This window comes from Comamonas sp. NLF-1-9, from assembly GCF_019195435.1.
GTDB lineage: Bacteria > Pseudomonadota > Gammaproteobacteria > Burkholderiales > Burkholderiaceae_C > Comamonas_C.
On sequence record NZ_CP078069.1, the window covers coordinates 831681 to 887869 of the forward strand.

The window sequence follows — 56189 nt, forward strand, 5'->3', positions numbered from 1 at the left end:
CCCGTGCAACCGCCCGATGCCGCTTGCGGCGCGCCCCTTTTCATGAGCCGTTTTGCCGCGCAGCCCCCGATTTCCTACAAAGACGCCGGCGTCGACATCGATGCCGGCGATGCTCTGGTAGAGCGCATCAAGCCGCTGGCAAAAAAGACGCTGCGCGAGGGCGTGATGGCCGGCATCGGCGGCTTTGGCGCGCTGTTTGAAGTGCCCAGGCGCTACCAGGAGCCGGTGCTGGTTTCGGGCACCGATGGCGTGGGCACCAAGCTCAAACTGGCGTTCGAGTGGAACATGCACGACGGCGTGGGCATAGACCTCGTGGCCATGAGCGTCAACGACGTGCTGGTGCAAGGCGCCGAGCCGCTCTTTTTTCTCGACTATTTCGCCTGCGGCAAGCTCGACGTCGATACCGCCGCGACCGTGGTCGGCGGCATTGCGCGCGGCTGCGAGCTTTCGGGCTGCGCGCTGATCGGCGGCGAAACGGCCGAGATGCCCGGCATGTACCCCGAGGGTGAATACGACCTGGCGGGCTTCGCCGTCGGCGTGGTCGAAAAATCCAGGATCCTCAGTGGCGATCGGGTAGAGGCGGGTGACGTGGTGCTGGGCCTGGCCTCCAGCGGCGTGCACTCCAACGGTTTTTCGCTCGTGCGCAAATGCATTGAGCGCGCGGGCAGCGCGCTGCCCGCCATGCTCGACGGCCAGCCGTTTCGCCAGGCCGTGATGCAGCCCACGCGGCTGTACGTCAAGAGCGTGCTGGCGGCGTTTGCCGCGCACGAGGGCGCGATCAAGGCCCTGGCCCACATCACCGGCGGCGGTCTGCTGGAGAACATCCCGCGCGTGCTGCCCGCGCACCTTGCCGCCCATCTCGTGGCCGGCAGTTGGCCGCGCAGCGAGCTTTTTGCCTGGCTGCAGGCCACGGCGGGCGTGGACGAGGTCGAGATGAACCGCACCTTCAACAACGGCATAGGCATGGTGGTGGTGGTCGCGCCGCAGGCGGCCGCGCAGGTGAGCGCCACGCTGCAGGCGCAGGGCGAGAGCGTCCACGTCATCGGGGTGGTCGGCCCGCGCGCCGGGGGCGCTGCCGTGACCATCGCCTGAGCCGGCGCGCGCCCCGCCACGACGGATACCCGCTTGAACCGCTTTCCCGACGCCGCCGCTTCGCGCATCGTGGTCGCAAGCCATGTGCTCATGGTCGGCGCGCTGCTGCTCATCATGCACTTTGGCCTGCTCGCCGGGCTGCTCAGCGCCTGCCTGGGCTTTTTGCTGACGCGCTGGCTGGTCAGGGTCTTTGGCGGGGTGCAGCCGCAATTGCCCTTCAAGGTGGAGAACCTGGCGGCGGCGCTGGTCATGTTTGCGCCGCTGCTGCTGCTGGCGATGGCGCTGTCGCGCTCGCGCAGCTACATCATCGGCGCGCCGCTGCAGTACCGCGAGCTGCTGGACTTTCTCGCCCACACGGTGCTGGAGCTGCGCGAGAAGCTGCCGCCAGAGATAGGCGACCAGTTGCCCGAAGGCGCGGCCGAGATCCAGCGCGCGCTGGCGAGCTACCTGGGCGCCAAGGCCGGCGCCCTGGCCAGTGCGGGCCGCGCCTGGCTGGGTGGGCTGCTATATGCATACGTGGGCGGCATCGTCGGCGCGCTCGCGGCGATCGGCCATCCCGGGCCGGGGCGCGGGCCGCTGGTGCAGCAACTCACGGTGCGCGCGTCGCGCCTGGGCGAGGCCTTTCGCCAGATCGTTGCCGCGCAGTTCTGGATTGCGGCCTTCAACACCACGCTCACCGCCATCTTCCTGCTGCTGGTGCTGCCGTTGTGGGGCCAGAAACTGCCTTACACCGCGATGCTGATCACGCTGACCTTCGTCGGCGGCCTGATTCCCATCGTCGGCAATCTGGTGTGCAACGCGGTCATCACCCTGGTCGGGCTTTCGGTCTCGCCGGTCACCGCGGCGGCCTGCCTGGCCTTCCTGATCCTGATCCACAAGGCCGAATACGTGATCAACGCGCGTGTCGTCGGCCAGCGCACGCACATTCGCGTGTGGGAGCTGCTCACCGTGCTGTTCGTCGCCGAGGCCATATACGGCCCGGCCGGGCTGGTGGCGGCGCCGCTGCTCTACGCCTACGCCAAGAAGGAGCTCGCGGCCGCCCGGCTGGTCTGAAGCCGCCGAGCTTGGCCGCTGGCCACGCGCGGGCCCTATCCTGCATAATCAAAGCTGTCATTTCACAACAACACCAGCAGGAAAGCACATGACTGTTCTCGTCGCGTACGTACCCCGCCCGGAAGGCCAGGCTGCACTGGACAAGGGCATAGAACTTGCAACCCAGAACAACGAACAGCTGGTGGTCATCAACGCCGGCCCCGGCGGGCGCAGCGAAGACCCCAACGTCGTCTCCGGCTACGAGGTCGAGCGCGTCGAGGAGCGCCTTGCCTCCCTGCCCATCAAGGCCGAGCTCAAGGTTTTCGTGCGCGGCAACAGCGCGATCGAGGAAATCGAGGAGCTGGTGCAAACCCTGCCGGTGAGCGTGCTGGTGATCGGTCTGCGCAAGCGCAACCCCGTGGGCAAGCTGCTGCTGGGCAGCATGGCGCAGGAAATCCTGCTCAACGTGCCCTGCCCCGTGCTGGCGGTCAAGGCGGACTGATCCGCCACGCGCCGCCCCCGATGCGCGGGCGGCGTTTTTTCACTCCCCGGCCAGGCGCCGTATCAGCGTCTGCACCTCGGGCGCATCGGTGGCCTGGGGCACGTGGTCCAGATAGGTCTGCAGGTCGGACGCGGCCCGCTCGTCGTCGCCCGCCTCGATGTGCGCCATGCCGCGGTCGCGCCATTCGCTCCAGGCTTCGGGGTCGAGCACCAGCATGCGGTCTTGCACCGCGATGAGGCGCGGCCAGTCCTGGTTGCCGCGATGGATTTCCTTGAGGTTGCGCAGCATGCGCGCCACGATGTCGCGCGCCGACGCCGCCTGCAGGTACAGCGCCAGCGGCAGCTCTTCGTCGGTGTCGTCGTTCAGGAACTTGCGCAGCGGCTCGAGCTGCTCGGCGATCTCTTCGGGTGAGAGCGATTTGCCGCTCAAGGGGTCAAGCACCACGTAGCCGTCGGGCAGGCGCACCTTGAGCAGGAAATGCCCGGGAAACGACACGCCATCGGCCTTGAGCTTGATGCCGCGGGCGAGCTCCAGCCAGAGCACCGCGAGCGACACCGGTATGCCCATGCGCGTGCGCAGCACCTCGTGCAGATAGCTGTTTTGTACCGCGTAGTAGTCGTTGCGGTTGCCGCAAAAGCCGAGCTCGGCGTAGAAAAAATGGTGCAGCATGCGCAGCCGGGTCAAGGGCCCTGCATCCGCGGGCAGGCGATTTTTCAGGCGCAGCAGCAGCGTGTCCACCTCGGTGGCCAGCGCCTGCAGATCCAGCTGCGGTTCATCGTCCTGGGCAATGCTGGCGACGGTTTCCAGCAGCGGCATGGCGTCGCCGCTGCGCACCAGCGTGGCGAAGTATTCAAGAGGAGTAGGGGCAGCCCATTTCATCAGCGACGCGCAAATTGCGCCCATTTCAATCCCGAGGCGGCAAGCACCCCGAAGTACGCCACGGCCGAACCCAGCAGTACGGCCGCCAGCAATGCCACGCGGTGCAAGGGGCGTGCCTGCAGCGCAATCCAGTCGAAATGCGCGGCGCTCCAGGCCAGCAGCAGCGCCAGCGCCGCCGCCGCCAAGGCCACGCGCAGCAGCAAGGCAGGCCAGCCGGGGCGCGGCTGGTAGCGCCCCGAGCGCCGCAGACCGAACAGCAGCCAGGCGGCGTTGACCAGCGCGCCCAGAGCAATGGACAGCGCAAGACCGGCATGCGCCAGCCAGGGCACGAGCGCGGCGTTGAGCAGCTGCGTGACGACCAGCACCACAATGGCAATGCGCACCGGAGTGCGCATGTCCTGGCTGGCGTAATAACCCGGGGCCAGCACCTTTACGGCCACCAGCCCCACCAAGCCGACACCATAACCCATCAGCGCGGCGGCAATGCGCAGCACGTCGGCGTCGCCCAGCGCGCCGTAGTGAAACAGCGTGGCCACCAGCGGGCGCGCCAGCACCAGCAGGCCGACGGCGCAAGGCACGGCCAGCAGCACCACCATGCGCAGGCCCCAGTCCAGCATGGCCGAATACTGCGCGCCGTCGCCCCGTGCCAGCGCGCCCGACAGCTGCGGCGCCAGCACCACGCCCAGCGCCACGCCAAGCAAGGCCGTGGGGAATTCCATCAGGCGGTCGGCGTAGAACAGCCAGGTGACGCTGCCGGGCGCGAGGTAGGAGGCGATCTGGGTGTTGATCATCAGCGACAGCTGCGCCACCCCCACCCCGAGCACCGCCGGCGCCATCAGACTGAGGATGCGCCGCACGCCCGGGTCTCTCCAGGCCGCCAGGATGCGCGCCGGCAGCAAGTGCACGCGCGGCAGCAGGCGCAGGCGCCGCAGCGCCGCCAGCTGCACCGCGAGCTGCAACAGCCCGCCGCCCATGACACCGCCGACCATGGCGAAAATGGGCTGCACGCCTTGCGCCGCGAGCCAGGGCGCGCCCCACCAGGCCGCGGCAATCATGCACAGGTTGAGCAGCACCGGCGTGACGGCCGGCACGGCAAAGCGCTTCCAGGTGTTGAGGATGCCCGCCGCAAACGCCACCAGCGACATGAAGCCGATGTAGGGAAACATCCAGCGCGTCATGAAAATGGCGGCATCGAAACCCGCCGGGTCTTGGCGCAGACCGCTGGCCAGCGCCCAGACCAGCAGCGGCGCGCCCAGCATGCCCGCCACGCTGGTCAGCACCAGGGCGCACAGCAGCGCCGTGCCCACCGCATCGATCAGCCTGCGGGTGTCGGCCACGCCGTGGCGCTCGCGGTGCGCGGCAAGCACCGGCACGAAGGCCTGGCTGAACGCGCCTTCGGCAAACAGGCGGCGAAACAGATTGGGGATGCGAAACGCGACGTTGAAGGCGTCGGTGAAGATGGTCGCGCCAAAGACGGCCGCCATCAGCAGGTCGCGCGCCAGGCCGGTGATGCGCGAGGCCAGGGTCAGCAACGAGACGGTAGAAGCGGCTTTGAGCAGAGACACCGGCGCGAGTGTATGCGCCGCGCGCGGGCGTTGTGAAACCGCGCGCAATAAATTACAATGCCCGGTTTTGCGACATCATCCACAGACACCACAAGGAATACTTTCATGGCATCAGGCAAGCCAGTCAAGAAGAACCCGCGCCTTGCGTCGGGCCGCAAGCGCGCGCGCCAGAACGTCAAGCTCAATGCGCACAACACCTCGCTGCGCTCCAGGTATCGCACCTTCGTGAAGAACGTCGAAAAGGCCGTTCTCACGGGCGACAAGGCCAAGGCAAGTGAAGCCTTCGCCAAGGCGCAGTCGGTCATCGACTCCATCGCCGACAAGGGCATCTTCCACAAGAACAAGGCCGCTCGCGACAAGAGCCGCCTGTCCGCCAAGGTCAAGGCCCTGGCCAACGCAGCCTGAGTCTTACAGGTTGCACGCACGGGCGCCCCGGCGCCTGCCGTTTGTAACGGGTGCGCTGTCGCAGAAACAGGAAAACCGCCCCAAGGCGGTTTTTTTGTGCCCCGGTGCCGGTGGGCTGCGAACTGCTGCTTGCGCTTTGGCCTCAGCGCTTGTCCAGCAGGCAGGCTTCGCTCACCTGCAGGTCGTTGTCGCGCGCGAAGTTCATCACGAAGTCCCAGGCCATGGGTTCGTGCTCGCGCAGCTCGGTGCTGACCACCACGCAGCTGACGCCGTTGACGCTGGTGGGCACGCACCAGGGGGAATAGCTCAGATGTGCCTGCGGCGACGAGGACGCTCCGCCGGGGCGAAACTGTCCCATCACGCCTGCCAGCCGCTCGGCCCAATCGCTGGGGCGAAAGCGCCTGCCGTCGCGCGTTACGCCCTGGATGAAAAATTCTTGGTGGGTGGTTGCAACCATCAATGCACGGCAGCGGTGAAGATGCCTGCTGCAGGCTGCAGCAGCAAACCGCCCATTGTAACTCTTATACAAGAGTTGAACCCCGAGGCCAGACTGCATGCACGCTGCGGACGCAGGCGCCTAGAATCACAAGCTTTTTCCCGCAGGTCTTTGCGCCTGCGCCTGTCCGGAGATATTGCATGAACGCACCCACTGCTGCCACGGCCTCGCATGTGATGAACACCTACAACCGGGTGCCCGTCGCGCTGGAGCGAGGCAAGGGTGTGCGCGTCTGGGACGTGAACGGCAAGGAATACCTGGATGCGCTCGCCGGCATTGCGGTGAGCACGCTAGGGCACGACCACCCCAGGCTGGTGCCGGCGCTGCAAGAGCAGCTGGCCAAGCTGATCCACTGCTCCAATTACTACCAGGTGCCGGGGCAGGAGCGCCTGGCGGCGCTGCTGTGCGAGCGTGCGCACATGGACAAGGTGTTCTTCTGCAGCACTGGCCTCGAGGCAAACGAGGCGGCGATCAAGATCGCCCTCAAGCACGGCGTAGACCAGGGTGTTGAGCGCCCGCGCATCGTGGTCTATGAGCACGCCTTCCATGGCCGCTCCATCGCGACCATGGCGGCAACGGCCAACCCCAAGGTGCGCGACGGATTTGGCGCCCTGCCCGACTGGTTCGTGCGCGTGCCGGTGGACGACGTCGCGGCGCTGGAGGCCGCGGCGGCGCAGCACCCCGACATCGTCGCGGTGATGATGGAGCCGATCCAGGGCGAAGGCGGCCTGCATCCGGTGGACCCGGTCTACATGCAGCAGGTGCGCAAGCTCTGCAACGCCCGGGGCTGGCTGATGATGCTCGACGAGATCCAGTGCGGCATGGGACGCACCGGCAAGTGGTTTGCCCATCAGTGGGCCGACATCGTGCCCGACGTGATGAGCATGGCCAAGGGCCTGGCTTCCGGCGTGCCGGTGGGCGCGGTGCTGGCGCGCGGCAGCGCCGCCGAGGTGCTGCAGCCGGGCAACCACGGCACCACCTTTGGCGGCAACCCGCTGGCGATGCGCGCCGGGGTGGAGACCATCACCATCATGGAAGAAGACGGCTTGCTCGCCAACGCCAGCGCCGTGGGCGAATACCTGCGCGCCCGCCTGGGCGAAGCCCTGGCAGACATCAAGGCCGTCACCCAGGTGCGCGGGCGCGGCCTGATGATAGGCGTGGAGCTGGACCGCCCGTGTGGCGCGCTCATAGGCATGGCGGCGCAGGCCGGGCTGCTGATTTCCGTCACCGCCGAGCGCGTGATCCGCATCGTGCCGCCGCTCATCCTCACGCGCGCCGATGCCGACGAGATCGTCGCCAGGCTCAACCCGGTGGTGCGCAGCTTCCTGTCGCAGTAAACAAGGCACACCATGAAGCATTACCTGCAATTCAGCGACTTCAGCGCCGACGACTACGCCTACCTGTTTGCCCGCACCGCGCTGATCAAGCGCAAGTTCAAGAGCTACGAAAAATACCACCCGCTGGTAGACCGCACCCTGGCCATGATCTTCGAGAAGGCGAGCACGCGCACCCGCGTGAGCTTCGAAGCCGGCATGGGCCAGCTTGGCGGCACCGTGGTCAACCTGACCAGCACCGACAGCCAGCTGGGCCGCTCAGAATCGATCGAGGACACCGCGCGCGTCATCAGCCGCATGACCGACATCGTGATGATCCGCACCTTTGGCCAGGATCGCCTGGAGCGCTTTGCCGCGCATTCGCGCGTGCCGGTGATCAATGGCCTGACCAATGAATTCCACCCCTGCCAGATCATGGCCGACCTGTTCACCTACATCGAGCATCGCGGCAGCATTGCCGGCAAGGTGGTCGCCTGGGTGGGCGACGGCAACAACATGGCCAACACCTGGTTGCAGGCGGCCGATCTGCTGGGTTTTACCGTGCACCTGAGTACACCCAGCGGCTATGAGGTCGATGAGAAACTGGCCTTTGGCGAGCGCCAGGCGCGCGCGGGCTGCTACAAGATTTTCAAAGACCCCAGACAGGCCTGCCAGGGTGCCGACCTGGTGACTACCGACGTCTGGACCAGCATGGGCTACGAGGCCGAGAACGAAGCCCGGCGCAAGGCCTTTGCCGACTGGTGCGTGGACGAGGCGATGATGGCCGCGGCCAAGCCAGACGCCCTCTTCATGCACTGCCTGCCCGCGCACCGTGGTGAGGAAGTGAGCGCCGAGGTCATCGACGGCCCGCAGTCCGTCGTCTGGGACGAGGCGGAAAACCGCATGCACGTGCAAAAGGCCATCATGGAATACCTGCTGCTCGGACGCATCAGCGAGCAGCCCTGAGCTTCTGTCCGCTGGCCAGCCTGGACGGCGCGGCCCGCAGCGGGCGCGCACCGGCATCCAGCGAAGGCGCGCAGCTTCAGCTCAAGCGCCGCCCGGCGCCGGCGAAACAGCCGGATAGGTGATGCTCGCGCCCTCCCCCACCAGCGCTCCGGCGGACAGGTGCGCGGCGTCGAGCTTGTCCGGCGGCATGATGTGCCAGACCGTCTCGTCACGCGCCAGCAGATGGTCGGTGACGATGCGGCGATGGCAGCGCCACCACAGCACCTCGGAGCACATCATCGCGCAGCGCTGCTTGCGCCCGAGCTCGATCAAATGCGCCAGGCCATCGGCAAATGCCGGCGTGCAGGCGTAGTCGGCATAGCGGTGAAAACTGGCGTTCTCCCACCAGGCATTGGTCTCGCGCGGCACGCCCGCGGTCTTGCTCCGTAGCCCGCCCAGCAGTGCCACGTGCTCGTAATCGAGGCCATGCTGCGCCAGGCCCTCGGCCAGCGCCTCGCGGTTGAACTGGGGGTAGCGGCGCGAACCGGGCAGGCTGCGGATGTCCACCACCCGCTGTACGCCCGGCCCGCGCAGCAGGGCGACGAATTCCTCCAGGCTGTGCGTGGAGTGGCCGACACTGAAGAACGGCAGCTTCACCATGGCAGTGCTCCGGCCAGCCAAGGCCTGGCGCGACGGCGATACAGGGCGTGACAATTCTCAGTCAAATCGGCCTCAAACGCTTGTCCACACACCGCTGACAGCTATTGAATCGAGAGCTTATCGCCCCACCATCTTGCCCGGCACCACCCATTCGTCGAACTGCTCTGCCGTGAGAAAACCCAGCTCCAGCGCCGATTCGCGCAGGCTGGTGCCATCGTGGTGCGCCTTCTTGGCGATCTTGGCGGCCTTTTCGTAGCCGATGTGGGTGTTGAGCGCCGTCACCAGCATCAGCGAGCGCTGCACCAATTCGGCAATGCGCGCGCGGTTCGGCTCTATGCCTACTGCGCAGTGGTCGTTGAAGCTCAGCATGCCGTCGGCCAGCAGGCGCACGCTCTGCAAAAAGTTGTACGCAATCATGGGCCGAAACACGTTCAGCTCGAAGTTGCCGCTGGCGCCACCCACGTTGATCGCCACGTCGTTGCCCAGCACCTGGGCGGCCAGCATGGTCAGCGCCTCGCACTGCGTGGGGTTGACCTTGCCCGGCATGATGGAAGAGCCAGGCTCGTTCTCGGGAATCGTGATCTCGCCGATGCCGCTCCTGGGCCCGCTGGCCAGCCAGCGCACGTCGTTGGCGATCTTCATCAGGCTGGCCGCCAGCGTCTTGAGCGCACCATGCGCATGCACCAGCGCGTCGCACGACGCGAGCGACTCGAACTTGTTGGGCGAAGTCACGAAGGGCAGCCCGCTCAAACGCGACAGCTCTGCCGCCACCTGCTCGGCATAACCCTTGGGAGCGTTGAGCCCGGTGCCCACCGCCGTGCCGCCCAGCGCCAGTTCGCTCAAGTGCGGCAGCGCTGCGCGGATGTGCGCTTCGCCATGCGCAAGCTGCGCGGCCCAGCCCGAGATCTCCTGCCCCAGCGTGAGCGGCGTCGCGTCCTGCAAGTGGGTGCGGCCTATCTTCACGATGTCGTCAAACGCCTTGGCTTTGGCTGCCAGCGTCGCGTGAAGCTTCTGGATGGCGGGCAGCAGCTGGTGCGTGATTGCCTCTACCGCCGCCACGTGCATCGCCGTCGGGAAGACGTCGTTGCTCGACTGGCTCTTGTTCACATCGTCGTTGGGGTGCACCAGGCGCCCTTCCCCGCGCTCGCCGCCCATCAATTCGCTGGCGCGGTTGGCCAGCACCTCGTTGACGTTCATGTTGGTTTGCGTACCCGAGCCGGTCTGCCAGACCACCAGCGGGAATTCGTCGGGGTGCTTGCCCGCGAGCACCTCGTCGGCGGCGGCGATGATGGCCCTGGTCTTCTTCTCGTCCAGCAAGCCCAGCGCGTGGTTCACCTGCGCCGAGGCCTTCTTCACGGTCACCAGCGCGCGAATGATCTCGGCCGGCTGGTGCTCGCCGCTGATCGCGAAGTTGATCTTGGAGCGCTGCGTTTGCGCGCCCCACAGCCGCTCGGCAGGCACCTCCACATTGCCCAGGGTGTCGTGTTCGATGCGGGTAGCCGCCATGGTGGTTCTCCTCGGGTTCCAAAGACGTTCTCGATTGGACTGCAATTGGCTGACGCCTGCATAACAGCGGGTACTTGCCCGCAACCGCTGGTTGGCGACCTTGCAGGGGCGTATTCGCGCCGCATCAACATCCGGCAGCGCATCGCCTACGAAATCTTCTCCCACGAGAAGACGGTTCGCCTCCTGCGCATGTGGACGCACTCCGAATGGCGACAGCAAGCCTCTTGCGATAATCCGCAGTTGTTTCGTCCTGTAAATACTCCCTCCATGACCACGATCATCCGCTACGACGACCTGGTGGAATCCATCGCCGCCGCGCTGCAGTTCATCAGCTACTACCACCCCACGGACTACATCCAGCATCTGGTGCGGGCCTACGAGCGCGAAGAAAGCCCCGCCGCCAAGGACGCCATGGCGCAAATCCTCACCAACAGCAAGATGAGCGCGATGGGCCATCGCCCGATCTGCCAGGACACGGGCATCGTCAACGTCTTCCTGAAGATTGGCATGGACGTGCGCTTCGAGGGCTTTGCCGCAGGCCAAAGCGTGGAAGACGCGGTCAACGAAGGCACGCGCCGCGCCTATCTGTTCGCAGACAACACCTTGCGCGCCAGCGTCGTGGCCGACCCGCTGTTTGCGCGCAAGAACACCAGGGACAACACCCCCGCCGTCACCCACGTGCAAATGGTGCCCGGCCACACGTTGGACGTGACCGTCGCGGCCAAGGGCGGCGGCAGCGAGAACAAGTCCAAGCTGGCGATGCTCAACCCCGGCGACAGCCTGGTGGACTGGGTGCTGAAAACCGTGCCCACGATGGGCGCCGGCTGGTGCCCGCCGGGCATGCTGGGCATTGGCGTGGGCGGCACCGCGGAAAAAGCCGCGCTGCTGGCCAAGGAAAGCCTGATGGAAGACCTGAACATGTACGAACTGCAGCAGCGCGCGAGCCGCGGCGACAAGCTCAGCCAGGTGGAAGAACTGCGCCTGGAACTGCATGAAAAGGTCAACGCCCTGGGCATAGGCGCGCAAGGCCTGGGGGGCCTGGCCACGGTGCTGGACGTAAAGATCGCCCTCTACCCCACGCACGCCGCCAGCAAACCCGTGGCCATGATCCCCAATTGCGCCGCCACCCGCCATGCGCATCTGGTGCTCGACGGCTCGGGCCCCGCCTACCTGACGCCGCCCAGCCTGGACATCTACCCCAAGCTCGACTGGGCGCCCAACTACGCCGAATCGCGCCGCGTGGACCTGAACCAACTCACGCGCGAGGAAGTGGCAAGCTGGAGGTCGGGTGAGCGCATCTTGCTGTCCGGCAAGATGCTCACCGGCCGCGACGCCGCGCACAAGCGCATCCAGGGGTTGCTCGCCAAGGGCGAAAAACTGCCGGTGGACTTCACCAACCGGGTCATCTATTACGTCGGCCCGGTCGATCCGGTAGGCGATGAGATCGTCGGCCCCGCCGGCCCCACCACCAGCACGCGCATGGACCCGTTCACCGAGATGATGCTCGCGCAAACCGGCCTGATCGCCATGATCGGCAAGGCCGACCGTGGCCCCGAGGCCATCGCTGCCATCCAGAAGCACCAGAGTGCCTACCTGATGGCCGTCGGCGGCGCCGCCTACCTGGTCAGCAAGGCCATCAAGCACGCCCGCGTGGTGGCGTTTGAAGACCTGGGCATGGAGGCGATCTATGAATTCGACGTGGTCGACATGCCTGTGACCGTCGCCGTGGACGCCACCGGCACCAGCCAGCACATCACCGGCCCGGCCGAATGGCAAAAGCGCATCGCGGCGAACATGGCCAGGAGCTATACCGCAAGCAAGGCGGCGGTTTGAGCGCCTGTCATCTCGTTCACCGTAAAGCCGCCCCTGGGCGGCTTTTTCAATGTCGAGCCAGCGCAGCCCAATGCCTGGCACGTGCCGCAAGCGCCGCGAATTTGCTGCCTGCAGCCGGTTCGGCGCAGAGGCTCAGCTCTGCCGAGCCGCAGACAGCGGACACCGGGGTTCCTTTTGCGCAGGGCGGCATGCCTCTTGCTGATGACGGTCGCTGTGAACCGTGGCTCAGCTTGAAGCGGCGGCGTTTTCGAACACGACATAATTGAAACATGCAATTCCTGCCAACAGACTGGTCGCGCATATTCGCGCTCGAAACTCCGCTCGGCGAGCTTTTGCTTCGCGCAGCGGTTTTGTACTTTGGCATTCTTTTTCTGATGCGCATCATGCCCCGGCGCACAGGCGGCGAGTTGGCGACCATGGATTTGGTGCTGATTCTGCTCATTACCGAAGCGGCGTCCCATTCACTGGGAGACTATACGGCGCTTCCCGATGGCGTTTTCATGATCCTCGTCATCATGGGGTTCAATTATCTTGTCAATGCTCTCAGCTACCGCGTCAAATTCATCGAGCGTCTGGTTTCGCTGCCCCCGTTGCAAGTTATCCGTGATGGCCGGCTGCTGCGCCGCAACATGCGGCGCGAATTTCTCACGGAAGAGGAGCTGATGAGTTATCTGCGGCAGCAAGGCATAGACAAGATTGACGATGTAAAAGCAGCATATATTGAGGGCGAAGGGAAGGTGACGGTCATCGAGAAAAAGAGCGCAGGCAAATAAAATCCCGGCAAGGGCAGCTCGGCCTGGTTCGGGTAACGGGCGTTATGTTCGGCTTCTGATGAAAACAAATTGGGCGGCTATTTCATTGCGCAAACCGAGGGGCGGAAAAAAAGCGACTTCGAGCTTGTACCTAAGCAGCCGATTCAGGAGGAAATTCCATGGGCTATGAAGTTCAAATCACGCGCGGGCACGCTTCGCTTGCCGGGGACGGCGGAGGTATTACCATGGAGGATTGGAATGCCTACCTGTCTTCCGACGCAGACATGCGCCTTGATGGTTACGCGCAGGCGAATCTTGAAGACGGCGAGGTGCTGCGGCTGGAAGGCGAAGGGATCGCGGTCTGGACTGCGTACTCCGGGCACGAAGACGATGGCAACATGGCGTGGTTCTGCTTTGACCGCGGCGCAATCACTGTCAACAATCCGGATGCAGAGATACTTCAGAAGATGTTCGCGATCGCTCGGGCTTTGCGTGCGCGCGTCGTGGGCGAAGAAGGCGAAGAGTACGGCGAAGACGGCACCATGCTCACACCAAACCCTGCTGCCGCATTGACCCGCAGTGCTGAAACCATGCCGCCCAAACGCCCCTGGTGGAAGATTTTCTGATTGCCATGCACGCCGTTTCCATTACCAACGCAGAGCATTATCTTTGGGGCGAAGGCTGTGACGGCTGGCGTTTCCTCAAAGACCCGAATTGCCACGTGATCCGCGAGCGGGTGCCGCCCGGCAAGGCGGAAACGCGGCACGTCCACGCCAAGGCCCAGCAGTTTTTCTACATCTTGGCCGGCCGCGCCGCCATCGAAATTGACGGCCAGCAATTGCAGCTTTGCGCGGGCGAAGGTGTCCATGTGCCGGCCGGCAAGCCGCACCGCTTCATGAATCCGTTTTCTGAGGCGGTCGAGTTCCTGGTCATTTCCAACCCGACGACGCGCGGCGATCGCAAGGACTTGGCATAAGCCAAAGGACCGCGCCCGCTTGCCGCTCACTGGTTCGATCACAGAAGCACGCTGTGGCGTCTGGCGGCCGCGCTGCATGGATGGCGGTTATGGAATATGCTGCGTGCCCCCTGTCCTGCAGTCTGTCGCCGCGATGGTGCCCGCCAAAACATCCGTGTTCTCCGCCAAGATATTGCGCCCCGTAGCGCAGAGCGACGACGGCTGCTGGGCGTTTGTGCTGCTGCCCGAGGCGGCAAGCAAGACTTTGCCGCGGCGGGGCAGAACGTCGGTTGCCGGCAAGCTCAACGGCCAGGCATTTCAGGCGACTCTCGAGCCGGACGGGCAGCTTGGACACTGGCTGCGGATCGACCGCGCGCTGCGTGCAGCCGCCGCCGCCGATTTCGGGGATACGGTGAGCATTGAAATCGCCCCGCTCAAACCCGAGCCCGAACCGGCGCTGCCCGAAGACCTGCGCCAGGCGCTCGATGCCTGCCCGCAGGCCAAAGCGGTCTGGAACGCGACCACAACCCTGGCGCGTGTGGACTGGGTGCATTGGGTGGAATCGGCAAAACAGGCGACGACGCGGCAAACCCGTATCGCCAAGGCCTGCGACATGCTCGCCCAGGGCAAGAAGCGCGTGTGCTGTTTTGACCCCTCGGGTTACTACAGCAAGAGCCTGTCCGCCCCTGAGGCAATGCCCTGACCATGACCGCAGCCCCGCGCCCCTGCCGCTGCGCTTGGCCGATGGACTGATTGGCCGATGTCGCCCAAGCGCCCTGCCCTCACTTCAGCACCGACGAGATCGCGGCACCAGCGGGCGCTCGCCCTTCCTTCTTCGCCATCGAAACCCTGCCATGCCCCATGACGGCGCCCTCGCCCTGTCCCTTGGCGGCTCTTTCAGCTTGATTGCCGCGCTTGCGCACCTGGCGTGCATCGGCATCGGCCCGCAGGCCTATCGGTTCATGGGCGCCGGAGAGCGCGCGGCGCGTGCGGCCGAGCGTGGGGACAGGGTGCTGACGCTCTCGACGCTGGGCATCGCAGCGGTGCTGGCGCTCTGGGCCTTGTTTGCCTTCAGCGCCGCAGGCTTGGTAGTGCGGTTGCCGCTGACGCGCTGGGTGCTGCTGGCGGTCAGCGCAGCCTATCTGGCACGCGCGCTGGCGTTCCCGCGCCTGCGCTCCGCCTTTCCAGGCAATTCGCGCACATTCTGGTGGGTGTCTTCAGGCGTCTGCCTCGTCGCGGGCGCCTTGCATGCCTACGGGCTGGCGCGGCTCTGGAGCAGCCTGTAGCAGACAAAAGGCGCCAGGGTTTTGAGTCTTTTATGCCGAAAACGCTGGCTGGTCAAGCGCTATCAGCTATCTTTTCAGGAGTCAAAGCCCCAGCGCCAGGTGCGCCTCCTCGGTCATCATGGACCGGTCCCAGGGCGGGTCGAAGACGATGTTTACCGTCACTTCCTCGATGTGCGGCAGGCGCACGGCCACGTTGGGCCCAGCGCCTGGGCATGAACGGAAAAGTCAACTATAGTTGACTGATGCGCAAGCATGGTTTAGCCTTTGACGGTGTACGAAGTCCTCAAAAGCAGCACGTTCGACAGCTGGCTCCGTGGCCTGCGTGACCGAGACGCGAAAGCCAGGATCGAGGTTCGCATCAGGCGTCTTTCTCTTGGGAATCCCGGCCAGTTTCGGGCGCTCAAAGAAGGCGTCAATGAGCTCAAGATCGATCACGGCCCCGGCTACCGCGTCTATTACACGTTCAAGGGCAAGACGCTGATCCTGTTGCTTTGCGGCGGGGACAAGTCCTCGCAAGGCAAGGACATACGACTCGCCATGGATATCGCCGCTTCCTGGGAGAACTGAGCATGGCCAAAGCCAAAGAAACCTTCACCCGCTACGACACCGCCGACTATCTCGAGACCGAAGAAGACATTGCGGCCTATCTCACCGCTTGCGCTGAAGAAGATGATCCGGCGCTCTTTCTTGCCGCCCTGGGCGATGTGGCGCGTGCCCGCAATATCACCCAGCTCGCTGCCCAAACTGGCCTGACCCGCATGGGCCTCTACAAGGCTTTGTCTGGCACGGGCAATCCGAGCTTCGCTACCGTCAGCAAGGTGGCGCACGCCCTGGGGCTGAGAATCACGGTAGCTGCTGCCTAGCCTGGTCGGTGGCGCGCAAAGCGTGCGTGGCGCAGGAACGAGCAAGCAATGATAATTGGAACGATTTTGGCCGCAAACGCTTGCTGGTCAATCGCTAACAGCTATCGTTTCAGGAGTCAAAGCCCCAGCGCCAGGTGCGCTTCTTCGGTCATCATGGACCGGTCCCAGGGCGGGTCGAAGACGATGTTTACCGTCACTTCCTCGATGCGCGGCAGGTTCAGCAGCTTGTCGTTGACTTCATTGGCGATGACCTCGCCCATGCCGCAGCCCGGCGCGGTGAGCGTCATGTCGATGGTGATGCGCAGCTTGCCGGCTTCTTGTTCGTAGGGTTCGAGCTCGCACTTGTAGATCAGGCCCAGGTCCACGATGTTGACCGGGATCTCGGGGTCGTAGCAGGTGTGCAGTTGCTCGTCGATCAGGCGGCGGATTTCCTCGTCGGTGGTGTCGTCGCCGTCGTGTTCCACCGTCATGGCTTCGGGCTGGTCCTTGCCGATGGCGTCGGCATCGGCGCCGCCAAGGCGCACCAGGCGCCCTTCGACCAGCAGCGTGAACGAGGTGCCCAGCGCCTGGGTGATTTCGGCCCAGGTGCCTTCCTGCAGTTCGTAGGGCGTGCCGTAGGGCACGAGCTCGCCGACGACGTCGCGCCGCAGCAAGACCGATTCGCGTGAACGCGCCATTTCCTATGCTCCTGAATGCGATGTTTCGGTGGTGGCCGTGCCGCCCTGGCCGGCGATGGCGTGCATCAGCGCGTGCCAGCCCAGCAGCGCGCACTTGATGCGGCTGGGGTAGCGGCGTACCGCAGACAGCGCCACGAGCTTGCCGATTTCCACTTCTTCGGGCTCGACTTCGCCGGTCAGCACCGCGCGGAAATGGCCTTGCAATTGCCTGGCCAGCTGTACGTCCTTGCCCTTGATGGCCTCGGTCATCATGGAACTCGATGCCATGCAGATGGCGCAGGCCTGGCCGTTGAAGGCGATGTTCCTGATGTGCTCGCCCTCGAGCTCCAGCTCCACTGCGATCTTGTCGCCGCACGAGGGGTTGGTGCCCTGCGCCTGGTGCGTGGGGTGCGCAAGATGCCCGAAGTTGCGCGGCGCACGCTTGTGCTCCATCACGATTTGCTGGTAGAGGTCGTCTTCGGCGCTGCTCATCGCAAGGCTTTCACTGCGTAGGACACGGCCGTGATCAGCCGGTCCACTTCTTCGTGCGTGTTGTAGATCGCAAACGAGGCGCGCGTGGTCGGCCCCTGCACCAATTGGTCGAGCAGCGGCTGGGCACAGTGGTGGCCGGTGCGCACCGCAATGCCGCGCTCGTCGAGCAGCGTGCCGATGTCGTGCGGATGGGCGTCGCGTGCGACGAAGGACACCAGTGCGGACTGCACCGCGTGCGGGGCGAGTACGCGCACGCCCTCGATGGTCTGCAGCCCGGCCAGCGCGTGCGTGCGCAGCGCGTGCACATGGGCGTCGATGGCGCTGCGGCCCTGGGCTTCGATGAACCTGGCCGCCGCCGCCAGGCCTACCGCTCCGCCGACGTTGGGCGTGCCGCCTTCCAGGCGCGCGGGCAGTGGCGCCCAGCCGGCATCTTCGTAGCTGACCCAGTCGACCATGTCGCCGCCCAGGCGCAGCGGGTACAGGCGTTCGAGCGCTGCGCGCCGACCGACGATGGCGCCGCTGCCCATGGGCCCGTACATCTTGTGGCCGGAAAAGACCAGGTAGTCGCAGGCTATGGCGCTCACATCGGGCACGGCGTGGCTCGCGACCTGGGCCGCGTCCAGCACCGTGAGCGCGCCGGCTTCAGCGGCCAGGCGCAGCATGGCCTCATAGGGCGGGCGCTCGCCGCTGGCGTTGGCGCAGGCGGTGATGGCAAACACCCGGGTGCGCGGCGAGAGCAGCTGGCGCAAACCGGACTCGTGCACCCGGCCCTCGTCGTCCGCGCGCAGGATGCGCAGCTGCGCGCCGGTGCGCCGGGCGGCGTGTTGCCAGGGGATGATGTTGGCGTGGTGCTCCAGGCCGCTGACGATGATCTCGTCGCCCTCGCGCAGCCAGGCGTGTTCGGGGCCGCCGGCCCACAGGCCGCTTGCGATGGTGTTCAGCGCCTCGGTGGTGCCGGAGGTGAAGATCAGCTCATGCTCGGCGCCCGCGCCGAAGAAGCGCTTGAGCACCGCGCGCGCTCCGTCGAAGGCGTCGGTGGCGCGCTGGCTCAGCGTGTGCACGCCGCGGTGAATGTTGGCGCGGTCGTGCGATTCAAAGGCGCGCATGGCGTCGATGACCGCGAGCGGCATCTGGGTGGTGGCGCCATTGTCCAAGTAGGCCAGCGGGTGGCCGTGCACCTGCTGGTGCAGCACCGGAAACTGGGCGCGCACCGTGGGCAGATCCAGGCTCGTGGCAGCGGCAAACCCCTGCTGCTTACCCACGGGCGGGCTCCTCCAGCACGCCCCATTGGCGCTCGACCGCGTCGTGCAGCCAAGGGCCATCCAGCCACTGCAGCAGCGGGGAATCGTGCTGCTGCATGGTGTCGCCCAGGCAGCGGCTGAGCGCGGCGCGTGCCATGCCTTCGATGATGAGCGAGCGCGCGGTCGGTTCGTCCAGACCGCGCTGGCGCGCGTAGAACAGCGCGTCCTCGGGCAGCATGCCCCAGGTAGCGCCGTGCACCGCCTTGACCGCGTCGTGCAGGATCTCCAGGTGCGGGCGCAGCTGCATGTGCGGGCGGCCCTGCAGGGCAACGCCATTGAGCCGCTGGAACACGTCGGCCTCGTCGGCGCCGGGCGCGATGCGCGCATAGGCGTTGGCCACGGTCTTGGCGTTGCCGCTGGCCAGGGTCAGCGTCTCCACCTGGTGGCGCGTGTGCGCGACCTGCAGGTCGCCGTACATCTGGTAGTCCAGCGCCTTGCCGGCCGTCAACACCAGGCCGGCGTGGCGCGACTCCGCCCCCTTGCCTTGCAGCGCCACGGTGTTGCGTTGCAGGTGGTAGCTGCTGCCCACGCAGGCCAGGGCCTGCGCGTAGTGCGCGTCGGCCGCCAGCGCCACATGCACGTGGTGGGCGATGCGGTCTGCGGCCGCGGGCGTGACCACGCGCAGGTGCTGCATGTGGCTGCCCCGGGCCAGACGGATATGGGCCACGAGGTTTTGCGAAATGCCCTCGGCCACATCGGCCTGGGTGTGGGTTTCGAGCAGCACCAGTTGCGCGCCCTCTTGCACGTCGACGACCAGCATGGGCGCCTCGGCCGCGCTGGTGGCGCCGTGCTGCAGGTGCAGTACCGTGGGCGCGGCGCCCGCGGCCACGCTCAGGCGCAGGCCGCCGGTGCACAGCGCGCGGTGCGCCCAGGCAAACGGGGCGGCGCGGTCGTCGTCGGGCTTGGGCAGGCCTTCAAACAGCGCGGCGCGCTCGGCCGGCTGCAGCGCGTCGAGGAAACGCGCATCGACGCCGTCCATGCCCTGCTCCTGCAGCTGCCAGCCGTGGCGAGCTGCGGGGGCAGCGGCAGCGCCCGCGGGCGCGAGCCAGCGCTCCAGCGGTGGCGGTGGCAGGGCACGAAAGTGTTCGCTGCGCCGCCCGGGCCACACCAGGGCCTGGGCCTTTTCGCGGGCGCTTTCCCGCAGCACGCGGACCTGCTCCATGGTCAGGCCTCCGCGGTCGCGGCAAGGCCGGCGGCGTGCTGCTTGAAGCCGCTGCGCGCAATGCTGCGCGCGAGCTCCATGTCACCGCGCTCGGCGATCGTGCCCTCGCCCAGGCGCAGCACCGCGTCGGGATGCAGCGATTCGATCATCTGCAGGTAGTGCGAGATGATGATGAAGGCCGTACCTTCGGCGCGCATGCGCTCGACCAGCTTGACCACTGCGCGCACGCCGTCGACGTCCATGCCCGAGTCGATCTCGTCGAGCACGGCCAGCTTGGGCTGCATGAGCGACAGCTGCAGCAGCTCGTTGCGCTTTCTCTCGCCGCCCGAAAAGCCTTCGTTCACCGGGCGGCTGAGCATGGTGGCGGGCAGGCCCAGATCCTTGGCCGCGGCCTTGGCACCCGAGAGGAAGTCGAAGGCATCCTGCGGCTCTTCGCCGCGCGCCTGGCGCACCGCGTTGATGGCCGTGCGGATAAAGAGGTTGTTCTTCACGCCGGGCACGTCCGGGGGCGCCTGGAAGGAGACGAACAGGCCGGCGCGCGCGCGCTCATGCGCCTGCATGGCCAGCAGGTCTTGCCCGTCCAGCAGCGCCTGGCCCGACACCGTCTGGTATTGCGGATGTCCGGCCAGCGCCAGACCCAGCGTGCTCTTGCCGCTGCCGTTGGCGCCCATCAGCACCAGCAGCTCGCCAGGCTGCACATCGAGCGTGACGGACTGCAGCACGGTGCGCTCGCCGATGTCCACGCGCAGCGCGCGCAGTTGCAGGAGGGCGGAATTGGAACTCATCTTCTATCTTTCCTGAGTCAGCGATTCAAAACGGAGCCGCGGTCGGCGCTCAGCCGACCGAGCCTTCGAGCGACACGGCGAGCAGCGCCTTGGCTTCCAGCGCGAATTCCATCGGCAGCTCTTCGAGCACCGCCTGGCAGAAGCCGCCGACGATCAGCGCCGTGGCCTCTTCGGGGTCTATGCCGCGCTGCTGGCAGTAGAACAGGCGCTCTTCGGAGATGCGCGTGGTGGTGGCTTCGTGCTCCACTACCGCGTCGGGGCGGGCGGTGTCGATGTAGGGGAAGGTGTGCGCGCCGCAGTCGGTGCCGATCAGGAGCGAGTCGCACTGGGTGTGGTTGCGCGCGCCTTCTGCGCCGGGGTTGATGCGCACCAGGCCGCGGTAGCTGTTTTGCGCATTGCCCGCGCTGATGCCCTTGGAGACGATGCGGCTCTTGGTGTTCTTGCCCAGGTGCACCATCTTGGTGCCGGTGTCGGCCTGCTGGAAGTGGTTGGAGACGGCGATCGAATAGAACTCGCCGCTCGATTCATCGCCGCGCAGGATCACGCTGGGGTACTTCCAGGTCACGGCCGAGCCGGTTTCTATCTGCGTCCAGGCGATGCGCGAGCGCTTGCCCGCCGCCATGCCGCGCTTGGTCACGAGGTTGTAGATGCCGCCCACGCCGTTCTCGTCGCCGGGGTACCAGTTCTGCACCGTCGAATACTTGATGAAGGCGTCGTCGTGGGCGATCAGCTCGACCACGGCGGCGTGCAGCTGGTTCTCGTCGCGCTGCGGCGCGGTGCAGCCTTCGAGGTAGCTCACGTCGCTGCCCTCTTCCGCGATGATCAGAGTGCGTTCGAACTGGCCCGAGTTGGCCGCGTTGATGCGAAAGTAGGACGACAACTCCATAGGGCAGTGCACGCCCTTGGGGATGTAGACAAACGACCCGTCGGAAAACACCGCCGAGTTGAGCGCGGCAAAATAATTGTCGCCCGGCGGCACCACGGTGCCGAGGTACTTCTCGATCAGCTCGGGGTGGTGCTCGACCGCATAGGAAAACGAGCAGAAGATCACGCCGACGTCGGCAAGCTGCTTGCGAAACGTGGTGCCGACCGAGACCGAGTCGAACACCGCATCGACCGCCACGCCCGCGAGCGCCGCGCGCTCGTGCAGCGGCACGCCGAGCTTTTCATAGGTTTCCAGCAGCTTGGGGTCGACCTCGTCCAGGCTCTTGGGCTTGTCCTTGGCGGACTTGGGCGCGTTGTAGTAGCTGATGGCCTGGTAGTCGATTTCCGACATCTTCAGGTAGGGCCAGGTCGGCGCTTCCATCTTGAGCCAGCGCTCGTAGGCGGCAAGGCGCCAGTTCAGCAGGAAGGCGGGTTCCTTCTTCTTGCGCGAAATCGCACGGATGGTGTCTTCGTTCAGGCCGGGCGGCAGGGAGTCGGACTCGATGTCGGTGACAAAGCCGTACTGGTAGCTGCGCTGCAAGGCCTGGGTGAGCGCCGCGTCCTGCGGTTTGTCTTCGGTGGCCACGGGGGTGCCTGCGTTGTCGGCTGATTCAAGCATGTCACTCGCAAGAGGAAGAGAGCGTTAAATATGCATATCATATGCATCTTTAGCGGCGGGGACGCCCTCAGGGTTTTGTTTGGCCGCTATCGGAATGGGGACAAAGCGCGCTGCCACAAGACGCCGCGCCGCCCTCTTTTGGCGCCCGCTGCCGGGCCGCCTGCCGCAGCGGGGCAAGAGCCGTGCGCGGGGCCTGTGTGCCGGCCGCTTGCACACACGGCGCCGCGCCCGATCAAGCTCACAAGCTGGCCGGCCCTCGGCCTGCCCGCTCTTGCGTCCCCGGGCAACGCGGCCTTGAGGCCGCGCTGCCCGAACAGGACATTTTACTTGAGCGCGGCGAGCGCCTCGTTGAGCGTGGCGCTCGGGCGCATCACCGTGTCCAGCTTGGCCGCGTCGGGGAGGTAGTAGCCGCCGATATCCACGGGCTTGCCCTGCACCGCGTTGAGCTCGGCGACGATCTTGGCTTCGTTGTCGGCGAGCTGCCTGGCCAGGGGTGCGAACTTGGCCGCGAGCGCCGCGTCGTCCTTTTGCGCGGCCAGTTCCTGCGCCCAGTACAGCGCCAGGTAGAAATGGCTGCCGCGGTTGTCCAGCTCGCCGGTGCGCCGGCTCGGGCTCTTGTTGTTCTCCAGCAGCTTGCCGGTGGCGGCGTCCAGCGCCTTGGCCAGCACCACGGCGGTCTGATTGCCGTGCTTGATGCCCAGCTCCTCCAGGCTCACGGCCAGCGCGAGGAACTCGCCCAGCGAATCCCAGCGCAGGTGGTTTTCTTCCACGAGCTGCTCCACGTGCTTGGGCGCCGAGCCGCCCGCGCCGGTTTCGTACATGCCGCCGCCCGCGAGCATGGGCACGATGGAGAGCATCTTGGCGCTGGTGCCCAGCTCCATGATGGGGAACAAGTCGGTGAGGTAGTCGCGCAGGATGTTGCCGGTGGCGCTGATGGTGTCCAGGCCGCGGATCACGCGCTCGAGCGTGTAGCGCATGGCGCGCACCTGGCTCATGATCTCCACCTGCAGGCCGGTGAGGTCGTGCTCGTGCAGGTACATCCTGACCTTGGTGATGAGCTGGTTTTCGTGCGGGCGATAAGGGTCGAGCCAGAACACCACGGGCGTATTGGAATTGCGCGCGCGCGTGACGGCGAGCTTGACCCAGTCGCGAATCGCCGCGTCGGTGGTGCGGCACATGCGCCAGATGTCGCCCTGCTCTACCTGCTGCGACAGCAGCACCTCGCCGCTGGCGTTGTCGGTGATGTTGACCGTGCCGTCTTCGGCAATCTCGAAGGTCTTGTCGTTGGAGCCGTATTCTTCTGCGCCCTGGGCCATCAGGCCGACGTTGGGCACGGTGCCCATGGTGGTCGGGTCGAACGCGCCATGCCACTTGCAGAAGTTGATCATCTCCTGGTAGATGCGCGCAAAGGTCGATTCGGGCATCACGGCCTTGACTTCCTTCAGGCGGCCGTCGGCGCCGTACATCTTGCCGCCGTTCCTGATCATCGCGGGCATGGAGGCGTCGACGATCACGTCGTTGGGCGAATGGAAGTTGGTGATGCCCTTGTCCGAATCGACCATGGCGAGCTCGGGGCCGTTGGCATGGCAGGCATGCAGGTCGGCGCGGATTTCGTCTTGCACGCTCTTGGGCAGCTTGGCGATCTTGTTGTAGAGATCGACCATGCCGTTGTTCACGTTCACGCCCAGTTCTTCGAGCACCTTGGCGTGCTTGGCGAAGGCGTCCTTGTAGAACACGCGCACGCAGTGGCCAAAGACGATGGGGTGCGAGACCTTGAGCATCGTCGCCTTGACGTGCAGCGAGAACAGCACGCCGGTCTTGCGCGCGTCTTCGATCTGCTCTTCATAAAAGGCGAGCAGCGCCTTCTTGCTGAAGAACATCGAGTCGATCACGTCGCGGTCGTTGAGCTGCACCTTGGGCTTGAGCACCACGGTCTTGCCCGACTTGGTGATCAGCTCCATGCGCACTTCGCGCGCGCCGTCGACGGTCATGGACAGCTCGTCGTTGTAGAAGTCGCCGCGCTTCATGTGCGAGACGTGGGTGCGCGAGGCGGCCGACCATGCACCCATCTTGTGCGGGTGCTTGCGCGCGTACTCCTTGACCGCTTTGGGCGCGCGGCGGTCGGAATTGCCCTGGCGCAGCACCGGGTTGACGGCGCTGCCGGTGCACTTGTCGTAGCGCGCGCGGATCGCCTTTTCTTCGTCGGTGGCGGGCTTTTCGGGGAAATCGGGAATCTTGTAGCCCTTGCCTTGCAACTCCTTGATCGCGGCCTTGAGCTGCGCGACGGTGGCGCTGATGTTGGGCAGCTTGATGATGTTGGCGTCGGGCTGCAGCGTCTTCTTGCCCAGCTCCGTGAGCGTGTCGGGCACGCGCTGCCCTTCGGGCAGGCTGTCATTGAATTGGGCGAGGATGCGCGCGGCCAGCGAGATGTCGCTGCTTTGCATGCGGATGTCGGCCGAGCGGGCAAAAGCCTGCACGATGGGCAGGAAGGAAGCGGTCGCCAGGCGCGGCGCTTCGTCCGTCAGCGTATAGATGATGGATGTCTCTTGTGTGCTCATCGTTCAAATTCTCCAAAGGACAAGGGGGCGGGCGGCCCGCGGTGGGACGTGGCATCGGTGCCAACGTTTCATGATATCGGAGTCGCCTTTCACAAGGCGAAATCCGCCCGCCCGGGCTGGACAATAGGCAAGAAAAAAGGTCCCGGGCCATTGGCCGGGGACCTTAGGGCAACGCTGAACAAGCCCCTCGCGCGTCGCGCATCCCAGTCTGGGGCGGTCTGCTGCGTTGCAAATCCTCGCAATAGCTTCGGCTATTGCTGCGGTTTGCGCCTTGCAGCCCATCCCCAGGCTGGGCGCGCGCCATCACGGGGGCTTGTTCAGCGTTGCCTTAGGGGCCAGCGCCGGGTCTGGCCCGGCGCCGCAGCGCGTTCAGGCGAAATTGCTTTCGGCGAAATCCCAGTTGATCAGGTGGTCGAGCACCGTCTCGACGAACTTCGGGCGGGCGTTGCGGTAGTCGATGTAGTAGGCATGCTCCCACACGTCCACGGTGAGCAGCGGCTTGTCGGCCGTGGTCAGCGGCGTGCCGGCATTGCTGGTGTTGACGATGTCCACGCTGCCATCGCTCTTTTTCACGAGCCAGGTCCAGCCCGATCCGAAGTTGCCGCCGGCACTCTTGAGGAAGGCTTCGCGGAAGGCCGCGTAGCTGCCCCACTTGGCTTCGATCGCCTTGGCCAGGGCGCCGTGCGGCTCGCCGCCGCCGCTGGGCTTCATGCAATGCCAGAAGAAGGTGTGGTTCCAGACCTGGGCGGCGTTGTTGAAGATGCCGCCGCTGGACTTCTTGACGATCTCCTCGAGCGTCATGTTCTCGAACTCGGTGCCCTCTTGCAGCTTGTTCAGATTGGTCACATAGCCGTTGTGGTGCTTGCCGTAGTGAAACTCCAGCGTCTCCTTGCTGATGTGCGGAGCCAGGGCGTCCAGGGCGTAGGGCAGGCTGGGTAGTACGTGGTGCATGGGGGTGTTCCTTTCCTTCGATTGGTGGTTGCATCGACGCTGCGCAGGCGCAGCACAACCAGGCCATTGTAGGAACTTGCTCTCGTTCGCGCCGGCCCGGGCCGCGCGGCGGCTTCAGAACAGGCGCGGCGGCTGCACCGTGAGCTCCAGCGCGCCCTCGGCCAGCTCGGCGTGCACGGCCTGGCCGGTGCGCACCTGGCGCGCGCGCACCACGACCTGGCCATGCTCGTCGCTCAGCAGCGCATAGCCGCGTGCCAGCACCAGGCGCGGATCCAGCAGGGTCAGGCGCGTGTGCAGCCCCTGCAGCCGCTCGCTTTGCGTCTGCAGGTGCCGCTGCAGGCTGCGCGCAAAGTCTTGCCCGCGCGCCTGCAGCGCCTGCGCCGACAAGCCCAGGCGCAGTTGCAGCGCGTGGCGCAGCCGCTGCTCCCGCTGGCTCAGTTGCAGGCCGGCGTCGGCGATGAAGCCCGAGGGCCGCCCAAGCCGGCCCGCCGCGCCGTCCAGGCGCTGGTGCTGCCCGTCGAGCTGGTCCAGCAGCGCGCCGCGCAGGCGCTCGCCGGCCAGCGCCAGCGCGGCGAGCTCTTCGCTGCGCACCGGCGCGACCAGCTCGGCCGCGGCGGTGGGCGTGGGCGCGCGCAGATCGGCGCAGAAGTCGGCAATCGTGAAGTCGGTTTCATGGCCGACGCCGCAGACCAGCGGCACTGGGCTTTGCACGATGGTGTGCGCGAGCTGCTCGTCGTTGAAGGCCCAGAGGTCTTCCATGGAGCCGCCGCCGCGCACCAGCAGGATGGCGTCCAGCGGCGGGTGTTCCATGGTGTTTTCGGCTGCTTGGCCTTGCCTGCCTTGCGCCAGCAGATACAAATTTGATAGTGCAGCGCACAGGCTGGCGGCCGCCCCCTCGCCCTGCACCTGGGCCGGCGCGAACACCACAGGCAGGTGCGGCGCGCGGCGCGCCAGGGTGCTGGCCACGTCGTGCAGCGCGGCCGCGCCGCGCGAGGTCACCAGGCCTATGGCGCGCGGCATGCGCACCAGCGCCCGCTTGCGCGCCGCATCGAATAGGCCCTGGGCCTGCAGCCTGGCCTTCAGGCGCAGGAATTGCTCGAACAGCGCGCCCTGCCCCACGGGCTGCAGGTGCTGCACGACGAGCTGCAGGTCGCCGCGCCCTTCGTAGACGCTCAGGCTCGCCTGGGCTTGCACCAGCTGGCCGTCGCGCGGTACGAAGTCGAGCTGGCTTGCGGCGCGGCGAAACATGGCGCAGCGCAACTGGCCGCTGGCGTCCTTCAGGGTGAAATAGCAGTGCCCGCTGGCCGCGCGCGAAAAGCCCGCGAGTTCGCCGCGCACCAGCACCGGGTTGAAGCGCGCCTGCAAGGCCTGCGCCACGGCGCGGCACAGCGCGCCAACTTCCCAGATCAGCGGCGTCGCGGCTTGCTCGGAGGGCTCAAACATAGGCGGGACAAGGCTTTGCGCGCGGTGCGCGGGCGCAAACCATCCACAGCGGCGCGGCCAGCCGCGGCCGGCGCCTGCATCCGCAAGTCATAGCAGCGGCGCCATGGGTGTTCATGCAAGTTGTTGATTCAACAGGGTTTTTTGGTGCACATTTTTTGTGCAATGTGGTCAAAGCGCCTGCCGATGCGCGCTTGCGGCGCTTGTTCCGGTATTTGCCCACAAAGTTATCCACAGCAACGGTGGATGACCGCAGGGCGCTGGCGGGGCTGTGGCGCGCGCGCCGGACGGCCAGGGTGCCTGCGTCATAATCGCCGGCTGACATCCAAACGCGCGGAGTGAGCATTGCTTTCGATCATACAAGCCTCGGGTTGGCCGATCTGGCCGCTCATCGCCTGCTCCGTCGTGGCCTTGGCGCTGATCATCGAGCGCTTCATTTCGCTGCAAACCCGGCGCGTGGCGCCGCCCAAGCTGCTCGATGAGGCGATTGCCGTCACCAGCCGCAGCCTGCCTGCGCCCGACGTGGTCAAGCAGCTGGAACAGAACAGCGCGCTTGGCGAGGTGCTGGCCAGCGGCATACGGCGGCTGGCGGGCAACCCGCGCAGCTCCGAAGAGGACTTGCGCGCGGCCATGCAGGACCAGGGTCGTTCGGTGGCGCATCGGCTGGAGAGGTACCTGAACGCGCTGGGCACCATCGCCTCGGCCGCGCCGCTGCTGGGGCTGCTGGGCACGGTGGTCGGCATGATAGAGATCTTCGGCGCGCAGGCCGGGGCCGGCGCCGTGGGGCATGTGGCCGGCGGCGGCAACCCGGCGCAGCTCGCGCACGGCATCTCGATGGCCTTGTACAACACGGCCTTCGGCCTGATCATCGCAATTCCGGCGCTGTTCTTCTGGAAGTATTTCCGCAGCCGCGTGGACGCCTACACGCTGCAGCTGGAGCTCGCTGCCGAGCAGTTCGTGCGTCACCTCGGCCAGATCGGCCGGCGCCAGCTGTAGGCGGAGCCGGCGATGGACTTTCGGGCTGGCAAGACGCGCGAAGAGCCGCGCATCGACCTGATTCCCTTCATCGACGTGCTGCTGGTGATCCTGATCTTTCTCATGCTCACCACTACCTACAGCCGCTTCACCGAACTGCAGCTGACCCTGCCGGTGGCCGACACCCAGCAGATGCGCGAGCGCCCGCGCGAGCTGACGGTGGCCGTGGCGGCCGACGGGCGTTATGCGGTGAACAAGACCGCGCTGGCCGGTCGCGGCGTGGGCGAGCTGGCCCAGGCGCTGCAGGCGGCCGCGCCGGCGGGCGGCGACAGCGTGCTGATCATCAGCGCCGACGCGATGGCGCCGCACCAGGCGGTCATCACCGTGATGGAGGCGGCCCGCCGGGTGGGCCTGGCGCAGGTGACCTTCGCTACCCAGACTTCCGGGGCGCAGGAGCGCTGAGGGCGTGGCCCAGCGTCTGCGCCGCGCCTGGCAGCACAAGGGCGCGCTGGCGCGGCTGCTCTGGCCCCTGTCCCTGCTCTACCGCGCGCTGACGGCGCTGCGCCGCGCGCTTCATCGCCGCGGCTGGCTGCGCCGCAGCACGCTCGGCGTGCCCGTCGTCGTGGTGGGCAATGTGGTGGCCGGCGGCGCGGGCAAGACGCCGGTGGTGATCGCGCTGGTGCAGCACTTGCAGGCCAGAGGCTGGCGCCCGGGCATCGTCTCGCGCGGCCATGGGCGGCGCACGCGCGACTGCCGCGAGGTGCGCGCTACCAGCGCACCCGCCGAGGTGGGTGATGAGCCGCTGCTGCTGGCGCGGCGCACCGGCGTGCCGGTCTTCGTGGCCGCGCGGCGCGCCGATGCCGGGCGCGCGCTGCTGGCGGCGCACCCGGACTGCAACATCCTGGTCTGCGACGACGGACTGCAGCATCTGGCGCTGGCGCGCAAGCTGGAAATTTGCGTCTTCAGCGAGACCGGCGTGGGCAATGGCTGGCTGCTGCCCGCCGGCCCGCTGCGCGAGGCCTGGCCGCGACCGGTGGATGCGCTGCTCTACCACGGCGCGCCCCCCGTCCCGGCGGGCAGCGCGCCCGCGTTTGCGCTGCGGCGCACGCTGGCGCCCTGCGTGGTGAATGCGGCGGGCGAGCAATTGCCCTTGCAGCGCCTGCGCGGCCAGCCGCTGCATGCGCTGGCGGGCGTGGCCGCGCCCGAGGCCTTCTTTGCCATGCTGCGCGCGCGCGGTCTGACGCTGGAGCGCACCGAGAGCCTGCCGGACCACTTTGCTTTCGATAGCTGGCAGCGCCCGTCAGGCAAGGGTTTGATCCTGATTTGTACCGAAAAAGACGCGGTCAAGCTCTGGCGCCTGCACCCCGAGGCTTGGGCGGCGCCCTTGCAGGTCGAGCTCGATCCGGCATTCTTCGCCTGGCTGGACGCGCGCCTGGCGCCACTATCATCGACCCCAGCCGGAGAAAGCCATGGACCCGAAACTGCTTGAACTGCTGGTGTGCCCCGTGACCAAGGGGCCGCTCACTTACGACCGCGAGCGCCAGGAGCTGGTCTCGCACAGCGCGCGCCTGGCCTATCCGGTGCGCGACGGCATCCCCGTCCTGCTCGAGACCGAAGCGCGCACGCTCAGCGACGACGAGCTGGAAAAGAAGCCGTGAGCGCGGCGGCCTTCACCGTCGTCATCCCCGCGCGGCTGGCCTCCAGCCGCCTGCCGCGCAAGCCCCTGGCCGACATCGCCGGCAAGCCCATGGTGGTGCGCGTGGCCGAGCGCGCGCTGCAAAGCGCCGCCGCGCAGGTCTGGGTGGCGGCCGACGCGCCCGAGATCATCGACGCCTGCCAGGCCCACGGCGTGCAGGCGCTGCCCACGCGCGCCGACCACGCCAGCGGCAGCGACCGTCTGGCCGAAGCCTGCGCGCTGCTGGGCCTGCCCGAGGATGCGGTGGTGGTGAACGTGCAGGGCGACGAGCCGCTGATGGCGCCCGGCCTGATCGATGCCGTCGCGGCCCTGATGCAGCGCCACGCGCACTGCCCCATGGGCACGGCCGCACATCCGATCGCCAGCGCCGCCGACTTTGCCAACCCCAACGTGGTCAAGGTGGTGCTCGATGCCCGGGGCCGCGCCAGCTACTTCAGCCGCGCGCCCATCCCGCATGCACGCGGCGCGCAGCCGGGCGGCGCCTGGTGGCAGGATGCGGCCGCCGCCGGGCTGGCGCCGCTGCACCACATCGGCATCTACAGCTACCGCGCGGGCTTCGTGCAGACCTTTGCACGCCTGGCGCCCGCGCCCACCGAGCAGCTCGAGCAGCTCGAGCAGCTGCGCGCGCTCTGGCACGGCCATGCGATCGCGGTGCACGTGACCACCACGGCCCCCGGCGCGGGTGTGGATACGCCGCAGGACCTGGAGCGCGTGCGCGCCCTGTTTGCCGCCGGCGGCGCACCTGCCTGAGAGGGCGCCCTGTAAGCGGGGCGCCAGCGCACGCGTGCTATTCTCAAACGCTGTTCACGCACGGCCTGGCGCGTGCGGCCCGATTTCAAAACTGACGAGAGAGAGTCCCCATGAAATTGATCCTGCTTGGCGCTCCCGGCGCTGGAAAAGGCACGCAGGCTGCCTTCATCTGCAAGCAATTCGGCATCCCGCAGATTTCCACCGGCGACATGCTGCGCGCCGCCGTCAAGGCAGGCACGCCGCTGGGGCTGCAGGCCAAGGCGGTCATGGACGCGGGCCAGCTCGTGAGCGACGACATCATCATCGGCCTGGTCAAGGAGCGCATCGCCGAGCCCGATTGCGCCCAGGGTTTTCTCTTCGACGGCTTTCCGCGCACCATCCCGCAGGCGGACGCGATGAAGGCGGCGGGCGTCAAGCTCGATTACGTGCTGGAGATCGACGTGCCGTTCGAGGCCATCATCGAGCGCATGAGCGGGCGGCGCAGCCACCCGGCGTCCGGGCGCACCTACCACGTGAAGTTCAACCCGCCCAAGGTCGCCGGCAAGGACGACGTGACGGGCGAAGCGCTGGTGCAGCGCGAGGACGACAAGGAAGAAACCGTCAAGAAGCGCCTGCAGGTCTACAGCGACCAGACGCGCCCGCTGGTGGACTACTACCGCAACTGGGCCAGCGCCGACCCGGCCAACGCGCCCAAGTACCGCGCCATCAACGGCCTGGGCGGCGTCGACGAGATCACCGCGCGCGCGCTCGAGGCGCTGAGCCACTGAGAGCTTGAGAGGCAATCCCCCATGCCCGCTCTGCACGCCAAAACACCACCACTCTTGGTTGCAAATACTCGCCATGGCCCCAGCCATGACTGCGTTTTGCATCTCGATGGGCGGCGTTTTGACGCGCCTTTCGGGCACGGACAATTTCCTCGCAAGCTCTGAGGCGCCGGCGCGCAGGCTGCGCGCTCAGGCTTGCTGCATCAAGTCGAGCATCAGGCTGATGCGCGCCTTGACCGGGCTCAGGCCCTCGGCGTCGCGCCAGGGCCGGCCCGCGATCGCCGCCATGTGCCCGAGCGGGCAGCGCGAGGCAATGCGCACCTGCACCCCGGCATCCACCGCACGCGCGAGCGCCGGCTGCAGCGCCTGATGCAGCGTGCCGTTGCCGGTCGCGGCGACGACGATGCCGCGTACCCCGCCGGCCACCATCCAGTCGATCAGCGCGCCGTCGGCCCCGGCGTGGCTCAGGGCGATCTCCACCCGCGGCCAGGGCGCTTGATTGAAGGCGCGCGATTGCAGCAAGGCGCCGTGGCGCGGTGCGCCGGCCGCGGGCGCCGCACCGTGCGCCCAGCGCAACTGCCCGGCCTCCACCCAGCCGAGCGGGCCGCTGCCCAGCGAGGCAAACGCGTCGAGCCGCTGCGGATGCAGCTTGCTCACCGCGCGGGCGCCGTGCACCGTGCCGAGCGCGGACACCAGCACGCCGCGCGCCTGCGGGTGCGCGGCCAGCAACACCGCGTCCAGCAGGTTCTGCGGGCCGTCGGACAGCAGCGCGGTGGCCGGGCGCATCGCGCAGGTCAACACCACGGGCTTGTCCGCGGGCAGCAGCTCGTGCAGCAGCCAGGCGCTCTCTTCCAGCGTGTCCGTGCCGTGCGTGACGACGATGCCGGCCACCTGCGCGTCGGCCAGCAGCTCGGCGCAGCGCCGCGCAAGGCGCAGCCAGGTGGCGTGGTCCATGTCCTTGCTGTCGATCTGCGCGAGCTGCTCGGCTTGCAGCGCCATGCCGGCGGCCTGCTGCAGGCCCGGCACCGCCTGCACCAGCGCGTCTACGCCCAGTTGCGCGGCCAGGTAGGCATGGCCACCGGCCGCGCCGGTGCCGGCAATGGTGCCGCCGGTGCCGAGGATGACGATCTTTTTGTCCATGGTGCTTGCAACTTTCTCAAAACTGTCGAAAAATACAGCTACTGTATCGATACACAGTCACTGACCTGTAGCCCATCCGGAGCATTTCATGACCGACCAGCCCAAACTCACCGGCCGCCAGCAGCAGATCCTGGAACTGGTAGAGCGCGCCATCGCCCAGACCGGCGCGCCGCCCACGCGCGCCGAGATCGCGCAGCAGCTGGGCTTCAAGTCGGCCAACGCGGCGGAAGAGCACTTGAAGGCGCTCGCGCGCAAGGGCGTGATCGAGCTGCTCAGCGGTACCTCGCGCGGCATACGCCTGCGCGCCAGCGCGCTGCGCCAGATCCATGCCGAGCGCGGCGTGCAGCTCGGCCTGCCGATGGCGGGGCTGGCCCAGCTCACGCTGCCGCTCATCGGCCGCGTGGCCGCCGGTTCGCCGATTCTCGCGCAGGAGCACGTCGACCAAAGCTACACCATAGAAGGCTCGCTGTTCGCGCACAAGCCGGACTATCTGCTCAAGGTGCGTGGCATGTCCATGCGCGACGCCGGCATCATGGATGGCGACCTGCTCGCGGTGCAGGCCACGCACGAGGCGCGCAGCGGCCAGATCGTGGTCGCGCGCCTGGGCGACGAGGTCACCGTCAAACGCCTGCGCCGTAGCGGCGGCCAGATCGAGCTGTTGCCGGAAAACCCCGACTACCCGGTGATCCGGGTGCACCCCGGCGAGCCATTCGAGATCGAAGGCCTGGCGGTCGGCTTGATACGCAACACCATGCTGATGTAGGGCATGGCCGGCACGGCCCCGGGTGGCGGGCGTCTGGCCGGGCACGCTGCATGCGCCAGCGCGCTCGGTCAACCCTGGGGCGTGCTTTTCCTGTGGCAATCCTGCCTGTGTTCAAACCCTGTGGAGTCTCACATGCAGCTTGTTCAGTCCGGTCAGCGCCCGCTGCCTCTTTTTTCCCCGGCCCCGCACGGCAAGGTGCTCGCGCTGCGGCCAGTCGCGCGCCAGCGCCCCGCTGCACCCGCCCCTGTGCCGGCGCGGCCCTCGGCGCACCGGCCGCTGCGCCTGGTGCTGCGGCATGCGGACGATGGTTCCTGCCGGCTGATGGCTTCGGGCCGGCTGGCCGATGTCTGCGCCGAACTCAATCGCCTGGCGCTGGGCTGAGGTGCGGCAGTCGCGGGCCTGGGCGCAACGCGGCAAGAGGCCCACCAAGGCAGCCGCAGGCCAGCCGGCGCCGCTGCATCAGAGTTGCAACTGGGCCCAGATCTTGTCCAGACGCTTGCTGCTTGCGGGGTAAGGGGTGCGCAGCTCTTGCGCAAAAAAGCCCACGCGCAGCTCTTGCAGCATCCAGCGGTATTCCTGCATGCGCGCGTCTTCCTGGCCCTTGCGTTCGGCAAACAGGCGCCAGTAGCGCTGCTCCAGCGGTTGCAGCTCGCGCGTCCTGGCTTCGTCGCGCGCGGGGTCGGCGCGCAGCTTGTCCAGGCGCAGCACGATGGCCTTGAGATAGCGCGGGTAGTGCTGCAATTGCGCCCAGGGGGTGTCGAGCAGGAAGTTCTTGTTCATCAGGATCTGCAGTTGCCGGCCTGTGTCTTGCGTGGCCAGCGGGGCGTTGCGCGTTTCCTTGATCTTGCGCTGGGCCAGTGCGTACTCTTGCAGGATGGCGGCGCACAGGCGCGCCACTTCGTTGGCAATCAGGGTCAGGCGCGCGCGCCCTTCCTGGATGCGCTGGGCAAATTCCTGCGCGTTCACCGGCAGCGGCGGCTGCAGGAAGGCGCGCTCAAGCGCCAGGTCGATGATCTGCTTTTGCAGCTCCTCCTGCGTGCCCAGCGGCATGTAGGCCACGGCCATGCGCTGCAGGTCGGGGATGTTTTTGGCCAGGTATTTGAGCGCGTCCCTGATCTGCAGCGCCACCAGGCGCCGCAGGCCCACCAGGTGGCGCGCGGCTGCCAGCTCGGGCTCGTCGAACACTTCGATGCCCACGCCCTCGCCACGGTCGATCAAGGCCGGAAAGCCGACCAGACTCTGGTTGCCGCGCTGGATTTCCAGCAGCTCGGGCAGCTCGCCAAAGGTCCATGCGGTGTAGAGCGCATCGGCCTGTCCGGGCGCGGGTTTCTCATTTTCAGGAGCTGCTGGCGCTTGATTGGCAACGATTTCATATGGTTTAGTGCCTGAAACCGGCTTGGAATCTGCGCCAGCAGCTATCTTCAATGAAGCAAGCGCCTGAAACGCCCCGCGCGCCTGGCCGCCCCACTGCGCCTTGAGCGTGGCCAGTTGCCGGCCTTGCCCGAGCTGGCGGCCGTGCTCGTCCACCACGCGAAAGTTCATGAACAAGTGCGGGCTGAGCATGTCGAGCTTGAAGTCGGCGAGCTTGATGTCCAGCCCGGTTTCCTCGCGCGCCTGCTTGAGCAGCACGTCCAGCAAACCGCCTTGCTCGCGCCCGCCGCGCGAGAGCAGCAGATCGGCCAGGCGCCGGGCGTTTTCCGCCAGCGGCACGAAGCGGCTGCGCGGGCGCTGGGGCAGGCTTTTGAGCAGTGCCTGGATCTTGTCCTTGAGCATGCCCGGCACCAGCCACTGCGCGTCCTCTTCGCTCGCCTGGTTCAGGGCAAACAGCGGCAGCGTCAGCGTCACGCCGTCGCGCGCGTCGCCGGGAGCGTGCAGGTAGCTGGCGGCGCAGTCCACGCCGCCCAGGCGCACGAGTTTGGGGAAGCGCTCGGTGGTGATGCCCGCGGCCTCGTGGCGCATCAGCTCTTCGCGCGTGATGCGCAACAGCTGCGGCTCGGCCTTGACCGCCTGGCGAAACCATTTGTCGAAGGTCGCGCCGCTGTAGATGCCTTCGGGAATCGCCTGGTCGTAGAAGGCGTAGATCAGCTCGTCGTCCACCAGCACGTCTTGGCGGCGGCTCTTGTGCTCGAGCTCTTGCACCTTGTGCACCGCCTTGCGGTTGGCGGCGAGAAAGGGCCAGTCGCTGTCCCATTCGCCCTCGACCAGCGCGCGGCGGATGAAGAGCTGGCGCGCCTCGTGCGGGTCCACGCGGCCATAGCTCACGGCCCGGTGGTTGTAGACCACCAGACCGTAGAGCGTGGCGCGCTCGAGCGCGATCACGTCCGCCTGCTTCTTGCTCCAGTGCGGCTCCAGCAGCTGCTTCTTCAAAAGGTGCGCGCCCACCTCCTCCAGCCACTGCGGCTCGATCGCGGCAATGCCGCGCCCGTACAGGCGCGAGGTCTGCACCTGCTCGGCCGCAACGATCCAGCGCCCCGGTTTTTTGGACAGGTGCGCGCCCGGGTGCGGATAAAACCGGATGCCGTGCGCGCCCAGCCAGGCGTCCGCGTCTTCGCCCTTGAAGCCGATGTTGCCCAGCAGCCCCGCGAGCATGGACAAATGCACTGCCTCATAGCCCGCAGGCTCGGTGTTGAGCGCCCAGCGTTGCTCGCGCACCACGGTGAGCAACTGGCTGTGGATGTCGCGCCACTCGCGCACCCGGCGCAGGTTCAGGTAGTTCCTGCGCAGCAGCTGCTCCCATTGGCGGTTGCTCAGCTTGTGGGTGTCGCCTGGCGGGGAGATGGCTTGAGCGCCCTTGGCGGAAGATTCGTTGTCCGGGGGGCGTCCGCCCCCACCCCTGCCCTCCCCCAGAGGGGGAGGGAGCGAACTTCCGCTGCTCTGGTCTGCGCTCCTTCCCCCTCTGGGGGAAGGTTGGGATGGGGGCAAACCGCGCTTTTCCACCGGCAAAAACGCCTGGCTGCGCGCATGCGCCGCCGCAGTCTGCCCCGCAGCCGCCATCTCCCGGCGCGACTGCGCCACCAGCTTGCCCCCGCGCGCGTCGTGCAGCCAGTTCCACAGGCGCACGTAGCCGCTGAACTCGCTCTTTTCGTCGTCGAACTTGGCGTGCGCCTGGTCCGCCTGAGCCTGGGCCTCCAGCGGGCGGTCGCGCACGTCCTGCACCGACAGCGCGGCGGCAATCACCAGCACCTCGGCGAGCGCGCCCCGGCCGCGCGCCTCCACGATCATGCGGCCCACGCGCGGGTCCAGCGGCAGGCGGGCGAGCTCGCGCCCCATGGGCTGCAGCGCGCCCTGCTCGTCGACCGCGCCCAGCTCTTGCAAGAGCTGGTAGCCGTCGGCGATCGCCCGGCCCGAGGGCGCTTCGAGAAAGGGGAAATTGACCACGTCGCCAAGGCCGAGCGACTTCATGCGCAGGATTACACCGGCCAGCGACGAGCGCAGGATTTCGGGGTCGGTGAAGCGCTCGCGCTGCGCGAAATCCTCTTCGCCGTACAGCCGGATGCAAATGCCATTGGCCACGCGCCCGCAGCGCCCGGCGCGCTGGTTGGCCGCCGCCTGGCTGATGGGCTCGACCAGCAGTTGCTCTACCTTGCTTCTGAAAGAATAGCGCTTGACGCGCGCCATACCTGCGTCAATCACGTATTTGATGCCGGGCACCGTGAGCGAGGTTTCGGCCACGTTGGTCGCCAGTACGATGCGGCGCGCGCCGTGGTGCTCGAAGATGCGCTCCTGCTCGGCCTGCGACAGGCGCGAAAAGAGCGGCAAGACCTCGGCGCTGCGCAGCAGCGGCTGGTGTTGCAAATGCTTTTTCAGATGGTCGGCCGCCTCGCGGATCTCGCGCTCGCCGGGCAGAAACACCAGGATGTCGCCGCCGCGCCCGGCGCCCGCCCCGCCCCAGAGTTCATCGACCGCGTCGGCAATCGCGTCGTTCAGGTCGTAGTCCTTCTTCTCCTCCCAGGGGCGCCAGCGCAGCTCCACCGGCCAGGTGCGCCCCGACACCATGATGACCGGCGCGGGCTCTCCGGCGGGGCTGGCAAAGTGGCGCGCAAACCGCTCGGCATCGATGGTGGCCGAGGTCACCACCACCTTCAGATCGGGGCGGCGCGGCAGGATCTGCTTGAGGTAGCCGAGCAGAAAATCGATGTTCAGGCTGCGTTCGTGCGCCTCGTCGATGATCAGCGTGTCGTACGCCTTGAGCAGCGGGTCGCCCTGGGTCTCGGCCAGCAGGATGCCGTCGGTCATCAGCTTGATCGAGGCGCCCTTGTGCAGCGTGTCGGCAAAGCGCACCTTGTAGCCCACCACCTCGCCCAGCGGGGTGTTCAGCTCCTGGGCGATGCGCTTGGCCACGCTGCTGGCTGCGATGCGCCGCGGCTGCGTGTGGCCTATCAGGCGGCCCGGCCGCCCCTCGGGCGCATTGCAGCGCCCGCGCCCGAGGGCGAGAGCCATCTTGGGCAGTTGCGTGGTCTTGCCGGAGCCGGTTTCGCCGCAGACGATGACGACCTGGTGCTCGCGCATCGCCTCCATGATGTCCTCGCGGCGGGCAGAGACGGGAAGGGATTCGGGAAAGCGGATATCTGGCGCCATGAAGCACCCGATTATCCCAAGCCCTGCGCCGCAGCGCCGGCACTCTGCGCGCGCCCGGGACCGGCGCAGCACCCCGAGCCCGTCGGCGCCCGCCCTGCGGGAGCGCAAATGCGACGCTGTAACACCTTGACGCCCGCCGGCGCACCCCTCTTGCCTATGATGCCGCGGCCCGCCCGGCGCCAGCGCCGTGCGCAGGGGGCACCAATGCAATGAGGGAGGACAAGATGCACAAACACCTGTGGCTCGCGCTCATGCTGGCCGCGGCGCTCGTCGGCGGCTGCGGCGGAGGCTCTTCGGCGGAGCCGCCCGCTCCAAGCCCGGCGCCGGCGCCGGCTCCCACGCCCACGCCCACGCCCACGCCCACGCCAACGCCAACACCGACACCGACACCGACACCCATCCCGCCCAGCGCAGATCTGTTCGTGCCGCCCGCAGCACAGGGCGCGGTCGATGTCCAGCTGCACCCAGGCGCCACGGTGCGCGCCGGTAGCACGGTGCTGCTCGCCTTCGGGCTGCCGTTTCCGCGCGGTTTCGTGAGCGACCCCGCGCAGATCCGGGTGAGCGACGTCCAGGGCGGAGAAATTCCCTCTGCGGTGCAGGTGCTCGCGCCCTGGCGCAGCCTGGGCGCGGCGGCGGGCGCCGGCTCGATTCGCGCGGCCCTGATCTACATCGAGTACCGCTTTGCCGACAACGCCCCCGCCGCCATCAAGGTGCATTGGGGCGCGCCGCGCACGCGCAGCCTGGCGGGCCCGCTGCCGGCCCCGTCCGCACTGTGGACGCGCATAGCCGACGGGCCCGACCCCGACGAATACCCGGCCGCGGACGATATCCGCGAACCAGCCGTCTATGCGACGCTGCCTCCCGCCTGGCTGGGCCAGGCCTTGCTGCGCGGACCGGCGCTGCCCGCGGGGCAAAACCCGGCGCTCGCCTGGTGGGATACGGCCATGCAAGGCTATGGCGATACCGCAGTCAATCGGCTGGCGCCCAGCGTGCCGGCGTCGGCGCAGATTGCCTATGCCCGCGACGCCGAGCCCTGGCTGTTTGACCGCGCGATGACGCTGTTCGGCCTGTACATCCGCACCGGAGAGCTGCGCTGGCTGCGCCACGCCCACCGCGCCGCGCAGTGGTATGCAAGCCGCATCGACGCCGGCGGCATCTTCACGCTCAAGGGTGAAAACGATCTCAAGTACAGCTATGGCGCCTCGCTGCTGACCGATTTGTGGCTGACCGGCGACGCGGCGCTGGCGGCGCCGATACAGCGCATAGGCCAGGCCGGCATCGCCCAATGGCGCGTCAGCTATACCCCAACGCAGAACTTCTGGACCGAGCGCCACCAGGCCTATGCGCTGCGCGCCGCGCTCGCCGCCTACGCGCTCACGGGCGACGCGGTGCAGGGCGCGCGCGCCCAGGCGCTGGCGGCGCTGACGGTGCGCATGTCGCGCAACGAGGCCCAGTGCCCGCTGCACACGGTGCGCCAGCACGAGGGCGATGACGGCGACGAGCGCCTGATGTGCTCGCCCTGGATGGGCGCGCTGCTGTCGGACGCGATGATGGAGTACTACCTGGCCTCCGAAGACCCCGATGCCTTGCGCTGGATGGCCGGCATGGGCAACTACGTGCGCGACCATGCGCTGTACGACGGCGGGATAGAACACCGCGAGCTCAATGGCCTGAAGATGACCTGGTACATGGCCGGCGTGGGCAGCCGCTACGAGGATGGCCAGCGCGGCTGGGGCGACATGGAGCACGCCTGCGACGTCGGCGCAATGACGGCGCGCGCCGCCTGGGCGCAGCGCCAGCTTGGCCAGGGCGGCGCCGCCTCGGTGCAGCAGGTGGCCGAGCAGTTGCTGCAGACCTGCCGCTTCACCCTGGACTACTGGCACCGCAGCACGCCCACGCTGCCGGAGTGGCGCCTGAGCCCGCCGCGCAAGTTCAACTGGTGGTTTGGCGGCGCCCTCGGTTACGACTGGTACCTCGCCCACTAGCGCCGCGTGACGCGGCCCGGCGCTGGCGGACCCAGCCCGGGCCGCAGGCCAGCCGCTACACTGCAGCCCGCCCCCGGGCGGCCGGCTTGCCGGCGTCATTCAACCACCGCGCACGCAATGTCCACCGTCTTCAATTTCACCTTCGTCCCCTGGTTTCGCTCGGTCGCGCCCTATATCCACAAGTTCCGCCACCAGACCTTCGTCGTCGGTCTGACCGGCGAGGCGGTGGCCGCCGGCAAGCTGCAGAACATCGTGCAAGACCTGGCGCTGATCCAGGCCATGAGCGTGAAGATCGTGCTGGTGCACGGCTTTCGCCCCCAGGTGAGCGAGCAGCTGCGCCTGAAAGGCCACACCCCGCGCCACCACCGCGGCGTGCGCGTGACCGACCCGATCGCGCTCGATTGCGCGCAAGAGGCTGCGGGCCAGTTGCGCTACGAGATCGAGGCCGCTTTCAGCCAGGGCCTGCCCAACACGCCGATGGCCGACGCGCGCGTGCGCGTGATCTCGGGCAATTTTCTCACCGCCCAGCCGCTGGGCATCGTCGATGGCGTGGACTTTCAGCACACCGGCAAGGTGCGCAAGGTGGACGTGGAAGGCATACAGCGCGCGCTCGATTCGCAGGCGCTGGTGCTGATCTCGCCCTTCGGCTTTTCACCCACGGGCGAGGCCTTCAACCTGAGCATGGAAGAAGTCGCCACGCGCGTGGCCAGTGAGCTGCAGGCCGACAAGCTGCTGTTTCTGACCGAAATTCCCGGCGTGCGCGAACGGCCGCTGGAAGACGCTGGCGAGGCCAACCCGATCGACACCGAAATCACCCTGGCGCGCGCGCGCCGCTTGCTGCAAGAACTGCCCGAGCCCACCAGCCCGGCCGACCCCGCGTTCTACCTGGAGCGCTGCGTTCAGGCCTGCGAGCACGGCGTGGAGCGCAGCCACATCCTGCCGTTTGCGGTCGATGGCTCGCTGCTGCTGGAGATTTACGTGCACGACGGCATAGGCACCATGGTCATCGATGAAAAGCTCGAAGAGCTGCGCGAGGCCACCATCGACGACGTGGGCGGCATCATCCGCCTGATCGAGCCCTTCGAGCGCGACGGCACTCTGGTCAAGCGCAACCGCACCGAGATCGAGCGCGACATCTCCAGCTACCTGGTGATAGAGCACGACGGAGTGATCTTCGGCTGCGCCGCGCTCTACCCCTATCCGGACGAGAAAACCGCAGAGATGGCCGCTCTCACCGTCTCCAGCGACAGCCAGGGCACGGGCGACGGCGAAAAACTGCTCAAGCGCATAGAGCAGCGCGCGCGCGAGATGGGCCTGGCCAGCATCTTCGTGCTAACCACGCGCACCAAGCACTGGTTTCTCAAGCGCGGCTTCGTGCCGGTGGAGCCTGACTGGCTGCCCGAAGCGCGCAAGCGCAAGTACAACTGGGACCGCAAGAGCCAGGTGCTGGTCAAGCGCTTCTGAGAGCCCTCCCCGGGCTCTGAGGGCCTCAGCGCAGCAGATCGAACAATCCCGCGCCGCCGCGCCTGGCCTGCGGCGGGGTGCCAGTGGCGCTGTCCAGCGCGTGCAGGAAGGCGCGCATGCCATCGACCGCATCGCTTTGCGCTTCGCCGGTACTCACGCTCTCCTGCACCGCCGTGCCGGCATCGGTGCTCACGCGCACCCAGCCGTCGGGCTTGTAGGCCAGCGCGTCGATCAGCGAGATTGGCACGTCAAAGGCCGTGGCCGGGTAGCCCAGGTCGGGCGCGGCCTCGTTCGACGCCACGCGCAGGCGCACCACCTGGCTGCGGCCAAAATGAAAGTCGGCGCTGCTGACCTTGGCCGTCTGGAAGGGCAGCCCTATCACCAGCACCACCACGCCGGCGCGCTGGCTGCTCCAGTGCGCCGACAGCGTCGGGCAGTGCGCCTGCTCGCACAGCAGGCTGCGCGGCGCTACCGCCACGGTCTTGACGCCGTCGGCGGTCACGCCCTGCTGCACCTGCGGCAGCCGGCTGTCGGTGGCGGCGCAGCCGGCCAGCAGCAGCGCCGCCGTGCCTGCCATCCAGGCGAGTCGTTGCGAACTTTTCTTCATTGGTTTGCGCCTCTTCATTGTTTTTGCAGCCGATACACCGATGTTGCCATGGCGCTGAGCCCGCGCGCGGCAAAACCGGGCTCATCGGCCAGCAGATCGCGCTGCTCCAGCCGGCGCAGTTCCCAGCGGGGCGCATAACGCTGCTCCACCTCGGCCTCGGGCACGGAAAACGGCGGACCTTGCATCTCGTCCTGGGGGTAGTCCAGCGTCACCAGCAGGCCGCGGCAGCCGCTGGGCAGGCGCGCCATGAGCTCATCGACATAGCGCGCGCGCAGCTCGGGCGGCAGCGCGACCAGCGCCGCGCGGTCGTACAGGCCGCTGCAGTCGGCCAGCGCCTGCGCATCGAGCGCAAAGGCGTCGCCGCAGATCAGCTCGATCGCCCCGGCCACGTGGTGAATGCCATAGGGCGTGTGCCTGACCTGCGGCGTGAGGCCGTGCTCGGCAAAGAACTGCTTGACCGCGAGCTCGGACAGCTCAACGCCCAGCACGCGCAAACCCTGCTCCGCAAGCCAGAGCATGTCCAGCGACTTGCCCGCCAGCGGCACGAACACCTTGCTGCCCTGCGCCAGATCCAGGCTCGGCCAGTGCTTTTGCAGCAGCGGCAGTACCCGCTGCTGATGAAAACCGATGCGCCCTTCGCGCCAGCGCTGCAGCCAGAACGCGTGATCCATGCCTTGCCTCCAAAGTCAGTGAAGGCAGTTTAGGGCAACGCTGAACAAGCCCCCGTGATGGCGCGCGCCCAGCCTGGGGATGGGCTGCAAGGCCGGAGAACCGCCCCAAGCCGGGATGCGCGACACGCGAGGGGCTTGTTCAGCGTTGCCTTGGGTCAAGGGGCAGCTTGGACGCCGTGCAGCGCACGAGCGTCTGCCGCCGGGGTGGGCACGTCTGGTTTGATTCCTGACGCTCACTCCCACTCTATTGTCATTTGTGAAAAAATCTTTATATATATCAACATGATAACAGACAATTTACGATAGATGCCATGAAAAATACCATGAAATGTCAGGAGCGGCTGAGTTGACATCGTCGGAGGCGCTCAACATCCCATCTTGTGCTGCTTCTCCCGCTCGGCGTCGGCCACGTGGCACCCATTGTCACGCCGGAATTAGGTGCACGCTCGACGAGTGAGCCACTCCCGGCGCTCCAAGTGGCTTGCAACATCGGCGGAAGTCAGGACAGCACTCACCGAGGACTACGCCGCCATGCCGGTGGACGAAGTGATGGTAGGAGCGGAGACACCACTGGCCGCTTGGCGCGTAGCGCAATCGATCATCCCCCAGGTGGCCTGTGAACGCTATTAGGCATCGAAAATTTACCAACAGTGAAATTTCATTGACAAAATCCTAAACCTATGCTGTAATGGCGTCGGCTAGGCGAATCGCCTAGGTACACGTTCTTTGAAGTGTTGCTCTTACCGTAAAAGCGAAAGGTCAGTGCACTGCCTGAAGTGATTCAGGCCGCTCCTTCGTCCAGTGTTGGAGATTTTGAGGTGAGGCAGACCGGTAACGATCGGTCCGCCGTGAAGGTCCGCCCTCGCATCGTCCCGCGCACCGCAGTTAGCCAGATGCAATCTGCTAATCGCAAAGCGCAATCGGATAGCTGCAAGGACGGGGCTTCAATCGCCGCGACGACTGGTGTTGGGCTTGCGCATCGAGTTGGCTCCTTTCGGCCAATCGCCTTGTTACGGGGCTTCGGCGTTGTTGCCGGGTTTAGGAGCTATCTATGAAGTTTGAAACTTTGAAGAACAGCATCGCAACGCTCGAAAAGCTGCGCGATGCACATTACGGCCAACTCGATGCTGGCGCTCTGGCAGAACTGGATGATGTGTTGCGGCAACTCCGCGACGTGCTTGAAAGTTCAGGAAGGCGCGAGCTTGATCACGGAGAACTCGTGTATCGGGCTCTGCGCATCACTGACATCGTCATTCGCGCAGTGAGCAATCTCACTGACTGGATGAAGTGATGGAAGTGAGCCAAGACGCAGCAAGCCCAATATTTGAATACCGGAGTCAACCATGAATGTTGGACAAGCCATCAAGCTATGTCGTACCCGGCGGGGCCTCTCTCAGGCCGATCTCGCACGACAAGCTGAGTGCTCGGTTTCCTACCTGTCCATGCTGGAAAACAACAAGCGCGATCCGACGCTTTCCACCATGACCAAGATCGCCCACGCGCTGCATGTGCCCGTAGGAATCATTTTTTTCCTCGGCGCCGAAGGTGATGATCTGGCTGGCATCGATAAGTCGCTGCAAGGAGACCTTGCCCGCACAGCACTGGAACTACTCAATGAGCCCGTCAGCAACCAGCGCTCCCTCCTATAGCCAGCGCCGCATCGGCACGCTGCACGCCCTGAATGTTCCGCTGGGGCTGTCGACCAACGAATTGCTGGCGCTGGCCGAACGTGCCGATGGGCTCTATCGCGTTGCAAAGCGCATCGTCAAACCGGACGGCAGCATCCGAATCGCCTACGATGCCTTGGAGCCGCTGAAGGGTGTCCACCGAAGAATCAAGAGCCACATCCTAGATCACGTGACTTATCCGGCCTACTTAACCGGCAGCATCAAGGGCTGCGATGCTAAGGTTAACGCCTCGCTCCATGCCCGCGCCCGGATCGTCATCAACGAGGACATCAGCGGATTCTTCCCTTCTACGTCGGCGGACCGCGTGTTCAGCATCTGGCGCAGCTTCTTCGGCTTCAGTGAAGAAGTGTCCCGGTGTCTAACACGACTGACGACCCGACACGGCGAACTGCCTCAAGGTGCAATAACCAGTTCGTTCCTCGCCAATCTCGTGTTCTGGCGAGATGAATCGGCGTTGCAGGCCAAGTTCGCGGCTCAAGGGCTTGTCTATTCCCGCTATGTCGATGACATTGCCGTGTCATGCAAGGCCTTCATGAGCAACGAGGAAAAGACAGAGGTCCTGCGGCAGGTGTACGGCATGCTACTCAAGCATGGCTACCAGGCCAAACGAGCCAAACACGAAATTGCCACGTCAGCTCGCCGAATGGCCGTCACAAAGCTCGCAGTGAACAGCAAGCCTGGACTAGACGGGGCCACGCGCAGCAAGATTCGCGCCATCGTCCATGCCGTTGAACGACGTATCGCACAAGGTGAAGCGCTTTCGTTTGATCGAGGCCCTTATGCCCAGGCGATGGGGCAAGTGCTGCACCTGGAAAGATTTCACCCTGGCGATGCAGCGCCACTAAAGAGACGACTATTGGCCCTTAAAGAGGCAGGCACAGCCCTGCCCCACTCCGAATAAAAAAAAGGAGGAGACGAGTGATCCTGACCGACAACGAAACCAAAGTTGATCTCCTGAACAACGAGGCCATTGCCGCCACGATCATTGGGCTGCTTCGCGCCAAGCCCGATCATCCGGTGACGATCGGCGTGCACGGCGACTGGGGAGCGGGCAAGTCCAGCGTGCTCGAAATGATCGAGGCGGGCTTCGCAGATAAGAGCGATGTCCTGTGCCTCAAATTCAATGGGTGGCGTTTTCAAGGCTTCGAGGACGCGAAGATCGCCCTGATCGAAGGGATTGTGACGGGCTTGGTCGAGAAACGACCAGCATTGAACAAGGCGGCTGCAGCCGTCAAGGACGTCTTCCGCCGCATCGACTGGTTGAAGGTCGCCAAGAGAGCAGGTGGCTTGGCCTTGACCGCGTTCACGGGTATCCCGACGCCCGAGCAAATCGGAGCCATCGTCGGCTCACTTGAAGCGTTGGTGGCGGACCCCGCCAAGCTCGTGACGAACGAGAACATCTCGACGGCCATCGACGAGGCCAAGGCTCTGCTGAAGCCGGATGAGTCCAAGAATGTGCCGGAGGAAGTAGAGGCGTTCCGCAAGGCGTTCGACCAGCTCTTGAAAGATGCAGGCATCAAGCAGCTTGTTGTCCTGATCGATGATCTCGACCGTTGCCTGCCCGACACCGCCATTGAAACGCTCGAAGCGATCCGATTGTTTGTCTTCACTGCACAGACGGCGTTCGTCGTTGCGGCAGACGAGGCGATGATCGAATACGCAGTGCGTAAGCACTTTCCTGATCTACCCGACAGCACTGGACCGCGCGATTACGCCCGCAATTATCTCGAAAAGCTCATCCAGGTTCCGTTCCGTATTCCGGCCCTGGGTGAGACCGAGACCCGGATCTACGTCACGCTGTTGCTGACCGGCGCCGAGATTGGCGAGAACGACGCAGACTATGGGAAGCTGATCGCTGTCGCTCGGGAAAAGCTGAAGCGGCCTTGGACCAGCGGCGGTCTGGACGCAGCGACTGTCAAGGCGGCACTCGGCAAGCAGGCCGAGAAGGCGAACAATGCGCTTGCGCTCAGCGACCAGATCGGTCCCATCCTGGCCAGCGGTACGAAGGGCAACCCGAGACAGATCAAGCGCTTCCTCAACACACTGTTGTTGCGCGAGCGCACCGCTATCGCACGCGGTTTCGGCGACGACATCAAGCTCCCCGTGCTCGCGAAACTCATGCTCGCGGAACGCTTCATCCCGAGGTTGTTCGAGCAAATCGCGTTCGTTGCGGCGATCCATCCGCAAGGACTTTGCGAAGACCTGGAAGCGCTGGAAACGGGTTTGGCGACGGCTGGTGACAAAGAGAGTGAGCCCAAGGGGCATAAGACCAGCGAGCCCCCGCCCGCACCCGACAGCGCCGTGTTGACCGAGTGGAAGTCGTTGGAGACGGTGCGCGACTGGGCGCACCTTTCACCGAAGCTGTCGGGACTCGATCTGCGACCCTACCTGTTCGTGACAAAGGACAAGAAGGACTACTTCGGCCCGGTGTCTGTGTTGGGTCACTTGGCTGGCGTGGTGGAGAAGCTGTTCGGGGGCAAGATGACCGTCCAAAGCTACGAGACCGAGTTGAAGCAGCTCGTGCAGCCCGAAGCCGAGAAGGTGTTTGAGGCCGTGCGCAGCAAGATCATGAGCACGGGAGCCTTCGACATCAAGCCGGCGGGTGTCGAAGGCCTCGTTGTTCTCGTGAAGGCCCAGCCCGGCCTTCAGACCCACTTGATGGATTTCCTGGAGGCACTGCCAAGCGGCAAGTGCGGGCCTTGGGCGGTCAGCGGCTGGCAGGGTGTCATCAAAGACACCGAATGCGCCACGCGCCTCACGAAGCTGCTGGAAGGCTGGAGCAAGGTCACCAACAACCCCGTCCTCAAGGCAAGCGCCGAAGCAGCGCTTCAGGGTCCGAAGGGAGGACGTTGATGGGAACCTCGACAGCTTATGGCGGCCCTGGCGGCGGAACACCGCTTGTTCCTTCATGGCTGGGCGACGCCGGTGGCGGTGACGCTTCTGCTGTCCCTCCGGGCAATGGGGCAGGTTCGGACGGCCAGGCGCCCGTGGATGGCACTGCACCACCGGTGCCGCCGAACCGTCCGCCTATTCCCCGGACAGCGGACCCGCAACGTTTCGCCGGCGCTCGCACTAACTTCACGCGATTCGCGGGCTCCGGCGGCAGCGATCGGGCCAGTCTGGGCCGCGCAGTTTCGAAGTACGTTTCAACGTCTTCAGGAGGTGCGCGTCAGGCGGCCCAACGCATGGGCGCCTCCCGAGGCTCTGGCGCTCGGCTTCTCGGCTTCCTAGCTGATGCGCAAACGCGGGGCGTGCGCGAAGCGCTGCGCGCCCTGGACCTGGAATCATTAGCGGGCCGCCCGATCACGGAAATTTTCGTAGGCTTGGCTGACTACATCTGCCCAGGCGCTGGCACTGTCGATGAAGGCATCGCCCGCGAGGCCTTCATCGAAACCATAGTTGAACTGGCAAGTGAAGGGCTCACCGATCTGACTACCTTCACGCCGGATCAGATGCAGACGGTCTTTGAGCTGTATGCCACCCATGCGATCGAAGCGCGTATCTGCAATGACATCGGCACCAAATCCGTGACTATGCCGGCAGACACGCAGGCTGCGCACCGTGTCGAACAACAGTTGCGAGACTTCATTCGCGGAGGTGTGAGCGACGCGCTAACGCGCGCTCGGGCGGAGACCCCGAATCTCACGTCTGAGCGGATTCAGGGCTTTGTGGACGCCGTGTACGAATCTGCATTTGCAATCTTGCAGACCCTCGGCGATGCGGAGATCAACCAATGAAGCGTCAACTCCTCGTGGGCCGCTTCGGTCCTGACGATCATCTCGATGTGACGGCTGGTGCTGACGAACAGAGGACTTATCTGCAACTCGTCGTCGGCGAGAGGTCCTTGGGGCATGGAATTGGTGGAGCACTGTCCGATTTGAAGAAGATCGGTGTGTTTCCCTCGGAGATCGGCATCGATCTTCTGGTGCTGGCCGCTCACGTCCATGCCGCAGACACACGCATCTCTCGTGCCGAGCAGTCGCAGGACTCGTGGACGCGCGAAATACGGCTGGTCGTTCCAGTCAGCGATCCAGCTCGTTGGGGCGCAGCAACACCGACGCTAAAAAAGTCGCTTGACTTCTTGACAGGCGATCGCTGGACGATCGGATTCAGAGCGCGTCCGACCCGGTTTGCAACGATCGGCCAGGCGGCACCTCCGAGCCTGATCGCTCCCCCTTTTGATTCCGTCAGCCTTTTTTCCGGCGGACTGGACAGCCTGATTGGCGCCATCGACCTACTAGAGGATGGTGCCACGCCGTTATTGGTCAGTCATTTCGGTGAAGGTTCAATCAGCGACGCGCAAGGCAAGTTGTTCACGGGCTTGAGAAAGCAGTACGCCAAGTCATCCTTCGAACGGCTGCGTGTCGGCATGATCTTCAAGAAAGGCTTGGTAGCCAACGTTGGTTCGGAAGACAGCACGCGCGGCAGGTCGTTCCTGTTCTTTGCGCTCGGTGTGTTCGCGGGGACTGGGCTGGGGCGCCGCTTTGTACTGCGCGTACCCGAGAATGGGCTGATCGCTCTAAATGTGCCCCTCGACCCTTTGCGGCTGGGCTCGAACAGCACTCGCACCACGCATCCTTACTACATGGCAAGATGGAACGACCTGCTCGGCGAACTCGGTATCGACGGCAAGATTCGGAATCCGTACTGGGATAAGACGAAGGGTGAGATGACCGCAGCCTGCCAGAACCCAACGCTCTTGAAGAATTTGGCGCCAGATTCGTTGTCGTGCTCATCCCCCGCTAAAGCCCGATGGCTAGGGCATGGCATTCAGAACTGCGGCTATTGCCTGCCATGCCTGATCCGCCGCGCAGCGTTGGAGGCAGCATGGGGTACGGGGATCGATCTGACGACGTACACCGTATCCGATCTTCATGCTCAGCCGTTAGATACGCGCCAAGCGATCGGAATACAAGTCAGGTCGTTTCAGTATGCCATTGAGCGCTTAAGAGGAAAACCGCAGCTCGCGAATCTCTTGATTCACAAACCGGGTTCGCTTGCTGACGAAGCAGCGCATCTGGATGAGCTTGCTGATGTTTATCGGCGCGGCCTTGACGAAGTTGCGCGGCTCCTTGATGGCACCGAGGCGAAACCGAGCTGACCAGGATGCGTGCATGACCTCTACAGCCGGACTCGTGGACTTCCACTGCCACCTCGATCTCTACCCGGACCATGCCGTGGCAGTTCGGGATGCAGAGGCGGCCAGCGTGTTCACGCTGGCTGTGACGACAACCCCGCGGGCCTGGCCTCGCAATCACGAACTCGCCCAGCGTACGAAGCATGTTCGAGCGGCACTGGGGTTGCATCCACAATTGGTCGCTGAACGTGAAAAGGAAATCGAATTATGGGATCGATACCTTGCGGAGACGCGCTACATCGGTGAGGTCGGATTGGACGCTGGCCCCCGGTTCTTCAAGTCGCTCGACGCGCAGAAGCGCGTATTCCAGTATGTGTTGCAGCGCTGCGCGCAGGCCGGCGGGAAAATCATCACGGTCCACAGCATCAGATCAGCCAAAGCGGTACTTGATCTTGTCGAGACGCATCTACCACCCGAACGCGGAAAAATCGTTCTTCATTGGTTCACCGGGACACAGAGCGAGGCGAAGCGTGCGCTGGAGTTAGGCTGCTACTTCTCGATCAACGCAGGAATGCTTGGCAATGAGAAGCACGCGCAAATGGTGCAGACCATCCCGTTGGATCGGATTTTGACGGAAACCGACGGTCCTTTCACTCGTACCGACGATAGACCTTCGCGACCAAGCGATGTCGCAAGCGTCGTCGAGGAATTGGCCCGCATGCGCGGACTACCTTCGAGCGATATAGCTAGCCTCATTCGCAACAACCTTCGAACGCTTCTTGGGTAAGCATCTGCGGACCTTACGGGATCGCAGGTGTTTCACGTAAAACTGGGTCCCCCGTACCATGCAACGCCAAGAGAAAGTGAAAAAGCACCGTCGGATAGCGTTCAACATTCCGTCTTTCGTCGCCTCTCCTCCTCAGCGCCGGCCACGTCGCCAACTTGCCATCAGGGATGGTTCATCAAGATTTTCGTCCGATACGAAGGAGCTGATAGGTCACTGGACTGCAAGCCGTCGGTTATGAAACACGGTTCGATTTGGTCATCCCGATACAGCTTCGTCATACTCTTCTCTCTTGACGCTCCTCCTGGCCACCAGCCAGGACTACTCCTATATTTGGGCTGTTCTATGCCTTCACCAGCTTCGCGGCGCTGGGATCATAGATGTAGCCGGTAATACTGCCATCCTTGATGCGCGCCACGGCCTCATCGATCACGAACAGCGGAACGAGAAACCATTCCTCAGGCTGCACAGGATGGCCGAAGCGGTCATTGATGGTGATGTTCAACCGCGCGGACGCAAACAGTCTATGGAACAGGTTCTCCATCCGGGTGCGGTTGATGCCCGCGAGTTTGTAGGTCGCCACCACTTCGACCTTCGCCAGCAGGTAGGTGGAATCGTGCTCGGCGTTAGCGATGCGCGTTTCCACCTTGCCACCGGTCACGCCTACCTTGTGGATGACATCCCGGTGCTGCGCAACATACGGGTGATCGGACAGGGAGCGCAGAACGTAGATCGTGCCGCTTTCGACATCATCGGCCTCAAGCTCGCCGCCGAAGGAAAGTTGCCCACTCTCGGGCGAGGCCAGCCGCCGCGCGGCGGGATCGTCGTAGAACGCGCGCTGGAGCGAGCGCAGCAAAAGGTTGCTTTCGGTGCTGTTGGAGAAGATAAGGCGCAGGCGGCGATCCACCTCCCCGGCGGTGGTTTTCAGTGGCTCGCCGACCTCGGCAACGTAGAGCGTCAGGCCATCGAGAACGAAAAAGTCCCCTGCCCCAACCGCCCGGTTGTCCGCTGTAATCGGTTGAGACTGCCGCATGCCCGTCTTCAGCTCCGTTTGCACGCGCTCAAACAAGGGCCGGAAGGTCTCGAAATCCTCACAGGGCTTGCGATCCGCAACTTCCTCGGCAGCGCGTTTTTCGGCGCTGGTGCGCACATGGCGCAAGACCGTGATGTCGTCCGAGTCAGCAACATCACCCAGCTCGGCGGCCAGGTCGTCAATATCGATAACGCCATCAGCCAAAGCGGCATCAGCCGGTGCTCCGGCAAGCAGGCCCTGATGATCCAGCGGTTCCAGCAAGGCACGACAGTCCGGGAGCGAACGCAAACGATCCAGCCGCACGGCGTACAGGCGCTCGAAGATGTCGCGGTCCTCGCCATGCCGGGGTGCCTGCCCATGCTGCTCGGTGAAGCGCTGGATTTCCTCGAAGCCAGCGATGACGCGCTCCTCGCTCGCGGGGCGCCCTTTCTTCTTCTCAGGCGGTGCGAATTCGGCCAGCTCCGCCGCCAGGTCGTCAAGGTCGGCGTTACTCATAGCGCCCCTCCGCCCTGAAACGCATGAAAGCGGCCGCGCCTTCGGCGAGGTATTTTTCGTAGGCGTCCTGGGAAGTCACCGATGGAGCCCTCCCGCGTTCCCGTTTGAACCCAACCGCGCGTATGGCGATTGCTTTGGCATCTTCAGGGGTAATTGAGGTGCGCTTGGCCGAGATGGCCGCCGCCACCTGCTTCAAGCTGTCCTCGCTCATGGTCTTGGCCAGGATGGCGTAGGCTTCGCCAAAGGGGTTGATGCGGTCGATCAGGTCAATATCCAGCTCGCGCACGTCCATTGCGAAGCGGCGCACGCCGTCGATCAGGGCGGTGTTGGGTGACGACCCGTCACCCTCGCCTTCGGTAACAAGCCGCTTGGCCTGCTGGGTGAGATTGAGGGCGGCAATGGCGTGCTGGCGCACCGCCTCCTGATCTTCGGCGTCAAGCTCGGGGTACTTGTCCTTGATGATCTTGCCCATGCGAACCTGCGTCAGCTCCTCGGGCACCAGCTCCTCATCGAACAGGCCGCGCTCGATGGCCGGCTTGTCTTGCACGAAGGCCGCGATGACTTCATTCAGGTCCTCCTGGCAGATTCGCGCTGCCTCCTTGCTCTTGGGCTCGGCAAGACCGTTGATCTCGATCTGGTACGCCCCTGTCCGCTCATTGACACCGATGTTGCAGCGGCCCGGGTCATAGCCACCCTCGCCATAGTCAAAACCCGGCGTCGGGCGGTTGTCGGGATTCTTGGGTTTGAACTCGAAGCGCGGCGCAAGCACCTGCTCCATCAGCAGGCTTGCCGCGATGGCCTTCAGCGTATCGTTGATGGCCTCGGTGACCGCTTCCTCGGCAGCATCCGGCTCGGCGATCAGGTTGGTAAACCTCGCACGGGTTTTGCCCGGTGCATCACGGGTGGCACGGCCAATGATCTGCACGATCTCGGTCAGGCTGGCGCGGTAGCCCACGGTCAGCGCGTGTTCGCACCAGATCCAGTCGAAGCCTTCCTTCGCCATGCCCAGCGCGATGATGATGTCCACGTGTTCGCGGTTGTTCTTCTGCGCGGGGTCCTTGAGCGCGGCGGACACGCGGTCGCGCTTCGATGGTTCATCATCCACCAGATCGGCGATGCGCAGCACGCGGCCATCCGGCCGCTTGACGAGCTGAAAGCCGGTCGCGGCGTCAATGCCCTGCCACTCCCCCAGCGCCTCGATGATGTGCTCCACCTCGCGCATCTTGTCCTTCGTGCTCTCGCGCGAGTTGACGTTGGGAATGTGGATGATGGTCTTCTCCGCAGGGTCGAGGACATTGAGGATGTCATCGACATAAGGCCCGCTGTAGAAGAAGTAGCCGATGTCGAGCTGCTTGAGGTACTCGTAGCCGTTGAGCTGCTCGTAGTAGGTGTAGGTGACGGTGTCGAACCTGGCTTCATCTGTCGGTGCCAAGACGGCTTCGGCGTCACCACGGAAGTAGGAGCCGGTCATGGCGACGATGTGCGTCTTGTCTCGCGCGATGAACTGACCCAGGTGCTGGCCGAGCTTGTTGTCCGGGTTGGCCGATACATGGTGGAACTCATCGACCGCGATCAGGCGGTCGTCGAACGCCTCCACACCATAGGCATCGACTGCGAAGCGGAAGGTCGCGTGGGTACAGACCAGCACCTTGTCGTCACTTTCGAGAAACGCGCCCAGCGACTTCACCTTGCCCCCGTTGTCGGTGCCTGGCGCATTGCACAGGTTCCACTTTGGTTCAACATGCCAGTCGGCCCAGAAGCCGTACTTCGCCAGCGGCTCGTCATTGAAGCTGGCACCAATGGATTTCTCCGGCACGACGATGATGGCCTGCTTGATGCCCTGGTTCGCCAGCTTGTCCAGTGCCACGAACATCAGCGCCCGGCTCTTGCCCGATGCGGGGGGTGACTTGATGAGCAAGTATTGCTCTCCCCGTTTCTCGTAAGCCCGTTCCTGCATCGGCCGCATCCCAAGGGCATTCGCCTTGGTCGAGACACCATTGCGGGCATAGGTGACAGAAACGGAGGGGACGGCGCGCTGCCGGGCGAAGTTATCGGTCATGACTTGTCGTCCGCATTGGCTGTATCCGCATCATTTCCCATCAATTCCTGTTCGATCTGTTCGATGCTCGGCAAATCTGACGCCAACTCCGGCGGCAGGGATTCAATCAACTTGTATTCGGCCACACCCAGCGGTTTCGCGTTCTGGCGCAGCGCGTATTCGGCCACCACCTTGTTCTTGCTCTTGCACAGCAGCAGGCCGATGGTGGGGTTGTCTTGCGGGTGTTTGACCTGCTCATCCACCGCTGTCAAATAGAAGCCCAGTTGGCCAAGATGCTCGGGCTTGAACTTGCCGGCCTTCAGCTCGATGACCACATAGCTGCGTAGCTTGAGGTGATAGAACAGCAGGTCGATGAAGAACTCGTCACCCCCCACATCCAGCAGCACCTGCCGCCCAACAAAGGCGAAACCAGCGCCCAACTCCAGCAGAAATTCAGTGACGTGCTTGACCAACGCATCTTCGACCGCACGCTCCTGCGCCTCATCGGTCAAACCAAGAAAATCGAAGCGATACGGGTCTTTCAGCGACTCGCGCGCCAGGTCAGACTGCGGCTTGGGCAGAGTCAGCTCAAAATTGGTCTCTGCCTTACCGCTGCGTTCCAATAGACGGGTTTCAATCTGCATCACCAGCACATTGCGCGACCAGTTGTGCTCAATGGCTTTGGCTGCGTACCACTGGCGGGTTTTGGGGCCAGGCAGCTTGTCCAGCAAGGCCAATTGGTGATACCACGGCAATTGTGCAAGCACCTCTTGCACAAATGACTGATCCGGCCATGCTTCGGCGAAAGCACGCATGTACTTCAGGTTTCGTGGGGAAAAGCCTTTCATCTCAGGAAAGGCCGAGCGCAAGTCCTGCGACAACCGCTCGATGACTTTCGCACCCCACCCCTGCGCGGCCTGCCGCGCCAAGATGTCCTGACCAATCTGCCAGTACAGCAGCACCAGCTCACGGTTGACCGCCAGAGCGGCGCGTTGCTGGGCAGTGTGGATGCGAGTCTTTAGGTCGGCCAGCCAGTCAGCGTAGCCTTCGGGTGCTGGTGTCAGCTTGACAGGTTTTGCATCATCGGTGCTCATGCTTTCTTTCCCCACGGCACGTTCGCAGAATCAGTTACGTACTTCGCCGTCAAACGACTGACATAGGTGCCGTCGTAGCCGCACAAGGCCAGCACAGACAACTCCAGGTACCACAAGCTCAACTTCCACGCATCCACGTGGCAATCGTGCAATTTCTTCTTGCTAACGGGATGAACCAGAGAATTTCGGATGTCGGTGATAGCATGCGGCGCATCCATCCATCTGGTGTCTTTCTTGAACGTTCCATTCGCGCGGCGTATGTCTGGCGTGGCGTCCATGATCTCGTTGGGAATACCGCACGCAGAAAAAAGCATTCGCAGCCGATCGGAAGCGCGCCCCTTGCCTGAGACCACCTTCTGATCTACTACCAAGTAGTGATGCGCCAATCGCTCCAAAGCAGCCTGTGCCAGGATGATGGCGGCGTCAATGCTCGGTGAGCCACCGCTCGTGTTAGCCTGCACATACCAGTAGATCGCCGAATGCAGGCAATCCCTCCACTCCGCCGACTGCTGCCAACGCTTTGCGAATAGCGGAAACAGAAGTTCAGCTTGACTCGCCTTGTATGGGTTGAACCACGAATAAGGCGGTCTGACAGGGCGCGGAGAAGCAAAGGTCTCCCAAGTCGTCTCGCCCGAGGCATCGAGCCCCACCCCACATACGGGCCAGCACCGCCCCCCGTTAATGAACGACAGAAAGTTATCCAAGAGAAAACATTGCTCTTGAGCATCTTCGCCGGAGAACTGCTCGCCATCCTTACGCTCCATCTTGACCATATGAGTCAAGAAACAGCCACCTTCGTTTTTGATCTGATCCCATGCTTCGCGTGTAGCATCTTCAGGAAGCTCCTGAAGGGAAATTTTCCAGTCTTCAGATTCCAGCACCAATAAAGCACATCCTAGAGGGGCCACCTCCTGATAATTGCCCCCTCGGAACTCCGGAAAGTTGAACAGGTGAAAAATTGCGGCAACTGAATTTTTTGGCTGCATGTCGCTCAGCACTACCGGCTGGGATCTCGGGATCCAATCGAACTCCAAGGTGTTGCCATTTGCCTTCCACCTCCCACGAAACCCCTCCATCTTCTGCCCATTGAATGAAACCGAAAGATTGTCTGGGACATTCAGGAAAAAAGGCAATTCCGGCTCCGACGTGCTTCGGACAATTGCGTGAAAAACCAAGCGAGGGCCGGGAAGGAATCTCAGCACCAGGTCAGCCATTCCGCAAAACCTGTCATTATTGAAATCAACTTCCACTGTCCCTTGGCGCAGGCTGACCGGCTCCTGAGCGGAGGAAAATTGGTACACCGGCTGCAACGGCTCAGGCCGGCTCATGCCCGCCTCCTCGCTGCAGCTCTTTTTGCCGCGCCTTTTTTCGTCGGTGCCTTGCCCTCAGCCGCCGTCATCTTGGTATAGAGGTCGAACAGCTTTTCCAGCCGCTCGGTATCGTTCCTAAAGCGCCGACCGATGTAGATGCGCTCCAGCACTTCGTCGTTGCGCTCATGCGCAGCACGCAGGTCGGCGGGCATGTTCTCGGGGTTGTAGAGGTCAGCGATAGTAGCGGGGAAGTGATGCTCGCGGACCAGCAGGATGTCCTCCGCGCAGCGGGTGAGATCGGCCTT

General features: G+C 65.2%; 54 protein-coding genes and 1 pseudogene (1 of these 55 only partly in view). 31 read left to right on the forward strand and 24 right to left on the reverse strand.

Features of this window, described 5'->3' with window-relative positions; genetic code table 11:
- The first annotated feature begins 42 nt into the window (after positions 1-42).
- The 3 genes from purM (at position 43) to KUD94_RS04100 (ending at position 2626) form a co-directional block, all read left to right on the forward strand.
- Complete coding sequence (gene purM, locus KUD94_RS04090) at positions 43-1092, forward strand: phosphoribosylformylglycinamidine cyclo-ligase (RefSeq protein WP_218238548.1); 1050 nt, start codon at positions 43-45, stop codon at positions 1090-1092.
- Between the two features lie 33 nt (positions 1093-1125).
- A complete protein-coding gene (locus KUD94_RS04095) occupies positions 1126-2145 on the forward strand; it encodes an AI-2E family transporter (protein ID WP_370625886.1) in 1020 nt (339 codons plus the stop codon).
- Between the two features lie 88 nt (positions 2146-2233).
- Entirely contained in the window at positions 2234-2626 is a 393-nt protein-coding gene (locus tag KUD94_RS04100) for a universal stress protein (RefSeq protein ID WP_218238549.1), read from the forward strand.
- Between the two features lie 39 nt (positions 2627-2665).
- Here KUD94_RS04100 and KUD94_RS04105 read toward each other — a convergent pair whose 3' ends face one another.
- Positions 2666-3505 carry a SirB1 family protein gene (locus KUD94_RS04105; protein ID WP_218238550.1) on the reverse strand — a complete coding sequence of 280 codons (840 nt, stop codon included), beginning with the start codon at positions 3503-3505 and terminating at the stop codon, positions 2666-2668.
- On the reverse strand, positions 3505-5070 hold the full coding sequence (murJ, locus tag KUD94_RS04110; RefSeq protein ID WP_218238551.1) for a murein biosynthesis integral membrane protein MurJ: 1566 nt from the start codon (positions 5068-5070) through the stop codon (positions 3505-3507). Before murJ ends, KUD94_RS04105 begins: the two co-directional genes overlap by 1 nt.
- A 105-nt stretch (positions 5071-5175) precedes the next feature.
- Here murJ and rpsT point away from each other — a divergent pair, with 105 nt between their 5' ends.
- Entirely contained in the window at positions 5176-5475 is a 300-nt protein-coding gene (rpsT, locus tag KUD94_RS04115) for a 30S ribosomal protein S20 (RefSeq protein ID WP_218238552.1), read from the forward strand.
- 142 nt (positions 5476-5617) lie between these two features.
- On the opposite strand, the gene KUD94_RS04120 is transcribed toward rpsT, so the two are convergent.
- Positions 5618-5932, reverse strand: a complete 315-nt coding sequence (locus KUD94_RS04120) for a DUF3579 domain-containing protein (protein WP_218238553.1) — start codon at positions 5930-5932, stop codon at positions 5618-5620.
- A 179-nt stretch (positions 5933-6111) separates the two neighbouring features.
- On the opposite strand from KUD94_RS04120, the gene KUD94_RS04125 reads away from it, so the two are divergent.
- Together KUD94_RS04125 and argF are read left to right on the forward strand one after the other, a co-directional pair.
- Complete coding sequence (locus KUD94_RS04125) at positions 6112-7308, forward strand: aspartate aminotransferase family protein (protein ID WP_218238554.1); 1197 nt, start codon at positions 6112-6114, stop codon at positions 7306-7308.
- A gap of 12 nt (positions 7309-7320) precedes the next feature.
- Positions 7321-8250 carry an ornithine carbamoyltransferase gene (argF, locus tag KUD94_RS04130; protein ID WP_218238555.1) on the forward strand — a complete coding sequence of 310 codons (930 nt, stop codon included), beginning with the start codon at positions 7321-7323 and terminating at the stop codon, positions 8248-8250.
- An 81-nt stretch (positions 8251-8331) separates the two neighbouring features.
- Here argF and KUD94_RS04135 read toward each other — a convergent pair whose 3' ends face one another.
- Positions 8332-8886 (reverse strand): DUF488 family protein, encoded by a 555-nt coding sequence (locus KUD94_RS04135; RefSeq protein ID WP_218239178.1) that lies wholly within the window; start codon positions 8884-8886, stop codon positions 8332-8334.
- A gap of 120 nt (positions 8887-9006) precedes the next feature.
- The gene (gene fumC, locus KUD94_RS04140; protein WP_218238556.1) at positions 9007-10395 is read right to left on the reverse strand and encodes a class II fumarate hydratase; all 1389 of its coding nucleotides are present in this window, start codon (positions 10393-10395) and stop codon (positions 9007-9009) included.
- A 267-nt stretch (positions 10396-10662) separates the two neighbouring features.
- On the opposite strand from fumC, the gene KUD94_RS04145 reads away from it, so the two are divergent.
- The 6 genes from KUD94_RS04145 to KUD94_RS04170 all read left to right on the forward strand — a co-directional run bounded on the left by KUD94_RS04145 (position 10663) and on the right by KUD94_RS04170 (position 15221).
- Entirely contained in the window at positions 10663-12228 is a 1566-nt protein-coding gene (locus KUD94_RS04145) for a fumarate hydratase (protein WP_218238557.1), read from the forward strand.
- Positions 12229-12497: 269 nt separating this feature from the next.
- On the forward strand, positions 12498-13001 hold the full coding sequence (locus KUD94_RS04150) for a DUF421 domain-containing protein (protein WP_218238558.1): 504 nt from the start codon (positions 12498-12500) through the stop codon (positions 12999-13001).
- Between the two features lie 158 nt (positions 13002-13159).
- A complete protein-coding gene (locus KUD94_RS04155; protein ID WP_218238559.1) occupies positions 13160-13606 on the forward strand; it encodes a hypothetical protein in 447 nt (148 codons plus the stop codon).
- A 5-nt stretch (positions 13607-13611) separates the two neighbouring features.
- Positions 13612-13956, forward strand: coding sequence for a cupin domain-containing protein (locus KUD94_RS04160; RefSeq protein WP_218238560.1), 345 nt, complete (start codon positions 13612-13614; stop codon positions 13954-13956).
- A gap of 76 nt (positions 13957-14032) precedes the next feature.
- On the forward strand, positions 14033-14638 hold the full coding sequence (locus KUD94_RS04165; protein WP_255569041.1) for a YdeI/OmpD-associated family protein: 606 nt from the start codon (positions 14033-14035) through the stop codon (positions 14636-14638).
- Positions 14639-14789: 151 nt separating this feature from the next.
- Positions 14790-15221, forward strand: coding sequence for a hypothetical protein (locus KUD94_RS04170; protein WP_218238561.1), 432 nt, complete (start codon positions 14790-14792; stop codon positions 15219-15221).
- An 81-nt stretch (positions 15222-15302) separates the two neighbouring features.
- On the opposite strand, the pseudogene KUD94_RS04175 reads toward KUD94_RS04170, so the two are convergent.
- A pseudogene (locus tag KUD94_RS04175) lies at positions 15303-15401 on the reverse strand (putative Fe-S cluster assembly protein SufT); the annotation flags it as partial.
- A gap of 90 nt (positions 15402-15491) precedes the next feature.
- On the opposite strand from KUD94_RS04175, the gene KUD94_RS04180 reads away from it, so the two are divergent.
- The gene (locus KUD94_RS04180) at positions 15492-15788 is read left to right on the forward strand and encodes a type II toxin-antitoxin system RelE/ParE family toxin (protein WP_218239180.1); all 297 of its coding nucleotides are present in this window, start codon (positions 15492-15494) and stop codon (positions 15786-15788) included.
- 2 nt (positions 15789-15790) lie between these two features.
- Positions 15791-16084 carry an addiction module antidote protein gene (locus KUD94_RS04185; RefSeq protein ID WP_218238562.1) on the forward strand — a complete coding sequence of 98 codons (294 nt, stop codon included), beginning with the start codon at positions 15791-15793 and terminating at the stop codon, positions 16082-16084.
- A gap of 116 nt (positions 16085-16200) precedes the next feature.
- Here KUD94_RS04185 and sufT read toward each other — a convergent pair whose 3' ends face one another.
- The 9 genes from sufT to xseA all read right to left on the reverse strand — a co-directional run bounded on the left by sufT (position 16201) and on the right by xseA (position 26975).
- Positions 16201-16761, reverse strand: coding sequence for a putative Fe-S cluster assembly protein SufT (gene sufT / locus KUD94_RS04190; protein ID WP_146913999.1), 561 nt, complete (start codon positions 16759-16761; stop codon positions 16201-16203).
- Between the two features lie 3 nt (positions 16762-16764).
- On the reverse strand, positions 16765-17232 hold the full coding sequence (gene sufU, locus KUD94_RS04195; protein WP_218238563.1) for a Fe-S cluster assembly sulfur transfer protein SufU: 468 nt from the start codon (positions 17230-17232) through the stop codon (positions 16765-16767).
- Entirely contained in the window at positions 17229-18458 is a 1230-nt protein-coding gene (locus KUD94_RS04200; protein ID WP_370625892.1) for an aminotransferase class V-fold PLP-dependent enzyme, read from the reverse strand. The genes sufU and KUD94_RS04200 overlap by 4 nt, the downstream gene beginning before the upstream one ends.
- Positions 18459-18486: 28 nt before the next feature.
- Positions 18487-19695, reverse strand: a complete 1209-nt coding sequence (locus KUD94_RS04205) for a SufD family Fe-S cluster assembly protein (protein ID WP_218238565.1) — start codon at positions 19693-19695, stop codon at positions 18487-18489.
- Between the two features lie 2 nt (positions 19696-19697).
- A complete protein-coding gene (sufC, locus tag KUD94_RS04210; RefSeq protein ID WP_218238566.1) occupies positions 19698-20480 on the reverse strand; it encodes a Fe-S cluster assembly ATPase SufC in 783 nt (260 codons plus the stop codon).
- 49 nt (positions 20481-20529) lie between these two features.
- The gene (sufB, locus tag KUD94_RS04215; protein ID WP_218238567.1) at positions 20530-22023 is read right to left on the reverse strand and encodes a Fe-S cluster assembly protein SufB; all 1494 of its coding nucleotides are present in this window, start codon (positions 22021-22023) and stop codon (positions 20530-20532) included.
- Between the two features lie 323 nt (positions 22024-22346).
- Positions 22347-24581 carry an NADP-dependent isocitrate dehydrogenase gene (locus KUD94_RS04220; protein ID WP_218238568.1) on the reverse strand — a complete coding sequence of 745 codons (2235 nt, stop codon included), beginning with the start codon at positions 24579-24581 and terminating at the stop codon, positions 22347-22349.
- A 369-nt stretch (positions 24582-24950) separates the two neighbouring features.
- Positions 24951-25532 (reverse strand): superoxide dismutase, encoded by a 582-nt coding sequence (locus KUD94_RS14670; RefSeq protein WP_255569043.1) that lies wholly within the window; start codon positions 25530-25532, stop codon positions 24951-24953.
- A 114-nt stretch (positions 25533-25646) separates the two neighbouring features.
- The gene (gene xseA, locus KUD94_RS04225; protein WP_255569044.1) at positions 25647-26975 is read right to left on the reverse strand and encodes an exodeoxyribonuclease VII large subunit; all 1329 of its coding nucleotides are present in this window, start codon (positions 26973-26975) and stop codon (positions 25647-25649) included.
- Between the two features lie 342 nt (positions 26976-27317).
- Here xseA and KUD94_RS04230 point away from each other — a divergent pair, with 342 nt between their 5' ends.
- From KUD94_RS04230 to adk, 6 genes are all read left to right on the forward strand, one after another.
- Positions 27318-27968: a MotA/TolQ/ExbB proton channel family protein gene (locus KUD94_RS04230; protein ID WP_218238569.1), complete on the forward strand. Its 651-nt coding sequence runs from the start codon at positions 27318-27320 to the stop codon at positions 27966-27968.
- Between the two features lie 12 nt (positions 27969-27980).
- Positions 27981-28409: a biopolymer transporter ExbD gene (locus tag KUD94_RS04235; protein ID WP_218238570.1), complete on the forward strand. Its 429-nt coding sequence runs from the start codon at positions 27981-27983 to the stop codon at positions 28407-28409.
- A gap of 4 nt (positions 28410-28413) precedes the next feature.
- Positions 28414-29436, forward strand: coding sequence for a tetraacyldisaccharide 4'-kinase (gene lpxK, locus KUD94_RS04240; RefSeq protein ID WP_218238571.1), 1023 nt, complete (start codon positions 28414-28416; stop codon positions 29434-29436).
- Complete coding sequence (locus KUD94_RS04245) at positions 29417-29605, forward strand: Trm112 family protein (RefSeq protein WP_218238572.1); 189 nt, start codon at positions 29417-29419, stop codon at positions 29603-29605. Before lpxK ends, KUD94_RS04245 begins: the two co-directional genes overlap by 20 nt.
- Entirely contained in the window at positions 29602-30393 is a 792-nt protein-coding gene (gene kdsB / locus KUD94_RS04250) for a 3-deoxy-manno-octulosonate cytidylyltransferase (protein ID WP_218238573.1), read from the forward strand. Before KUD94_RS04245 ends, kdsB begins: the two co-directional genes overlap by 4 nt.
- A gap of 110 nt (positions 30394-30503) precedes the next feature.
- Positions 30504-31160 (forward strand): adenylate kinase, encoded by a 657-nt coding sequence (gene adk / locus KUD94_RS04255; RefSeq protein WP_218238574.1) that lies wholly within the window; start codon positions 30504-30506, stop codon positions 31158-31160.
- A gap of 186 nt (positions 31161-31346) precedes the next feature.
- Here adk and KUD94_RS04260 read toward each other — a convergent pair whose 3' ends face one another.
- Entirely contained in the window at positions 31347-32297 is a 951-nt protein-coding gene (locus tag KUD94_RS04260) for an asparaginase (protein ID WP_218238575.1), read from the reverse strand.
- A gap of 88 nt (positions 32298-32385) precedes the next feature.
- On the opposite strand from KUD94_RS04260, the gene lexA reads away from it, so the two are divergent.
- On the forward strand, positions 32386-33060 hold the full coding sequence (gene lexA, locus KUD94_RS04265) for a transcriptional repressor LexA (protein WP_146913984.1): 675 nt from the start codon (positions 32386-32388) through the stop codon (positions 33058-33060).
- Between the two features lie 132 nt (positions 33061-33192).
- Positions 33193-33441, forward strand: coding sequence for a hypothetical protein (locus KUD94_RS04270; protein ID WP_218238576.1), 249 nt, complete (start codon positions 33193-33195; stop codon positions 33439-33441).
- Between the two features lie 78 nt (positions 33442-33519).
- On the opposite strand, the gene hrpA is transcribed toward KUD94_RS04270, so the two are convergent.
- A complete protein-coding gene (hrpA, locus tag KUD94_RS04275) occupies positions 33520-37638 on the reverse strand; it encodes an ATP-dependent RNA helicase HrpA (protein ID WP_218238577.1) in 4119 nt (1372 codons plus the stop codon).
- 224 nt (positions 37639-37862) lie between these two features.
- On the opposite strand from hrpA, the gene KUD94_RS04280 reads away from it, so the two are divergent.
- Positions 37863-39623 carry a hypothetical protein gene (locus KUD94_RS04280; RefSeq protein ID WP_218238578.1) on the forward strand — a complete coding sequence of 587 codons (1761 nt, stop codon included), beginning with the start codon at positions 37863-37865 and terminating at the stop codon, positions 39621-39623.
- A 117-nt stretch (positions 39624-39740) separates the two neighbouring features.
- Positions 39741-41087, forward strand: a complete 1347-nt coding sequence (gene argA, locus KUD94_RS04285) for an amino-acid N-acetyltransferase (protein ID WP_218238579.1) — start codon at positions 39741-39743, stop codon at positions 41085-41087.
- A gap of 25 nt (positions 41088-41112) precedes the next feature.
- On the opposite strand, the gene KUD94_RS04290 is transcribed toward argA, so the two are convergent.
- A complete protein-coding gene (locus KUD94_RS04290; protein ID WP_255569047.1) occupies positions 41113-41694 on the reverse strand; it encodes a hypothetical protein in 582 nt (193 codons plus the stop codon).
- Between the two features lie 14 nt (positions 41695-41708).
- Positions 41709-42365, reverse strand: a complete 657-nt coding sequence (locus KUD94_RS04295; RefSeq protein WP_218238580.1) for a thiopurine S-methyltransferase — start codon at positions 42363-42365, stop codon at positions 41709-41711.
- Between the two features lie 1051 nt (positions 42366-43416).
- Here KUD94_RS04295 and KUD94_RS04300 point away from each other — a divergent pair.
- The 7 genes from KUD94_RS04300 to qatD all read left to right on the forward strand — a co-directional run bounded on the left by KUD94_RS04300 (position 43417) and on the right by qatD (position 49917).
- Positions 43417-43656, forward strand: a complete 240-nt coding sequence (locus KUD94_RS04300; protein WP_218238581.1) for a hypothetical protein — start codon at positions 43417-43419, stop codon at positions 43654-43656.
- 52 nt (positions 43657-43708) lie between these two features.
- Complete coding sequence (locus KUD94_RS04305; RefSeq protein WP_218238582.1) at positions 43709-44014, forward strand: helix-turn-helix transcriptional regulator; 306 nt, start codon at positions 43709-43711, stop codon at positions 44012-44014.
- The gene (locus KUD94_RS04310; RefSeq protein ID WP_218238583.1) at positions 43980-44954 is read left to right on the forward strand and encodes a reverse transcriptase family protein; all 975 of its coding nucleotides are present in this window, start codon (positions 43980-43982) and stop codon (positions 44952-44954) included. Before KUD94_RS04305 ends, KUD94_RS04310 begins: the two co-directional genes overlap by 35 nt.
- Before the next feature lie 17 nt (positions 44955-44971).
- On the forward strand, positions 44972-46906 hold the full coding sequence (gene qatA, locus KUD94_RS04315; RefSeq protein WP_218238584.1) for a Qat anti-phage system ATPase QatA: 1935 nt from the start codon (positions 44972-44974) through the stop codon (positions 46904-46906).
- A 332-nt stretch (positions 46907-47238) separates the two neighbouring features.
- On the forward strand, positions 47239-47790 hold the full coding sequence (gene qatB, locus KUD94_RS14675) for a Qat anti-phage system associated protein QatB (protein ID WP_304516293.1): 552 nt from the start codon (positions 47239-47241) through the stop codon (positions 47788-47790).
- Entirely contained in the window at positions 47787-49154 is a 1368-nt protein-coding gene (gene qatC, locus KUD94_RS04325) for a Qat anti-phage system QueC-like protein QatC (protein ID WP_218238586.1), read from the forward strand. The genes qatB and qatC overlap by 4 nt, the downstream gene beginning before the upstream one ends.
- A gap of 13 nt (positions 49155-49167) precedes the next feature.
- A complete protein-coding gene (gene qatD, locus KUD94_RS04330) occupies positions 49168-49917 on the forward strand; it encodes a Qat anti-phage system TatD family nuclease QatD (protein WP_218238587.1) in 750 nt (249 codons plus the stop codon).
- A 340-nt stretch (positions 49918-50257) separates the two neighbouring features.
- Here the strand turns inward: qatD and KUD94_RS04335 are convergent, their stop codons facing one another.
- The 5 genes in view from KUD94_RS04335 to KUD94_RS04355 are tightly spaced (each overlapping or abutting the next) and all read right to left on the reverse strand, a layout consistent with a single transcriptional unit that may run on beyond the window.
- Positions 50258-51442: a GIY-YIG nuclease family protein gene (locus KUD94_RS04335; protein ID WP_218238588.1), complete on the reverse strand. Its 1185-nt coding sequence runs from the start codon at positions 51440-51442 to the stop codon at positions 50258-50260.
- The gene (locus tag KUD94_RS04340; RefSeq protein ID WP_218238589.1) at positions 51435-53501 is read right to left on the reverse strand and encodes a DEAD/DEAH box helicase; all 2067 of its coding nucleotides are present in this window, start codon (positions 53499-53501) and stop codon (positions 51435-51437) included. Before KUD94_RS04340 ends, KUD94_RS04335 begins: the two co-directional genes overlap by 8 nt.
- Positions 53498-54574, reverse strand: coding sequence for a YhcG family protein (locus KUD94_RS04345; protein ID WP_218238590.1), 1077 nt, complete (start codon positions 54572-54574; stop codon positions 53498-53500). Before KUD94_RS04345 ends, KUD94_RS04340 begins: the two co-directional genes overlap by 4 nt.
- Positions 54571-55902 carry a hypothetical protein gene (locus KUD94_RS04350; protein ID WP_218238591.1) on the reverse strand — a complete coding sequence of 444 codons (1332 nt, stop codon included), beginning with the start codon at positions 55900-55902 and terminating at the stop codon, positions 54571-54573. Before KUD94_RS04350 ends, KUD94_RS04345 begins: the two co-directional genes overlap by 4 nt.
- On the reverse strand, positions 55899-56189 hold the 3' portion of the coding sequence (locus KUD94_RS04355) for a DNA methyltransferase (protein ID WP_218238592.1). 2508 nt of this gene lie beyond the right edge of the window; the window shows 291 of its 2799 coding nt (coding positions 2509-2799); its start codon lies off the right edge, out of view — the gene reads right to left on this strand; the stop codon is at positions 55899-55901. Before KUD94_RS04355 ends, KUD94_RS04350 begins: the two co-directional genes overlap by 4 nt.

What these genes read in the sequence shown, in the direction of transcription:
- sufU (WP_218238563.1), bottom strand. Translation starts at nt 17,232, where the DNA reads ATGAGCAGCGCCGAAGACGACCTCTACCAGCAAATCGTGATGGAGCAC.
- KUD94_RS04145 (WP_218238557.1), top strand. Translation starts at nt 10,663, where the DNA reads ATGACCACGATCATCCGCTACGACGACCTGGTGGAATCCATCGCCGCC.
- KUD94_RS04205 (WP_218238565.1), bottom strand. Translation starts at nt 19,695, where the DNA reads ATGGAGCAGGTCCGCGTGCTGCGGGAAAGCGCCCGCGAAAAGGCCCAG.
- qatB (WP_304516293.1), top strand. Translation starts at nt 47,239, where the DNA reads ATGGGCGCCTCCCGAGGCTCTGGCGCTCGGCTTCTCGGCTTCCTAGCT.
- lexA (WP_146913984.1), top strand. Translation starts at nt 32,386, where the DNA reads ATGACCGACCAGCCCAAACTCACCGGCCGCCAGCAGCAGATCCTGGAA.
- KUD94_RS04270 (WP_218238576.1), top strand. Translation starts at nt 33,193, where the DNA reads ATGCAGCTTGTTCAGTCCGGTCAGCGCCCGCTGCCTCTTTTTTCCCCG.
- rpsT (WP_218238552.1), top strand. Translation starts at nt 5,176, where the DNA reads ATGGCATCAGGCAAGCCAGTCAAGAAGAACCCGCGCCTTGCGTCGGGC.
- qatC (WP_218238586.1), top strand. Translation starts at nt 47,787, where the DNA reads ATGAAGCGTCAACTCCTCGTGGGCCGCTTCGGTCCTGACGATCATCTC.
- sufC (WP_218238566.1), bottom strand. Translation starts at nt 20,480, where the DNA reads ATGAGTTCCAATTCCGCCCTCCTGCAACTGCGCGCGCTGCGCGTGGAC.
- qatD (WP_218238587.1), top strand. Translation starts at nt 49,168, where the DNA reads ATGACCTCTACAGCCGGACTCGTGGACTTCCACTGCCACCTCGATCTC.
- argF (WP_218238555.1), top strand. Translation starts at nt 7,321, where the DNA reads ATGAAGCATTACCTGCAATTCAGCGACTTCAGCGCCGACGACTACGCC.
- KUD94_RS04160 (WP_218238560.1), top strand. Translation starts at nt 13,612, where the DNA reads ATGCACGCCGTTTCCATTACCAACGCAGAGCATTATCTTTGGGGCGAA.
- xseA (WP_255569044.1), bottom strand. Translation starts at nt 26,975, where the DNA reads ATGTTTGAGCCCTCCGAGCAAGCCGCGACGCCGCTGATCTGGGAAGTT.
- adk (WP_218238574.1), top strand. Translation starts at nt 30,504, where the DNA reads ATGAAATTGATCCTGCTTGGCGCTCCCGGCGCTGGAAAAGGCACGCAG.
- KUD94_RS04150 (WP_218238558.1), top strand. Translation starts at nt 12,498, where the DNA reads ATGCAATTCCTGCCAACAGACTGGTCGCGCATATTCGCGCTCGAAACT.
- KUD94_RS04295 (WP_218238580.1), bottom strand. Translation starts at nt 42,365, where the DNA reads ATGGATCACGCGTTCTGGCTGCAGCGCTGGCGCGAAGGGCGCATCGGT.
- KUD94_RS04245 (WP_218238572.1), top strand. Translation starts at nt 29,417, where the DNA reads ATGGACCCGAAACTGCTTGAACTGCTGGTGTGCCCCGTGACCAAGGGG.
- KUD94_RS04105 (WP_218238550.1), bottom strand. Translation starts at nt 3,505, where the DNA reads ATGAAATGGGCTGCCCCTACTCCTCTTGAATACTTCGCCACGCTGGTG.
- KUD94_RS14670 (WP_255569043.1), bottom strand. Translation starts at nt 25,532, where the DNA reads ATGCACCACGTACTACCCAGCCTGCCCTACGCCCTGGACGCCCTGGCT.
- KUD94_RS04220 (WP_218238568.1), bottom strand. Translation starts at nt 24,581, where the DNA reads ATGAGCACACAAGAGACATCCATCATCTATACGCTGACGGACGAAGCG.
- purM (WP_218238548.1), top strand. Translation starts at nt 43, where the DNA reads ATGAGCCGTTTTGCCGCGCAGCCCCCGATTTCCTACAAAGACGCCGGC.
- KUD94_RS04170 (WP_218238561.1), top strand. Translation starts at nt 14,790, where the DNA reads ATGCCCCATGACGGCGCCCTCGCCCTGTCCCTTGGCGGCTCTTTCAGC.
- KUD94_RS04345 (WP_218238590.1), bottom strand. Translation starts at nt 54,574, where the DNA reads ATGAGCACCGATGATGCAAAACCTGTCAAGCTGACACCAGCACCCGAA.
- KUD94_RS04235 (WP_218238570.1), top strand. Translation starts at nt 27,981, where the DNA reads ATGGACTTTCGGGCTGGCAAGACGCGCGAAGAGCCGCGCATCGACCTG.
- KUD94_RS04260 (WP_218238575.1), bottom strand. Translation starts at nt 32,297, where the DNA reads ATGGACAAAAAGATCGTCATCCTCGGCACCGGCGGCACCATTGCCGGC.
- sufB (WP_218238567.1), bottom strand. Translation starts at nt 22,023, where the DNA reads ATGCTTGAATCAGCCGACAACGCAGGCACCCCCGTGGCCACCGAAGAC.
- KUD94_RS04165 (WP_255569041.1), top strand. Translation starts at nt 14,033, where the DNA reads ATGGATGGCGGTTATGGAATATGCTGCGTGCCCCCTGTCCTGCAGTCT.
- KUD94_RS04185 (WP_218238562.1), top strand. Translation starts at nt 15,791, where the DNA reads ATGGCCAAAGCCAAAGAAACCTTCACCCGCTACGACACCGCCGACTAT.
- KUD94_RS04335 (WP_218238588.1), bottom strand. Translation starts at nt 51,442, where the DNA reads ATGAGTAACGCCGACCTTGACGACCTGGCGGCGGAGCTGGCCGAATTC.
- sufT (WP_146913999.1), bottom strand. Translation starts at nt 16,761, where the DNA reads ATGGCGCGTTCACGCGAATCGGTCTTGCTGCGGCGCGACGTCGTCGGC.
- hrpA (WP_218238577.1), bottom strand. Translation starts at nt 37,638, where the DNA reads ATGGCGCCAGATATCCGCTTTCCCGAATCCCTTCCCGTCTCTGCCCGC.
- KUD94_RS04350 (WP_218238591.1), bottom strand. Translation starts at nt 55,902, where the DNA reads ATGAGCCGGCCTGAGCCGTTGCAGCCGGTGTACCAATTTTCCTCCGCT.
- KUD94_RS04310 (WP_218238583.1), top strand. Translation starts at nt 43,980, where the DNA reads ATGAGCCCGTCAGCAACCAGCGCTCCCTCCTATAGCCAGCGCCGCATC.
- KUD94_RS04125 (WP_218238554.1), top strand. Translation starts at nt 6,112, where the DNA reads ATGAACGCACCCACTGCTGCCACGGCCTCGCATGTGATGAACACCTAC.
- KUD94_RS04120 (WP_218238553.1), bottom strand. Translation starts at nt 5,932, where the DNA reads ATGGTTGCAACCACCCACCAAGAATTTTTCATCCAGGGCGTAACGCGC.
- KUD94_RS04155 (WP_218238559.1), top strand. Translation starts at nt 13,160, where the DNA reads ATGGGCTATGAAGTTCAAATCACGCGCGGGCACGCTTCGCTTGCCGGG.
- KUD94_RS04280 (WP_218238578.1), top strand. Translation starts at nt 37,863, where the DNA reads ATGCACAAACACCTGTGGCTCGCGCTCATGCTGGCCGCGGCGCTCGTC.
- argA (WP_218238579.1), top strand. Translation starts at nt 39,741, where the DNA reads ATGTCCACCGTCTTCAATTTCACCTTCGTCCCCTGGTTTCGCTCGGTC.
- KUD94_RS04300 (WP_218238581.1), top strand. Translation starts at nt 43,417, where the DNA reads ATGAAGTTTGAAACTTTGAAGAACAGCATCGCAACGCTCGAAAAGCTG.
- KUD94_RS04340 (WP_218238589.1), bottom strand. Translation starts at nt 53,501, where the DNA reads ATGACCGATAACTTCGCCCGGCAGCGCGCCGTCCCCTCCGTTTCTGTC.
- KUD94_RS04290 (WP_255569047.1), bottom strand. Translation starts at nt 41,694, where the DNA reads ATGAAGAAAAGTTCGCAACGACTCGCCTGGATGGCAGGCACGGCGGCG.
- fumC (WP_218238556.1), bottom strand. Translation starts at nt 10,395, where the DNA reads ATGGCGGCTACCCGCATCGAACACGACACCCTGGGCAATGTGGAGGTG.
- KUD94_RS04305 (WP_218238582.1), top strand. Translation starts at nt 43,709, where the DNA reads ATGAATGTTGGACAAGCCATCAAGCTATGTCGTACCCGGCGGGGCCTC.
- KUD94_RS04100 (WP_218238549.1), top strand. Translation starts at nt 2,234, where the DNA reads ATGACTGTTCTCGTCGCGTACGTACCCCGCCCGGAAGGCCAGGCTGCA.